General features: G+C 63.8%; 47 protein-coding genes and 1 tRNA gene. 20 read left to right on the plus strand and 28 right to left on the minus strand.

Annotation, left to right across the window (positions count from 1 at the left end; all coding sequences use genetic code 11):
* Window positions 1-61: 61 nt before the first annotated feature.
* The 8 genes from ACE04A_RS09105 to ACE04A_RS09140 form a co-directional block, all read right to left on the minus strand.
* Window positions 62-1,564: an ABC transporter substrate-binding protein gene (locus tag ACE04A_RS09105; RefSeq protein WP_485820055.1), complete on the minus strand. Its 1,503-nt coding sequence runs from the start codon at window positions 1,562-1,564 to the stop codon at window positions 62-64.
* Between the two features lie 192 nt (window positions 1,565-1,756).
* Complete coding sequence (locus ACE04A_RS09110) at window positions 1,757-2,653, minus strand: LysR family transcriptional regulator (RefSeq protein ID WP_259251965.1); 897 nt, start codon at window positions 2,651-2,653, stop codon at window positions 1,757-1,759.
* A 170-nt stretch (window positions 2,654-2,823) separates the two neighbouring features.
* Complete coding sequence (locus tag ACE04A_RS09115; protein WP_259251966.1) at window positions 2,824-3,492, minus strand: helix-turn-helix transcriptional regulator; 669 nt, start codon at window positions 3,490-3,492, stop codon at window positions 2,824-2,826.
* A 29-nt stretch (window positions 3,493-3,521) separates the two neighbouring features.
* The gene (locus tag ACE04A_RS09120) at window positions 3,522-4,973 is read right to left on the minus strand and encodes an efflux transporter outer membrane subunit (protein WP_485820056.1); all 1,452 of its coding nucleotides are present in this window, start codon (window positions 4,971-4,973) and stop codon (window positions 3,522-3,524) included.
* 10 nt (window positions 4,974-4,983) lie between these two features.
* Window positions 4,984-8,085: a MexW/MexI family multidrug efflux RND transporter permease subunit gene (locus ACE04A_RS09125; RefSeq protein ID WP_485820057.1), complete on the minus strand. Its 3,102-nt coding sequence runs from the start codon at window positions 8,083-8,085 to the stop codon at window positions 4,984-4,986.
* A 16-nt stretch (window positions 8,086-8,101) separates the two neighbouring features.
* Window positions 8,102-9,256, minus strand: coding sequence for an efflux RND transporter periplasmic adaptor subunit (locus ACE04A_RS09130; RefSeq protein ID WP_448718589.1), 1,155 nt, complete (start codon window positions 9,254-9,256; stop codon window positions 8,102-8,104).
* Between the two features lie 173 nt (window positions 9,257-9,429).
* The gene (locus ACE04A_RS09135) at window positions 9,430-11,400 is read right to left on the minus strand and encodes a BCCT family transporter (RefSeq protein ID WP_259251971.1); all 1,971 of its coding nucleotides are present in this window, start codon (window positions 11,398-11,400) and stop codon (window positions 9,430-9,432) included.
* Between the two features lie 109 nt (window positions 11,401-11,509).
* Window positions 11,510-12,163, minus strand: coding sequence for a TetR/AcrR family transcriptional regulator (locus tag ACE04A_RS09140; protein WP_448718590.1), 654 nt, complete (start codon window positions 12,161-12,163; stop codon window positions 11,510-11,512).
* Window positions 12,164-12,375: 212 nt separating this feature from the next.
* On the opposite strand from ACE04A_RS09140, the gene ACE04A_RS09145 reads away from it, so the two are divergent.
* Genes ACE04A_RS09145 through ACE04A_RS09155 form a run of 3 tightly spaced genes read left to right on the plus strand, consistent with a single transcriptional unit; the run spans window position 12,376 to window position 18,226 of the window.
* Window positions 12,376-13,482, plus strand: coding sequence for an efflux RND transporter periplasmic adaptor subunit (locus ACE04A_RS09145; RefSeq protein WP_485820108.1), 1,107 nt, complete (start codon window positions 12,376-12,378; stop codon window positions 13,480-13,482).
* A complete protein-coding gene (locus ACE04A_RS09150) occupies window positions 13,479-16,691 on the plus strand; it encodes an efflux RND transporter permease subunit (protein WP_448718591.1) in 3,213 nt (1,070 codons plus the stop codon). Before ACE04A_RS09145 ends, ACE04A_RS09150 begins: the two co-directional genes overlap by 4 nt.
* A complete protein-coding gene (locus ACE04A_RS09155; protein ID WP_485820058.1) occupies window positions 16,691-18,226 on the plus strand; it encodes an efflux transporter outer membrane subunit in 1,536 nt (511 codons plus the stop codon). The genes ACE04A_RS09150 and ACE04A_RS09155 overlap by 1 nt, the downstream gene beginning before the upstream one ends.
* A gap of 99 nt (window positions 18,227-18,325) precedes the next feature.
* Here the strand turns inward: ACE04A_RS09155 and ACE04A_RS09160 are convergent, their stop codons facing one another.
* From ACE04A_RS09160 to ACE04A_RS09170, 3 genes are all read right to left on the minus strand, one after another.
* A complete protein-coding gene (locus tag ACE04A_RS09160; protein ID WP_279994993.1) occupies window positions 18,326-19,243 on the minus strand; it encodes a DUF808 domain-containing protein in 918 nt (305 codons plus the stop codon).
* 120 nt (window positions 19,244-19,363) lie between these two features.
* Window positions 19,364-19,621 (minus strand): hypothetical protein, encoded by a 258-nt coding sequence (locus ACE04A_RS09165; protein WP_259251979.1) that lies wholly within the window; start codon window positions 19,619-19,621, stop codon window positions 19,364-19,366.
* A gap of 54 nt (window positions 19,622-19,675) precedes the next feature.
* Window positions 19,676-19,879: a cold-shock protein gene (locus tag ACE04A_RS09170; RefSeq protein ID WP_050448526.1), complete on the minus strand. Its 204-nt coding sequence runs from the start codon at window positions 19,877-19,879 to the stop codon at window positions 19,676-19,678.
* Window positions 19,880-20,344: 465 nt separating this feature from the next.
* Between ACE04A_RS09170 and ACE04A_RS09175 the strand changes: the two genes are divergently transcribed.
* Complete coding sequence (locus ACE04A_RS09175; protein WP_259251980.1) at window positions 20,345-20,782, plus strand: hypothetical protein; 438 nt, start codon at window positions 20,345-20,347, stop codon at window positions 20,780-20,782.
* A gap of 19 nt (window positions 20,783-20,801) precedes the next feature.
* Here the strand turns inward: ACE04A_RS09175 and ACE04A_RS09180 are convergent, their stop codons facing one another.
* Window positions 20,802-21,143, minus strand: a complete 342-nt coding sequence (locus ACE04A_RS09180; RefSeq protein WP_279994991.1) for a hypothetical protein — start codon at window positions 21,141-21,143, stop codon at window positions 20,802-20,804.
* A 168-nt stretch (window positions 21,144-21,311) separates the two neighbouring features.
* Here ACE04A_RS09180 and ACE04A_RS09185 point away from each other — a divergent pair, with 168 nt between their 5' ends.
* Together ACE04A_RS09185 and ACE04A_RS09190 are read left to right on the plus strand one after the other, a co-directional pair.
* Window positions 21,312-21,494, plus strand: coding sequence for a type II toxin-antitoxin system HicA family toxin (locus tag ACE04A_RS09185; protein WP_100857904.1), 183 nt, complete (start codon window positions 21,312-21,314; stop codon window positions 21,492-21,494).
* Between the two features lie 49 nt (window positions 21,495-21,543).
* Complete coding sequence (locus tag ACE04A_RS09190; RefSeq protein WP_448718593.1) at window positions 21,544-21,936, plus strand: type II toxin-antitoxin system HicB family antitoxin; 393 nt, start codon at window positions 21,544-21,546, stop codon at window positions 21,934-21,936.
* Window positions 21,937-21,977: 41 nt separating this feature from the next.
* On the opposite strand, the gene ACE04A_RS09195 is transcribed toward ACE04A_RS09190, so the two are convergent.
* A complete protein-coding gene (locus tag ACE04A_RS09195; RefSeq protein ID WP_279994987.1) occupies window positions 21,978-22,718 on the minus strand; it encodes an SDR family oxidoreductase in 741 nt (246 codons plus the stop codon).
* A gap of 37 nt (window positions 22,719-22,755) precedes the next feature.
* On the minus strand, window positions 22,756-24,096 hold the full coding sequence (locus tag ACE04A_RS09200) for a CitMHS family transporter (protein ID WP_310508925.1): 1,341 nt from the start codon (window positions 24,094-24,096) through the stop codon (window positions 22,756-22,758).
* Between the two features lie 190 nt (window positions 24,097-24,286).
* On the opposite strand from ACE04A_RS09200, the gene ACE04A_RS09205 reads away from it, so the two are divergent.
* From ACE04A_RS09205 to ACE04A_RS09225, 5 genes are all read left to right on the plus strand, one after another.
* Window positions 24,287-24,991, plus strand: coding sequence for a response regulator transcription factor (locus ACE04A_RS09205; RefSeq protein WP_485820059.1), 705 nt, complete (start codon window positions 24,287-24,289; stop codon window positions 24,989-24,991).
* A 3-nt stretch (window positions 24,992-24,994) separates the two neighbouring features.
* Entirely contained in the window at window positions 24,995-26,449 is a 1,455-nt protein-coding gene (locus tag ACE04A_RS09210) for a sensor histidine kinase N-terminal domain-containing protein (protein ID WP_448718594.1), read from the plus strand.
* On the plus strand, window positions 26,442-27,593 hold the full coding sequence (locus ACE04A_RS09215) for an ABC transporter substrate-binding protein (protein ID WP_485820109.1): 1,152 nt from the start codon (window positions 26,442-26,444) through the stop codon (window positions 27,591-27,593). Before ACE04A_RS09210 ends, ACE04A_RS09215 begins: the two co-directional genes overlap by 8 nt.
* Window positions 27,594-27,693: 100 nt before the next feature.
* Window positions 27,694-28,779: a LuxR family transcriptional regulator gene (locus tag ACE04A_RS09220; protein WP_448718595.1), complete on the plus strand. Its 1,086-nt coding sequence runs from the start codon at window positions 27,694-27,696 to the stop codon at window positions 28,777-28,779.
* Between the two features lie 148 nt (window positions 28,780-28,927).
* On the plus strand, window positions 28,928-29,254 hold the full coding sequence (locus ACE04A_RS09225; RefSeq protein WP_259251986.1) for a DUF4148 domain-containing protein: 327 nt from the start codon (window positions 28,928-28,930) through the stop codon (window positions 29,252-29,254).
* Between the two features lie 169 nt (window positions 29,255-29,423).
* On the opposite strand, the gene ACE04A_RS09230 is transcribed toward ACE04A_RS09225, so the two are convergent.
* On the minus strand, window positions 29,424-30,392 hold the full coding sequence (locus ACE04A_RS09230) for a Bug family tripartite tricarboxylate transporter substrate binding protein (RefSeq protein ID WP_448718596.1): 969 nt from the start codon (window positions 30,390-30,392) through the stop codon (window positions 29,424-29,426).
* 50 nt (window positions 30,393-30,442) lie between these two features.
* A complete protein-coding gene (locus ACE04A_RS09235) occupies window positions 30,443-32,065 on the minus strand; it encodes a sulfatase family protein (RefSeq protein WP_485820060.1) in 1,623 nt (540 codons plus the stop codon).
* Window positions 32,066-32,396: 331 nt separating this feature from the next.
* Here ACE04A_RS09235 and ACE04A_RS09240 point away from each other — a divergent pair, with 331 nt between their 5' ends.
* Window positions 32,397-34,856, plus strand: coding sequence for a penicillin acylase family protein (locus ACE04A_RS09240; protein WP_485820061.1), 2,460 nt, complete (start codon window positions 32,397-32,399; stop codon window positions 34,854-34,856).
* A 67-nt stretch (window positions 34,857-34,923) separates the two neighbouring features.
* On the opposite strand, the gene ACE04A_RS09245 is transcribed toward ACE04A_RS09240, so the two are convergent.
* Window positions 34,924-35,646, minus strand: a complete 723-nt coding sequence (locus tag ACE04A_RS09245) for a DUF4377 domain-containing protein (protein ID WP_448718599.1) — start codon at window positions 35,644-35,646, stop codon at window positions 34,924-34,926.
* A gap of 417 nt (window positions 35,647-36,063) precedes the next feature.
* Between ACE04A_RS09245 and ACE04A_RS09250 the strand changes: the two genes are divergently transcribed.
* Genes ACE04A_RS09250 through ACE04A_RS09260 form a run of 3 tightly spaced genes read left to right on the plus strand, consistent with a single transcriptional unit; the run spans window position 36,064 to window position 38,230 of the window.
* Window positions 36,064-37,413, plus strand: coding sequence for a PAAR domain-containing protein (locus tag ACE04A_RS09250; RefSeq protein WP_448718600.1), 1,350 nt, complete (start codon window positions 36,064-36,066; stop codon window positions 37,411-37,413).
* Window positions 37,410-37,802, plus strand: a complete 393-nt coding sequence (locus tag ACE04A_RS09255; RefSeq protein ID WP_448718601.1) for a hypothetical protein — start codon at window positions 37,410-37,412, stop codon at window positions 37,800-37,802. Before ACE04A_RS09250 ends, ACE04A_RS09255 begins: the two co-directional genes overlap by 4 nt.
* Window positions 37,799-38,230, plus strand: a complete 432-nt coding sequence (locus ACE04A_RS09260; RefSeq protein ID WP_448718602.1) for a hypothetical protein — start codon at window positions 37,799-37,801, stop codon at window positions 38,228-38,230. The genes ACE04A_RS09255 and ACE04A_RS09260 overlap by 4 nt, the downstream gene beginning before the upstream one ends.
* A 37-nt stretch (window positions 38,231-38,267) precedes the next feature.
* Here the strand turns inward: ACE04A_RS09260 and proA are convergent, their stop codons facing one another.
* Together proA and ACE04A_RS09270 are read right to left on the minus strand one after the other, a co-directional pair.
* Window positions 38,268-44,369, minus strand: coding sequence for an anti-phage protein ProA (gene proA, locus ACE04A_RS09265; protein ID WP_448718603.1), 6,102 nt, complete (start codon window positions 44,367-44,369; stop codon window positions 38,268-38,270).
* Between the two features lie 161 nt (window positions 44,370-44,530).
* On the minus strand, window positions 44,531-45,415 hold the full coding sequence (locus ACE04A_RS09270; RefSeq protein WP_448718604.1) for a lysozyme inhibitor LprI family protein: 885 nt from the start codon (window positions 45,413-45,415) through the stop codon (window positions 44,531-44,533).
* A 185-nt stretch (window positions 45,416-45,600) separates the two neighbouring features.
* Here ACE04A_RS09270 and ACE04A_RS09275 point away from each other — a divergent pair, with 185 nt between their 5' ends.
* Window positions 45,601-46,539 carry a hypothetical protein gene (locus ACE04A_RS09275; protein ID WP_448718605.1) on the plus strand — a complete coding sequence of 313 codons (939 nt, stop codon included), beginning with the start codon at window positions 45,601-45,603 and terminating at the stop codon, window positions 46,537-46,539.
* Between the two features lie 266 nt (window positions 46,540-46,805).
* On the opposite strand, the gene ACE04A_RS09280 is transcribed toward ACE04A_RS09275, so the two are convergent.
* From ACE04A_RS09280 to ACE04A_RS09290, 3 genes are all read right to left on the minus strand, one after another.
* Window positions 46,806-47,861 (minus strand): sensor domain-containing diguanylate cyclase, encoded by a 1,056-nt coding sequence (locus tag ACE04A_RS09280; RefSeq protein WP_448718606.1) that lies wholly within the window; start codon window positions 47,859-47,861, stop codon window positions 46,806-46,808.
* Between the two features lie 213 nt (window positions 47,862-48,074).
* Window positions 48,075-48,674 (minus strand): nitroreductase family protein, encoded by a 600-nt coding sequence (locus ACE04A_RS09285; protein ID WP_448718607.1) that lies wholly within the window; start codon window positions 48,672-48,674, stop codon window positions 48,075-48,077.
* A gap of 156 nt (window positions 48,675-48,830) precedes the next feature.
* Window positions 48,831-49,766, minus strand: coding sequence for a LysR substrate-binding domain-containing protein (locus ACE04A_RS09290; RefSeq protein ID WP_448718608.1), 936 nt, complete (start codon window positions 49,764-49,766; stop codon window positions 48,831-48,833).
* A gap of 104 nt (window positions 49,767-49,870) precedes the next feature.
* Between ACE04A_RS09290 and ACE04A_RS09295 the strand changes: the two genes are divergently transcribed.
* Entirely contained in the window at window positions 49,871-50,686 is an 816-nt protein-coding gene (locus tag ACE04A_RS09295; protein WP_448718609.1) for an aminotransferase class IV family protein, read from the plus strand.
* A 133-nt stretch (window positions 50,687-50,819) separates the two neighbouring features.
* On the opposite strand, the gene ACE04A_RS09300 is transcribed toward ACE04A_RS09295, so the two are convergent.
* Genes ACE04A_RS09300 through ACE04A_RS09310 form a run of 3 tightly spaced genes read right to left on the minus strand, consistent with a single transcriptional unit; the run spans window position 50,820 to window position 53,583 of the window.
* Window positions 50,820-51,785 carry a Bug family tripartite tricarboxylate transporter substrate binding protein gene (locus ACE04A_RS09300; protein WP_259252009.1) on the minus strand — a complete coding sequence of 322 codons (966 nt, stop codon included), beginning with the start codon at window positions 51,783-51,785 and terminating at the stop codon, window positions 50,820-50,822.
* Between the two features lie 50 nt (window positions 51,786-51,835).
* Entirely contained in the window at window positions 51,836-52,321 is a 486-nt protein-coding gene (locus tag ACE04A_RS09305; RefSeq protein ID WP_259252011.1) for a DUF3237 domain-containing protein, read from the minus strand.
* A complete protein-coding gene (locus ACE04A_RS09310; protein WP_448718610.1) occupies window positions 52,318-53,583 on the minus strand; it encodes a flavin-dependent oxidoreductase in 1,266 nt (421 codons plus the stop codon). Before ACE04A_RS09310 ends, ACE04A_RS09305 begins: the two co-directional genes overlap by 4 nt.
* A gap of 150 nt (window positions 53,584-53,733) precedes the next feature.
* On the opposite strand from ACE04A_RS09310, the gene ACE04A_RS09315 reads away from it, so the two are divergent.
* The 3 genes from ACE04A_RS09315 (at window position 53,734) to ACE04A_RS09325 (ending at window position 55,788) form a co-directional block, all read left to right on the plus strand.
* Window positions 53,734-54,228 carry a MarR family winged helix-turn-helix transcriptional regulator gene (locus ACE04A_RS09315; protein WP_448718611.1) on the plus strand — a complete coding sequence of 165 codons (495 nt, stop codon included), beginning with the start codon at window positions 53,734-53,736 and terminating at the stop codon, window positions 54,226-54,228.
* Between the two features lie 69 nt (window positions 54,229-54,297).
* Entirely contained in the window at window positions 54,298-55,089 is a 792-nt protein-coding gene (locus ACE04A_RS09320) for a tyrosine-protein phosphatase (protein ID WP_448718612.1), read from the plus strand.
* 393 nt (window positions 55,090-55,482) lie between these two features.
* On the plus strand, window positions 55,483-55,788 hold the full coding sequence (locus tag ACE04A_RS09325) for a hypothetical protein (protein WP_279994957.1): 306 nt from the start codon (window positions 55,483-55,485) through the stop codon (window positions 55,786-55,788).
* 95 nt (window positions 55,789-55,883) lie between these two features.
* On the opposite strand, the gene ACE04A_RS09330 is transcribed toward ACE04A_RS09325, so the two are convergent.
* The 3 genes from ACE04A_RS09330 to tpiA all read right to left on the minus strand — a co-directional run bounded on the left by ACE04A_RS09330 (window position 55,884) and on the right by tpiA (window position 57,377).
* Window positions 55,884-55,968: transfer RNA gene (locus ACE04A_RS09330), tRNA-Leu, on the minus strand.
* Window positions 55,969-56,129: 161 nt separating this feature from the next.
* A complete protein-coding gene (gene secG, locus ACE04A_RS09335; RefSeq protein ID WP_485820062.1) occupies window positions 56,130-56,609 on the minus strand; it encodes a preprotein translocase subunit SecG in 480 nt (159 codons plus the stop codon).
* A gap of 21 nt (window positions 56,610-56,630) precedes the next feature.
* On the minus strand, window positions 56,631-57,377 hold the full coding sequence (gene tpiA, locus ACE04A_RS09340; RefSeq protein WP_279994953.1) for a triose-phosphate isomerase: 747 nt from the start codon (window positions 57,375-57,377) through the stop codon (window positions 56,631-56,633).
* Window positions 57,378-57,479 lie beyond the last annotated feature (102 nt).

A 57,479-nucleotide genomic window follows, 5' to 3' on the forward strand; every position in this document is an offset into this window, starting at 1 on the left:
CGCCCCCCCGCAACGATAAAAAACGGGATCCGAAACCGGATCCCGTCGTTGGCCGCCCAGCTTACTTCTTGGCGACGGTTACGCCCTTCAGGCGGATCAGGCCATCAGGGTACGGCACGAAGCCCTCTACCTTCTTCTGCACGCCGAACGTCCACGGCAGGTAGAACAGGTAGACGATGGGGCGCTGGTCCTGCATGCTGGCCAGCACCTGGTCGTACAGGGCGCGGCGCTTGGCCGTGTCGGCTTCGGCGCGCGCGTCGTTCAGCAGCTTGTCCACGCCGGCATCGCAGAACTTGCCGTCATTCAGATTGCCCTTGCAGCTCAGGTACTGATGGATATTGCCGCTGGGATCAACCCGGCCCGACCAACCGCTTTGGCCCACTTGGAAATCGCCGCGCGCAAGCGAGGATTGCAGCGACGCAAATTCCACCGGACGCAGGGTGATGTCAAAGCCGGCCTCGGAGCCCATCGCCTGCACCAGCTCGAACACCTGCTGCATGGTGGTGTTGTTGCCGAAGGTGATCTCGAACTTCACGCGGTCAAAACCGGCCTCTTTCAGCAGCGCCTGCGCCTTCTTCGGGTCGCGGCCCTTGTGTTCGAAGGCGGTGTTGTAGGCAAAGCTGGCGGGCGGGAACGGCTGGTAAGCAGGCTGGAACATGCCTTCGCCGATCACCTGGTTCAGCACATCGCGGTCAATGGCCAGGTCCAGCGCCTGACGCACGCGCTTGTCCTTGGCCAGCGGGTTGGCGGCGCGCGCGCCGTTGCCCAGGTTGATCGAGATGGACTGGAAGCCCAGGCCGGTCACGGGCGCCAGGCGCAGGTTGCCGTCGTCCTTCACGGCCTTGGCGTCGCTGGGCGCCACACGCTCGATGATGTCCAGATCGCCCGCGCGCAAGTTGTTCAGGCGCACGGTGGTGTCGGGAATCGGCGTGAAGACCAGACGGTCGAAATGGTAGTTGGCGGCGTCCCAATACTTGGGAAATTTCTCGAGCACGATGCGGTCGTTCTGCACGCGCTCCTTGAATTGGTACGGGCCCGAGCACACCGGCTTGCCGCCGGGATCCTTGTCGAAGCTGGCGGGCGACATCATCATGCCGGCGCGGTCCGACAACTGCGACAGCAGCGAGGCGTCGGGTTGCGACAGGTTCAGCACAACGGTGTGCTCGTCGGGCGCATCGACGCTGGCCACGGTGGCAAGCTCGCTCTTGCGGTTGCTGTCGGGCAGCGTGCGGGCGCGATCCAGGTTGGCCTTGACCGCGGCGGCGTTGACCGGCGTGCCGTCATGGAAGACGGCGTCGGTGCGCAGCTTGAACGTCAGGGTTTTATTGTCGGGGCCGATCGTCCAGGACTGCGCCAACTGCGGCACGAACTTCAGATCGGGCGAGATATCAACCAGCTTGTCGCACAGCGAGGCGAACACGATACGGCCCACGAACGTGCGCGCGCGCGCCGGGTCCAGCACGTCCGGATCGTCCTGCAAGCCGATACGAAGGGTGGACTGGGCTTGCGCCAGGCCGCTAGCCAGCATTCCCGCCATGGCCATGGCGAGGCAAAGTTTACGCATGAAAGATCTCCGTCGATGCATCTTGTTGGATTCTGCGCCAGGCGCGCGGCGATTGTATAGAGGGGCGCGGGGTAGGCCCCAGCACTCGGGCAAGGATCGGCCGCCTTGCGGACGCCCGCAGCCACGGCCAGACAACAGGGGGGCAGGACAAGCGGGGATCAGGGCAAGCGGCAGCGGTCAGCCAGGCCTAGGTCAGGGCAAGCGGCAAGGCGCCGAAAAATCCACGGCCGCCGCTACGGACTCGCGCAGGCGGGCTACCAGCGGGCGGGCGTCGTCGCGACGCTGCTGGAACGCATAGGGCAAGGCGGCGGGTTCGGGATCGCCTTGCAGCATGCGCAGGCTGCCCTCGGCTTGCAGCGCGCGCGCCCAGTGCTCCGGTATCAACCCTACCCCCGTGCCTTCGATCAAGAGCCCCACGATGGCGCCCCAGTTGTTGCAGCACAGGCGTTCGCCCGCCGCCTCGCGCCCCGCCAGCCAATCGTCAATGATCCGGGTCGTGCCAGCACCGGCCGGCAGCATCACCAGCGGCAGGCGGGCCAGCAAAGCCGGGGTCATGCGGGTTTCGTCGCCCAACACGGCGGGCGCCGCGGCCCAGGCGAAGCGGGCCTCGCCGATCGGGGTCGATGCGATGTTCGCGCGCGAGGATCTGCCCGCGATGACGGCGAAATCCAGTTCGCCGTCAGCCACCCGCTGCTCCAGCACCTGGCCGATGTCCACATACGGTTCCAGCACCAGGTCGGGATACGCCGCGCGCACCACGCCGATCAGGCGCGGCAGCCAGGTCAAGGCGGTCAGTTCGCCCACGCCAAAGCGGCAGCGGCCGCGCAGGCCGGGGGTTTCCGCCATGGACGCGCGCACCTGGTCGGCCGCCGCCAGCAACTCACGCGCCTGCGGCACCAGCCGTTGCCCGGCGTCGGTCAGCGCGGCCTTGTGCCCGCTGCGATCAAACAGCGGCTGGCCCAGCGCATCCTCAAGTTCGGTGATGCGCTTCGATAGCGACGACACCGACAGGTGCAGGCGTTCAGCGGCCACGGCAAAACTGGCGCAGGTCGCCGCCCAATAAAACGCTTCAAGTTGCTTGAGAGTCATACGCGAACGTCGAATGGAATGTACGGACCCGCATGAACCGGGGACCTAGGCAACACATGATCGGGGATACGGTTAACACCTGTTCAGGGACATGGGTAACGCCTGTTCGGAGACATGGGTAACGCCTGCCTAGCCGCAACCTCGGTAGGATGGGTGAAGCGCGCAACCCATCAATCCGCGCCGCCACCCACCCCCACCCGATACGCACACCGCCGCGCCCCGCTAAGAATATGCTCTTCCCGCTCCACCCGAACCCCCGCCCCCAGCACCTTGCGGAACAACTCCAATTCACTGCGGCAAAACCCCATACAGGCCTTGGCCGCCGAACATATCGGGCAGTGGTTCTCGATAAACAAAAACCCGTCACCGTCAGCACGCAGTTCAGCCATATACCCTTCGGCTGACCTCACCTGCACCAGGCGCTCCAACCGGGCCTGCAAATCCTGCGCCCCCGCCATCGCCTTCTGGTAGCCGTCCAGCATCGCGGCCTCGCGCGCCTGAATCAGCTTTTCCACCCCCTCGTCGCCGAACACCTGCCGCACGGCGCCGATCATCTGCACCGTCATTTCGGCGTGCGTGTCGGGAAAGCGGCCATGGCCGGCCTCGGTCAGGAACCAGATCTGGGTAGGCCGGCCACGCCCCGCGCTGTGGCTTTCGGAATCCACCAGCCCGTCCGCATGCAAGCGCGTCATCTGCTGGCGCACGGCCTCGGCCGTCACGTCCATGGCCTTCGCGATGACCGCGGTGGACTGCGGGCCGCGCGTCTTCAAGGTCATGAGCACGCGGTCCGCCGGCTGATGCGGCATCCAGGTGACGGGGTGGGACAGACTGTCGGACATGAGGGGATCGATACTCCGGGAGATGGTTCCTATGGTGCCATGATCTTTGCCGATTCCGCTTGGCCTGGCGCCTGCCAGCCTCCGCCCACGGCTTTGTACAGGGCAACCAGGCGCGTATAGGACTCGGTTTCGGCCACCGCCACGGCGTCCTGGGCGCGCAAAAGCGTACGCTGCGCGTCCAGCACCGTCAAATACGGCGCACTGCCCTCGCGATAGCGCAGTTGCGCAAGTTCCGCCGCGCGGCCGCTATAGGCAGCCGCCTGCGCCAGGTTGCCCAGGCGTTGCTGCGTCTGGCCGAATTCAGTCAGCGCCGATTCCAGTTCTTCCACTGCCTGCAACACCGTCTGCTCGTAGCGCGCCACCACGCCTTCCGACCGCGCAACCGCCGCGCGCTTGCGGGCCAGCGCCGTCGGCAGATGCAAGGCAGGCCAGTTGACGCCGGACGCCACACTGAACGCCCGGCTGGAAGCCGACCCGAAGTCAGCCCCGCGCAACGCGACAAAGCCCAGGAAGCCGCCCAGGTCGATACGGGGATATAGCTCGGCGGTGGCTACGCCCACGTCCGCGTTGGCGGCCGCCATGTTGCGCTCGGCCGCCGCCACGTCTGGCCGGCGCGACAGCAAGGCCGCCACGTCGCCAATCGGCAGGCGCGCAGCCAAGGGCGCCAGCGGCGTGCCCGCGTCCAGCTCAGCCAGTTCCACCGGCCGCAGCCCCGCCAGCACCGCCAGCCGGTAGCGCGCCAGGCGCTTGGCCGTCACCTGCACCGGCACGCTGGCTTGCACGGTTTCCAGTTCGGCGCGCGCACTGGCCAGGTCGCCTTCGTCACCCCGGCCCGCCGCGACCAGGGCCTGCGTCACGCGAAGGCTGTCGCGCTGGCTGTCCAGATTCGCCTGCGCCACGGCCAGACGCTGCTCGGCGCCACGCAGTTCGAAGTAATTGCGGGCGACCTCGGCCGCCACCACGATGCGCGTCTGGGCCAGGTCCGCCGCTTGCGCTTCGCTGCGCGCCGCCGCGCCCTGCGCCGCGTAGCGCAACCGGCCAAACAGGTCCAGCTCCCAGGTGGCGTCAAAACCCGCCCGGTAGCTTTGGGCCAGATTGCGCTGGCCGGCCACGCCGGCGTTGGCTTGCGACAGGCTGCGCTCGTAGCGCCCGTCCAGCGTCACCACGGGCAAGCGGTCCAGTTCCTTTTCATCCAGCACCGCGCGGGATTCTGCCAAGCGGGCCTGGGCGATGCGGATATCGTGGTTGCGGCTTAACGCCAGGTCCACAAGTCGGTCCAACTGGGGGTCTTGCAATTGCTTCCACCAGGTCCGTTGCACCTGGTCGGCGGAAAACAGCGCTTGCTCGGGGCTGGCCAGCACCACGGGCGCGGCCTGCGGCGTTTGGTAGTCCGGGCCGACGGCGCAGCCCGCCAGCGCCAGCGCGGCCAGCGATACGGAGGCCGCGCGGCGCAGGCGATAAGGTCGAAGAATATGGGTCATGGTTGCATCCTTAATGCGTGGGCGCCGGGCGGGCGTCTTCTGCCTGCGCCGCCAACAGTTCACGCGCTCGCGGCGTGTCGTGGGCGGCCCGATGGTCTCGGGCGAACACGGTGTACACGGTGGGCAGCACAAACAGCGTGAACAGCGTGCCCACCAACAGCCCCACCACAATCACCAGGCCCAGGCTGTAGCGGCTGTGCGCACCCGCCCCCGTGGCAAACAGCAGGGGAATCAGCCCCATCACCATCGCGGCCGTCGTCATCAAGATGGGACGCAGCCGGATGCGGGCGGCCTGCTCCATCGCCGCGCGCCGATCCAGCCCGTGGCTAAGCTGCATCTCGTTGGCGAACTCCACCATCAGGATGCCGTGCTTGCTGATCAGGCCGATCAACGTCACCAGGCCGATCTGCGTATAGATATTGATGGTGGCCATGCCCAGCGCCAGCGGAATCAAGGCGCCGCAAATCGACATGGGCACGCTGACCAGAATGATGAACGGGTCGCGCAAGCTCTCGTACTGGGCGGCCAACACCAGATAGATGACGATGATGGCGAAGAGGAAAGTGATCATCAGCGCCGAGCCTTCCTGGCTGAACTGGCGCGCGTCCGATTGCCAGTCATAGCTGAAGCCGGCGGGCAGCCGCTGCGCCTGTGCCGACAGGAACTTCACCGCGTCGCCCATGGTGACGCCGGGCATCGGGATGGCCTGGAACGTGGCGGCGTTCAACTGATTGAACTGGGTCAGCGAATTGGGTTCCACGCCCATGGACACCGTCACCAGGTTGGACAGCGGCACCTGCGCGCCGCTGGCGCTCTTGACGTGGAATTGCGCCAAGGCTTCGGGCGACACACGTTGTTCGCGCTGGCTCTGCGGAATGACGTCATACGAACGCCCGTCCATGCCGAAGCGGTTGACGTAGTTTTCGCCCACCAGCACCGCCAAGGTGTCGCCGATGGCTTTCATGGTGACGCCCAGGCTGTTGGCCTTGGCGCGGTCCACCTTCAACTGCACCACCGGGTTGTTGTAGTCCAGGTCGCTATCCACCACCATGAACAAACCGCTTTCGCGCGCGGCCTTCTTCAAGTCTTCCATGGCCTCGTAGACCACCGGGTAATCGGCCGCGCTCATCAGCACCATCTGCACCGGCAGGCCGCCGGTGGAACCCGGCAACGACGGCAACTGGAACGCAAAGATGTTGCTGCCTTCCACCTGATTGGCCAGCGACTGCATGTCAGCCTGGATCTCGTCGGCGCTGCGCTTGCGGTCTTGCCAGTCCACGAAGTCCACCCCACCGATGCTGTTGGACACGCCATCCGATCCGTTGATCAGCCAGCGCCCCTTCTGCTCGGGCACGGTCTTCATGACGTCGTCCCACTTCTTGCCGAACTTTTCCACGTAATCAATGTTGGCCTGCTGCGGCGACTTGATCGCGGTCAGCACGGTGGACTGGTCTTCCACCGGCGCCAGCTCGCGCTGCGCGGCGTTGTACAGGAACGGCAGGCTGATCAGCACCGCCACCGCAATCAACCCGGTCACCCAGCGATGCCGCAGCGACACGTCCAGCACGCTGCCATAGGCGTTGCCCAGTCGGCCAAAGAAGTGCTCGGCGCGGCGCGCCATCCAGCCATCGGACACGCGGCTGTTCAGCAGAAACGAACTCATCACGGGCGACAGAGTCAGCGCAATGACGCCCGACACCACCACCGCGCCCGCCAGCGTAAAGGCGAACTCCTTGAAGAGCGACCCGGTCAGCCCGCCCATCAGGCCGACGGGCGCATACACCGCGGCCAGCGTGATGGTCATGGCGATCACCGGCCCCGCGACCTCACGCGCGCCGATCAACGCCGCCCGCACGGGCGGCTTGCCCTCTTCGATATGCCGGTGCACGTTTTCCACCACCACGATGGCGTCGTCCACCACCAGGCCGATGGCCAGCACCATCGCCAGCAACGTCAACAGGTTCACGCTGAAACCGAACAGCGCCATGATGGCCGCCCCGCCCAGCATGGACAGCGGAATGGTGACGACCGGAATCAGCACCGCGCGCAACGAACCCAGGCACAGGAAGATCACCACCACCACGATGGCAATGGCTTCCAGCAAGGTTTGCATCACGCCGTCGATGGACGCGCTGATGAAGCGCGCCAGCTCGAAAGGCACTTGCACGCTGGTGCCGGGCGGCAGGTTCTGCTTGATGTTGGGCACCAGTTCTTGCAGGCGCTTGACGATGACCAGCGGGTTGCCCACCGGCGTGGCGTTCAGGCCGAAGTAGACGGCCGGTTCGCCGTCCATCAGGCCACTGGAATCGGTGGACGCCGCCCCCAGTTCCACCGTGGCCACATCGCCCAGCCGCACCAGCGCGTCGCCATCGCGCTTGACGACCAGATCGCGGAATTCCGCCACATTCACCAGGTCGGTGTTGACCTGGATGTTGGACACCACATACAGGCCCTTGGCCTGGCCGGGCGCCGCCTGCACGTTGTTGTCGCGCAGCGCCTGGGCCAGCTCGCCCGCCGAAATGCCGCGAGCCGCCATGCGGTTGGGATCCAGCCATACACGCATCGCCAGCTTTTGCCCGCCGTAGAGTTCCACGCTGGCCACGCCGTCTATCGACGACAACTGCGGCTGCACCACGCGCGACAGGTAATCAGTCAACGCCGCCAATGACAGCGTGCTGCTGGAAAAACCCACATAGGCCACGGCCGTCGCCTCGCCGGCGGACTTGACCAGCACCGGGTCGTAGACGTCTTGCGGCAGCCGGTACTTGACCTCGTTGACCTTGGCCATGACCTCGGTCATGGCCTTGTTGGAATCGGCGTTCAGCTTCATCCGTACCGTGATGACGCTGCGGCCCTGGGTGGAAGACGACGACAGGTAGTCAATGCCCTCGACCGTGGCCACGGATTGCGCGATGGGTTGCGTGACAAAGCCCTGCATCAGCTCGGGCGATGCACCGGGGTATTGCGTGGTGATGGTGATGGTGGTGCTTTCGGTCAGCGGATACTGCCGCACCGGCAGGCCGCTTAGCGCCTTGATGCCCAGCAGCAGGATCAGCGTGCTGACCACCAGGGCCAGCACCGGCCGGCGCACGAAGAGATCGGTGAAAGTCATGCTTGTCTCCGCCGCGTCAATCGGCTTGCGCCGGGGCTTGCGCCACCGTTTTCGCCGGGGTTTGCACAGACCCGCCCAGCGCAACGGTGTCGGACGGAATGACTTCCACCGCCGCGCCGTTGTGCAGGCGCAGCTGGCCCGACGTCACCACCTGGTCGCCCGCTTGCAGGCCCTCGGTCACGACCACTCGACCGCGCAGGCGCTCGGCGGTCTTGACATAGGCTTGCCGCACCGTGGCGGCGGCGCCGTCCTGGCCGGCCTTGGCGCGCGCCAGCACGAACACCGAATCGCCATAGGCGCTGTAGCTGACGGCGGTTTCGGGCACGGTGATCACGTTGGGGCGGTCGGGCAGGCCGATACGGCCGTGCGCGAACATGCCGGCCGCAAGCGCCCCGTCGGCGTTCGCCAAGGTGGCTTGCACGCGCACCGTGCGCGAACCGGCATCCACCTGTGGTTCCACCGTTGTCACCTGGCCGGCGAACTCGCGTCCGGCATGGGCGTCCACCGTCACGGTCACTGGCTGCCCGGCGCGCACCGCGCCCAGCGCCTGTTCGGGCAAGGTGATATTGGCGTACACGGTGGAGGCGTCCGTCAGCGATACCAGCGCATCGCCCGCCCGGGTGAACTGGCCCAGGTTGACGCGGCGCACACCCAGCACGCCGTCAAACGGGGCCTTGACGCGTTTTTGCTCAATCAGCGCCTGCACTCGCTTGATGTCGGCGGCGGCCTGGTCATAGTCTGCCTGCGCCTGCTCCAACTGTTCACGCGTGGCCGCCTGTTGCGGCAACAGGCGCCGCGTGCGTTCCAGCAAGGCGCGCGCATTACGGGCCTGCGCTTGCAGGCGCGCCAGTTCGCCCTGCTCGGGCGCATCGTTCATCTGCACCAGCAATTGGCCGGCCTTGACCTGCTGGCCCGCCGTGAAAAGAATCTGCGTGACGCGGCCGTCCACTTCCGCCGGCACCTGCACCTGGCGCGTTGCCTCCAGGGACCCGATCCCGCTCAAGGCCATTGGAAAAGCCGCCTGCACCGCGGGCGCCACGGCCACCTTGGCAGGCGCCATTGCCCATTCGCCCTGCTGCGACGCCTGGCTGTACTTCCAGGCCAGCCCACCTGCCACCACCAACGCCAGCACGGCGGCGCTTGCCGCCCATGCCCCAGATTTCGCCTTCATGATTCTCTCTTTTATTTATCCAAGGATAAGCTTGGATAATCCATGATTCGGCGTGCTTCGTCAAAGTGGCAGATGCAATGTGGGAAATAGCGCCCGGCTATCGGGCGAAAAAAAAACCGCCAGGCGATGCTGGCGGTTTTGGGTCAGGCGCAAGGTTCCGGCAAGGCCGGGGCTCAGGTTCGAACCATGTGCAGGTAATGGCGATGGCGTTCGTACTGGTCCAGGATGTCGCCGATGACGGCATCGCGGCTCCAGCCCATGATGTCGTAGTCCTGCCCGCCTTCGCGCAAGTGCACTTCGGCGCGGAAATACTTGCGTTCTTCTTCGTCGGCGGCCTCCTCCGGCGTCAGGCTGGGGCGCACAAAGGCCTCGGGCTGCACGGCGTACGAAAAGTCCAGATGCTCGCCGTGGGACACCTCAAGCACGGCGCTGCCGTCGCTTTCGTTTTCGCGCACTTCAACGGCGTAGCCCTGCTTGCGCAGTTCATCAGCCACGTCTTCCAAGGCAGGCCGCACCACGTCGCTGATAAAGCGTTGCACGTGCGAACGGCGCGGCATCATCACCATGTTGCGCAGCCGGCGCTCCCAGGACTGCCCGCCGCGCGCGGGGCGCGACAAGGTCAGTGACTGGTAGCGGATGCCGCGCTTGGTGGCGTCCAGCTTCAGCGCCTTGAACAAGCCCCACAGGGACAGCAGCAAGATGATGGAGAACGGCAGCGCGCTGGCGATGGTGGCGGTCTGAAGCGCCTTCAGGCCATCAGCCAGCAACAGGGCGATGGCCACCGCGCCCATCAGCAGCGACCAGAAGATGCGTTGCCAGACCGGCGTGCGGTCTGATCCGCCCGATGCCAGCAAGTCAACCACCAGCGCCCCCGAGTCGGCCGAGGTCACGAAGAACACCGCCACCATCGCAATGGCAATGACCGACAGCACCCCGCTCCAGGGCAATTGCTCAAGAAAGGCGAACAAGGCCAGTGACGAATCGGCGTCCACGACTTCCGCCAAGCCCTGCACCTTGTCCACCAGGATCATGTGGATGGCGGTGTCGCCGAATACGGTCATCCAGAACAGCGTGAAACCCGCCGGCACCAGCAGCACCCCGGTGACGAACTCGCGGATCGTGCGCCCGCGCGAGATGCGCGCGATGAACATGCCCACGAAGGGCGACCACGCAATCCACCAGCCCCAATAGAACAGCGTCCAGCCGCCGATCCAGTCGGTGGGCTCGTAGGCGTACAGGTTGAAGGTCTTGTTGACGATGTCGGACAGGTACGCGCCCGTGTTCTGGACAAAGGTCTGGAACAGGAACACGGTGGGGCCCACGATCAGCACGAACAGCAACAGCACCGCGGCCAGCACCAGATTGGTTTCGGACAGGATGCGAATGCCCTTGTCCAGCCCGCTGGCCACCGATATCGTCGCCAGCCCGCAGGTGATGATGATCAGGATGATCTGCGTCGTCACCCCTACCGGTATGCCGAACAAGTGATTCAGCCCGCTGTTGATCTGCGCCACGCCCAGCCCCAGCGAGGTCGCCACGCCCAACACCGTGCCCAGAATGGCGAAGATGTCGACGGCGTGCCCGATCGGCCCGTGGATGCGGTTGCCGATCAGCGGATACAAGGCCGAACGCAACGTCAGCGGCAAGCCATGCCGGTAGCTGAAGAAGGCCAGCACCAGCGCCACCACCGCATAGATCGCCCAGGCGTGCAGGCCCCAGTGGAAGAAGGTGATCTTCATGGCCTCGCGCGCCGCGATGGCGGTACCGCCTTCACCCACGGGCGGCGACATGAAGTGCATCACCGGTTCGGCCACGCCGAAGAACATCAGGCCGATACCCATGCCCGCGGAAAACAGCATCGCGAACCAGGTGAAGTTGCGGTAGTCAGGTTCGCTGTGGTCAGGCCCCAGCTTGATGTCGCCATACCGGCTGACCGCCAGGAACACCACGGCTAGCAAGATGATCGCAACGACCAGGATGTAGAACCAACTGGCGTTGCCCAGGATCCAGCCTTGCACCGCGTCGAACACGGTCTGCGCCTGCTTGGGCGCCAGAATCGCGAACCCGACCAGCAGCAGCGTGAAGATGGCCGCTGGAAAAAATACAGGTCGATTGATGGTGGATGGTCGGGTTTCTGAAGTCATGCAGCAGCTCCTTTCGCCCGAGGGTGGAAATTTCCGATGCGCGGCCCCCCTCAGTCCGACAGCGCGCCGCAGGTATTACTATCACGGCCAGCGTGTGGATGACAATGCCTTACTTGCCGTCCAACGGACCGTCCGCCGCCTTCTCCGGTGTAGGATCGCCAAACACCACGCGGCGGAAAAATCCCGCCAGCACGGCTTCGGTCATTTCCAGGCTGACCCCTTGCGGGTCGAACGCATAGCTGAACTGCATGCCGTCCGACAAGGCCAGCAAGCCCACCGCCAACTGTTCGGCGGGCAGCGGCAGCGGCGTGCCGACCTGGGCGGAAAACTGGCGCACGTATTCGGTGGTGGCCGCGCGCAATTCACGCAGGCAGTCGGTGAAGCCCACGCGAAAATCCGGGTCGCGCGCCGCTTGCAGCTTGCCTTCCATCCAGAGCAGGAAGCAATCGTTTTCGCGGTGGTGCGTACTGTAGTACGCCAGCACGCGCGCCTCCATTTGCTGGCGCGATTCGCCTGCTTCGAAGATGGCGCGCATGTCGGCCATTACCTTGTCGTGATCGCGCCTGAGCAAGTGCAGGAAAAGTTCGGACTTGCTGCCGAAATTGGAATAGAAGGCCCCGCGCGTATAACCCGCCAGTTCGGCGATGTCTTCAACGCTGGCGGCCACAAAACCCTTGCTGAGAAAAACCGATTGCGCAGCGTCCAGCAGACGCTGACGGGTCTGGTCTCGGCTTTGCTCACGGGTAAGGCGGACTTTTGACATGGCGCGAGTTTAGCACTGGCCGCAACTTCAAATACACCCTTGTATCTGAATACATTACCGCATTAGAATTCAGGCCGTATTGAGTTTGATTCTTCTTTTTCCATCTTCGCGCCGCGAGGTGTTTCGTGAATTTCCCTGGTTCCCGCCCACATTCGCCGGTGCGCGCCCCTGCCGTCGACACGGCATCTTCGCCTGCCTTTTCGCATCGCCGAATCTGGACGCGCCGCCTGGCGCTGCCGGCCGTGCTGGCCTTGACCCTGGCCGTAGCCGCCTGCGGCCGCAAGGAAGCGCCCGCGCCCGCCCCCCGCCCCGTGGTCGCCATGCCCACCCAGGGCGACGAGCGCCTGCCCGCCTGGACCTTGCCGGGCGAAGTCCAGGCGCGCTACAGCACACCGTTGTCTTTCCGCGTGGGTGGCAAGATCATCGAACGCAAGGTCAGGCTGGGCGACAGCGTGGTGCCGGGGCAGGTCGTGGCCAAGCTGGACCCCGCCGACGCCGCCAAGAACGCCGCGGCCGCCAAGGCCCAATTGTCGGCCGCGCAGCATCAACTGACGTACGCGCGCCAACAGTTGGAGCGCGACCGCGCCCAGGCACGCGAAAACCTGATCGCGACGAACCAGTTGGAACAGACCCGCAACGCCTATGCCTCGGCATTGGCGCAACGCGACCAGGCCGCGCAGCAAGCCGCGTTATCGGCCGACCAGCTTGAATACACCACGCTAAAAGCCGACCAGGCCGGTGTGATCACCGCCGAACAGGCCGACACGGGCCAGAACGTGGCCGCAGGCACGCCCGTCTACCAACTGGCCTGGGCCGGCGATATCGACGCCATCTGCGACGTACCGGAAAGCGTGCTGGCGGGGCTGACCGTGGGGCAGCGCGCCAGCGTCACCTTGGGACCCCTGCCCGGCCAGACTTTTACCGCCGTCCTGCGCGAGATCGCGCCCGCCGCCGACCCGCAAAGCCGCACCTACCGCGTCAAGCTCACGCTGGAATCGCCCTCGCCAGATGTGCGGCTGGGCATGACCGCCAACATCAGCTTCGACAACCCCGGCGCCGCAAGCCAAGCTACCTACACCGTGCCCGCCACGGCGCTGTTCCATGACGGCAAGGAACCCGCCGTGTGGGTCGTGAAGCCGCAAGAAGACACGCTGGAACTGCGCCGCGTAAAGGTGCTGCGCTATGACGCACGTACGGTCACGCTGTCCAACGGCGTGCAAGCTGGCGAGCGCGTGGTTTGGCAAGGGGTACATACGGTGACCGCCGGTGAAAAAGTCCGCCCCGTGGCGCCCTTGCACCCCGAGGACTTCGCATCATGAGCGCCGGCCCCCAAGAACCTGGCAAGGAAGCTGGCCACGAACCTGGCAACCAACCTGGCAATGACCCCGGCCACGAGCACAAGGAAGGCAAATTCAACCTGTCGGCCTGGGCATTGCGCCACCAGCCGTTGGTGATTTTCCTGATTACGCTGGTCACGCTCTTTGGCGTGCTGTCGTACTCCAAGCTGGCCCAGTCCGAAGACCCGCCCTTCACGTTCCGCGTGATGGTCATCAAGACCCTGTGGCCCGGCGCCACCGCGCAGCAGGTGCAGGAACAGGTAACCGACCGCATCGGCAAGAAGCTGCAGGAAACCGCCAATACGGACTTCTTGCGCAGCTATTCGCGGCCCGGCGAATCGTTGATCTTCTACACCATGAAAGACTCGGCGCCCGCCAACACGGTGGCCGACCAGTGGTACCAGATCCGCAAGAAGGTGGGCGACATCCAGGCCACGCTGCCGCAAGGCGTGCAAGGCCCGTTCTTCAACGACGAATTCGGCGACGTCTACACCAACATCTACACGCTGCACGGCGACGGCTTTACACCCGCGCAACTGCATGACTACGCCGACCGCCTGCGCACCGTGCTGCTGCGCGTGCCCGGGGTGGCCAAGGTTGACTACTTTGCCGACCCGGCCGAACACGTCTACATCGAAATCTCCAACACGCAACTGACGCGCTTGGGCGTGTCACCCCAACAGATTGCGCAAGCCATCAACACGCAGAACGCGGTGGCCGGCGCCGGCACCCTGACCACCGCCGACGACCGCATCTTCGTGCGGCCCACCGGGCAATTCGACAACAGCCGCGCGCTGGCGGATACGCTGATCCGCGTGAACGGCAAGTCGATCCGGCTGGGCGACATCGCAACCATCCACCGTGGTTACGACGACCCGCCCATTGAACAAATGCGATTCGGCGGCGCCCCCGTGCTGGGCATCGGCATCACCATGCAGCCGGGCCAGGATGTGGTGCGCCTGGGCGAATCCCTGGACACGACTTTTGAAAAGCTGAAAGCGCAACTGCCTGCCGGGCTGACGCTGACCGAAGTGTCCAGCATGCCGGACGCCGTGTCGGATTCGGTGGATGAATTCCTGCGCTCGGTGGCCGAGGCCGTGGCCATCGTGCTGATTGTCAGCCTGGTGTCCTTGGGCTTGCGCACCGGCATGGTGGTGGTGATTTCGATACCGGTGGTGCTGGCCATCACCGCGCTGTTCATGGACATGTTCGGCATCGGCCTGCACAAGGTGTCGCTGGGTACCTTGGTGCTGGCGCTGGGCCTGCTGGTGGACGACGCCATCATCGCCGTGGAAATGATGGCGGTAAAGCTGGAGCAAGGCTGGAGCCGCGCGCGCGCCGCCGCCTTTGCCTACACCAGCACCGCGTTTCCCATGCTGACCGGCACGCTGGTCACCGTGGCGGGCTTTCTGCCGATTGCGCTGGCCAAGTCCAGCACCGGCGAATACACCCGTTCAATCTTCCAGGTGTCGGCCATTGCGCTGATCACGTCGTGGTTTGCCGCCGTGGTGCTGATTCCGCTGCTGGGTTACCGGCTGCTGCCTGAACGCAAGCGTGAAGCGCATCTGCCGCACGACCACGAACACGACATCTACAACACCCGCTTCTACCAGCGCCTGCGCGGCTGGGTCGCGTGGTGCGTGGACCGCCGCTTCTGGGTGCTGGCGGGCACGGTGGTGATCTTCGTCATCGCGATGGCGGGCTTCAAGTTCGTGCCGCAACAGTTCTTTCCCAGCTCGGACCGCACCGAACTGCTGGTGGACGTGCGCCTGCAAGAAGGCGCGTCGTTCGCGGCCACGCTGCGCCAGGTCGAGCGCGTGGAAAAGGCGCTGGAGGGTCGACCCGAGATCGACCACACGGTCAGCTTCGTGGGCACCGGCGCACCGCGTTTCTACCTGCCGCTGGACCAGCAACTGGCCACGCCGAACTTCGGCCAATTGGTCATTACCGCGCATTCCGTGGAAGACCGCGAAAAGCTGGCCAGTTGGCTGGCGCCGATGTTGCGCGAGCATTTCCCTGCCATCCGCACCCGGCTGTCGCGGCTTGAAAACGGGCCACCCGTCGGGTACCAGGTGCAGTTCCGCGTCAGTGGCGACAAGATTCCGGAAGTGCGCGCGGTGGCGGAAAAAGTGGCCGCGGAAGTCCGCGCCGACAGCCGCTCGGTCAACACACAGTTCGACTGGGACGAGCCCTCGGAACGGTCCGTGCGTTTCGAGATTGACCAGCAGAAGGCGCGCGAACTGGGCATCAGTTCCAGCGACATCTCGGACTTCCTGGCCATGACGCTGTCGGGCTATACCGTGACGCAGTACCGCGAACGCGACAAGCTCATCAACGTCAGCCTGCGCGCGCCGCGCGAAGAACGGGTCGACCCCGCCCGCCTGGCCACGCTGGCCATGCCCAGGCCCAATGGCCCCGTGCCGCTGGGCAGCCTGGGCCAGGTGCATTACGACCTGGAATACGGCGTGATCTGGGAACGCGACCGCCAGCCCACCATCACCGTGCAGGCTGATGTGGTGAGCGGCGCGGAAGGCATCGACGTCACCCGTGCCATCAACAAGAAGCTGGATGCCATCCGCGCCGACCTGCCGGTGGGCTACCGGATCGAGGTCGGTGGGCCGGTCGAGGAAAGCGCCAAGGGCCAGTCGTCCATCAACGCGCAGATGCCGCTGATGGCGGTGGCCGTGCTGACGCTGCTGATGGTGCAACTGCAAAGCTTCGCCCGCGTGCTGATGGTAGTGCTGACCGCGCCGCTGGGCCTGATCGGCGTGGTGGCGGCGCTGCTGCTGTTCGGCAAGCCCTTCGGCTTCGTGGCCATGCTGGGCGTCATCGCCATGTTCGGCATCATCATGCGCAACTCAGTGATTCTGGTTGATCAGATCGAGCAGGACATCCTGAACGGCCACAAACGCGTGGACGCGATTGTCGGCGCCACCGCGCGGCGCTTCCGTCCGATTGTGTTGACGGCCGCCGCCGCCGTGCTGGCGCTGATTCCGCTCTTGCGCAGCAACTTCTTCGGCCCCATGGCCACGGCGTTGATGGGCGGCATCACCAGCGCCACAGTGCTGACGCTGTTCTTCCTGCCCGCGCTGTATGCGGCCTGGTTCCGCGTGCGTCACGACGAACGCGACGAACCCGAAGGCGTGCCACCCGGCGCCAACGCGGCCGACACGCTGGAACGAGGAGCCTGATGATGAAGATCCATCCGATCCACCCCACTCGTCCGACCCCGACGATCCCTTCCGCCCGCCCTGGCGCGCGGCCGCTGGCCCGGCCCTTGGCTTTACCCCTGGCTTTACCCTTGCTGCTGGCATTGAGCGCTTGCGCTTTCGCTCCAGACAGCAAGCCGCCCGCGATGGCCTCGCCCGCCCAGTACGGTGTGGAACCCACGCCCGCCCAGGGCGCCGCCGCGCAAGGCGTGGCGCAGCGCTTTGAACAGGGTGCGCGGCCCGTGCCCGAATGGTGGAAACGCTATGGCTCCGACGCGCTGAACGCCCTGGTGCAAGAGGGCTTGGCCAACAGCCCCAACCTGGCGGCAGCCGAGCGCAACCTGGCTGGCGCGCGCGAACAGTTGCGCGCGCAGGTCAATTCGTCGCTGCTGCCGTCGGTGGACGCAGGCGCCAGCGCCACGCGCAACCGCGCGCTGACCATGCCCAACCTGCCCCAGCCCACGGCGCTCTATAACGTCTTCACCGGCCAGGTCCAGGCCAGCTATGACCTGGACCTGTTTGGCGCGGCGCGCTTTGCCAATGCCTCGCTGGCGGCGCAAGTCGAGCAACAGGCCTTCCAGCTGGAATCCGCGCGGCGCTCACTGGCCGGCAATATCGTCACCGGCGCCATCAGGTCGGCCTCCCTGGCCGAACGGGTCGCGCTGACCGAAAAGCAGGTGGTGTTGTTGCGCCAGGTGGCGCGCGATACGCAGCGACGCTACGAACTGGGCTCGGCCTCGCAGAACGACGCCTTGGATGCCGACCAGGATGCCGCCACGCTGGAGGCCTCGCTGCCCGGCCTGCGCGCGCAATGGCAGGCCACGCGCCATGCGCTGGCGGTGCTACTGGGCCGCAGCCCCGACCAGGCGCCGGACGACCTGGCCTTCAGCATGCTGGCGGTGCCGGCCCAAGTACCGGTGGTCGTGCCCTCGGAATTGCTGGCCTCGCGCCCGGACATTCTGGTGGCCGACGCGGTGGTACAGGCCGCCGCCGCCGATGTGGGTGTGGCCACCGCGCAGTTGTTCCCCAGCCTGTCGCTGTCCGCCTCCATGGGCAAAGGCGGCTTCAGTTGGCCGGCGGCCCTATCGGGCACGGGTTCCATCTGGGCCATCGGGGCATCGCTCACTCAGCCCATTTTCCATGGCGGTGCCTTGTTGGCCGAGCGTCGCGCGGCCAAGGAACGCTACGAGGCGTCGGTGCTGCAATACAAGCAAACCGTGCTGACCGCATTCCAGGACGTGGCCGATACCTTGGCGCGGCTGGACGCCGACGGGCAAGCGCTGGCCTCGGCCGAGGCCTCGCGCCGCGCGGCCGAGCAGTCCTACCGCAACACGGCCAGCCGCGTACGCCTGGGCGCGCTGGCGCCTTATACCGAGTTCGCGGCGGAAGAACACTATGTGGCGGCGCGGCTGCGTGAATTGGAATACGCAAATGCCCGGCTGACGGAAACGGCCGCGCTGTTCCAGGCCATGGGTTCTCCGGCGCGTGCACCGGAAGTGGCGGCGCAAGCGCCCTGACGACGCGCGCTTCTGTCTTCAGCGCGGCTTGACCGCACAGGCCCCAACGCTTGAGGCGCGGGGCCTTGGTTGCTTGTCCTGTTAGAACTGAACTTAGCTTCAGCTTTTCTTGAACAGCCGCTTGACGACGCTGACCACGCCCAGCACCACCGCACCGGCCACGATGCCGAACAGGGCGTTGAGAACGGTGGACGTCAACGCCTGCACCACGCCCCCGCCGCCCACCGCGGCCGCGGCGTGTTCAACGGCCGCGTGCACCGGCGCAATGCCGTGCGTAAGAATGGCGCCGCCCACCATGAACATCGCGGCGGTGCCAACCACCGACAGGGTCTTCATCAGATAGGGCGCGGCGCCCACGATGCCCCGGCCCAGCCACGCCACCGCCTGCGTGCGCTTCTGGCTAAGGTGCAAGCCCAGATCGTCCAGCTTGACGATACCGGCCACCAGGCCGTACACGCCGACCGTCATCGCAATGGCAATGATGGACAGCACCGCCACCTGGCGCGTGAAATCCGCGCCCGCCACCGCCCCGAGGCTGATGACGATGATTTCGGCCGACAGGATGAAGTCGGTCCGAATGGCGCCCTTGATCTTGTTGCGTTCAAACGCAACCATGTCCACCGCTGTGTCCTGCAGGGCTTGCGCGCGCGCCTCGTGGTTGCCCTCGTCAGATTCGCCATGCGGCAGGAATTTGTGCGCCAGTTTCTCTACGCCTTCGTAGCAGAGGAACGCGCCGCCCAGCATCAGCAACGGCGTCACCGCCCAGGGCGCGAACGCGCTGATCAGTAGCGCCGACGGCACCAGGATCAGCTTGTTGATGAACGACCCTTTGGCCACCGCCCACACCACGGGCAGTTCCCGGTTGACCGGCACCCCGCTGACCTGCTGCGCGTTCAGCGCCAGGTCATCGCCCAGCACGCCGGCCGTCTTCTTGGCCGCGACTTTGGTCATGACGGAAACGTCATCCAGAATGGTCGCGATGTCATCGAACAATGCAAAGAAACTGCTGCCGGCCATCAAGCATCTCCCGAGCCCATGAAGGTGCTCAGAGTTTACAGGCGGCCACGCGCGCCAACAAAAAGGCCGCCCAAATGGGCGGCCCTGACTGGCCGGTACGCAGCGCGATGCCGCGGCTTATCAAGACGGCCTGGCATGTGAATCAACCACAAGCCGGCCATGATTGATCGCGGCATCCACTGCCATGCCCGGGCTGGATACAAATCCGCCTGATTCGAACAGCGGCACGGCATGATGCTCGTTGAGTTTGTCTTGGTCGGCCGCCAGTTCAACCGCTACCGTTGCGGTAAACGCGGGCCGGCCGCTGCCCCCGACTGCTATCCGGGAAACATTGGCGGTAAGCCGATAGCCCTTGTAAACCATATTGTTGTGAAACATAAAAGCCCCTTCAGTATTTAAAGGCCAAACGTTAAAGGCCCAATGGGCCTTTATTTACAAAGCGCGAATTTGCGTGGCGTGGGGCCCCTTGGCGCCCTGTGCGGTGACGTAGCTGACGCGTTGGTTTTCCATCAGCACTTTGTGTCCTTCGCTGACGATTTCCGAGAAATGCGCGAATAAATCCTTGCCGCCGTCTTCGGGCATGATGAAGCCAAACCCTTTCGCATCGTTAAACCACTTTACGATTCCGGTTTCCATAATCTCATTCCTTTTTAAATGCAGGCGTTGCCGGCGAAGATGAGCCTATCAAGGAAAGGACAGCGAACAATGAAGCGCCCCAAGGGGAGCAAGACCGGACGAAAATCACGATGCTCGAAAAGCTTCATATCCACTATGGGTGCAGGGGTGGGTAATGTCAATTGGCGTTTCCAATTACCACGCAAGCATCAGTTACGCGAAAAATAAACGCTTATTAATGAAATCATTGCGTAATAAGGGTCTGGGAAGATCCCTTGGCGTTGCCCTATTGAGTAACGAAGCCTGGATAAGCGTATACCCGAACGATAAAGCGCGTATGCTGGCGCAATGGTGCTTGAACGCGCGTCACCTCGCCGTATCGCCATACAGGAGTATGGCCATGCACCACCACCGCAAGCGCTACGCGCGCGCCCGCCCCAGCACACAACGGTCTTTCCTCGCACACGCGCGGATCTCGGTTCCAGCGTGAGCGCGATCCGAAGGTCAATCGCCAAATTCGCCAACGCCTGCGTCAAGTTGCTGCCCTCAGCGCCGCGCCCTGCCCCGGGTGGCGAGCCCAGGCGCGAGCCGCAGCGCGACCACGCCGCCATCGCTTCGCCATGGCGCATTTACCGCATCTATGCGCGGCCCGGACATTTGCTGATGCGCAATGAGCAAGGCCGCATCCTGGACCTGGGCGTCATGAAGGGCGAGGAACCCAACCTGACGTACCGGCTCTTTGCCCGCGATCTGCAAGGCAAGGGCTTTGCTACCCGTACGCAGTTGCTGGACGACATCGCACGCCGCATCGAAGCGGGCGAAGTCAGCAAGGAACTGCTGAACCTGCCCGAGTGGGATCAGCCCCTGGGCGCGGATCTGGACCGTGGCACGCATACGGATGTGTCGATGAAGCTGGGCCGCTAGACGCGGCCGGCAAGCAGCACTACTTTTGCGTCTGCTCTGCCACGCACATATTCACGACGCCATTGACCAGGGCTTCGATCCGATCGCGTTCCGCGCCTTTTTCGTTGGTGATCAACATGCGGTCATAGGCGGTGTAGTCCTTGAGCGGCACGGACTTTTGCAAACCGTCCAGCACGCAATTGCAATAGGCCTCTGAGCGCGCATCGACATCGGGCAACGCGCCCGCGCTTTTCTTGAAGCCTTCCACGCAGGCGCTATAGGTCACGCGGCGAACACTCTCGGGGTATTCATTTTTCTTGCCGCATCCCGCCAGCGCCAACACAGCCGCCGCGCCTGCCACCGCCAACCACTTAGCTTGCATCGAACCGCTCCCTGTTGAAATTCAAAACGGTGCATTTTTGCATAGGGACCTTGCTCGCGAATCAATCCGGGCCAGGATCGCCCCACGTGAGCGCCGGTTCGCGTAACTGGGTCCGATAAACGACCCATTTGGCCCCTTCCCAATTGTTTGGTGTGTATGGTACACATCATGAACAGCCGCGAGATCATCAGACAGCTTCGCCAAGCGGGCTGGGTATTCCGACATGCGAAAGGCTCGCATCACATTTTCGTCCACCCGCAAAAAGCTGGGCATATCAGCGTGCCTCACCCCAAGAAAGACTTGGGGATCGGACTGGTTACGAAACTGCTGACGCAAGCCGGCCTGAAGTAGCCCGGTATCGCTGGACCATTGGTCCGCACATGGCTTGCCAAGGAAACTCATGAAATATCCAATCGCCATTGAACCCGGCAGCGAGACGCAAGCGTGGGGCGTCGTCGTGCCGGATCTGCCGGGCTGCTTTTCCGCCGCCGACTCAGGCATAGACGAAGCTATCGAGAACGCAAAAGAAGCGATCGAGCTGTGGATTGAAACCGCGTTGGATAGCGGCACCCCCGTACCCGTTGCCACCAGCATTGCGGGTCACCAAACGAATCCGGAATTCGCGGGCTGGGTTTGGGCCATCGTTGAAATCGATCCGGCCGTCATGGACGACACCATCGAACGCATCAACATCACGCTGCCCCGCCGAATCCTTGCAAGGATCGACGCCAAAGCGCGTGCGGCGGGAGAAAGCCGATCTGGCTACATCGCTCATCTGGCATTGACGCACTAGATTCAGCGACTAGCAGAGAGGCCCACACCCGCCCCCCGCCTTCAGCTCATATACACGCCGCCGTTGATCGCGTAGTTGGCGCCCGTCACGAAGGCGGCCTCGTCGGAGGCTAGCCAGGCGCACAGCCCGGCCAGGTCGTGGGCGGTGCCCAGGCGTCCGACCGGCACGCTTTCGATGATGCGATCCAGCAGCGCTGGCGGAAACGCCTTCACGGTGTCGTCGGCGATGAAGCCTGGCGACACCAGGTTCACCGTGACGCCGCGCGCGGCCACTTCCTGCGCCAGCGACCGCGTGAAGCCGATCACCGCGCCCTTGGCCGTGGCGTAATTGATCTGGCCGATCTGGCCTTTTTCCGCCGCCACCGAACCAATGTTGATGATGCGCCCCCAGCCCCGGTCGGCCATGCTGTCGACCACCTGCTTGGTGCTGTTGAACAGCGTGTCCAGATTGCTGCGCAGCACCGCGGCCCAGTCGGCATACCCCATCTGGCGAAAGCGCATGTCCAGCATCGACCCGGCGTTGTTGACCAGCACGTCGATCTCGCCGACTTCGCGGCGTACTTTCGCGAACGCCGCCTCGGTTGATGCCCAGTCGGTGGCGTCGCCCTCGGACGCGACGAAGTCGTAGCCCAGGGACTTCTGTTCCTTCAACCAGCTATCCCGGCGCGACGAACGCGGGCCGCAGCCGGCCACCACACGGTGTCCCGCCTGATGCAGCGCCTGGCAGATCGCGGTGCCCGTGTGGCCCATTCCGCTGGTGACATAAGCGATACGCAAAGCCATGACCACTCCTTAATCAATGTGCGGCAAGCGCCGCGAATCAAGCGACCGCGCCCACAAGCGGGAACAGGCCAAACGCCAGGGCGGCTACCAGCATCACCATGCAGACCAGCGTGGCCCACTTCAGCGAATAGCGTTGGTGGTCGCCGAATTCCACGCCGGCCAGGCCCACCAGCAGGTAGGTGGACGGCACCAACGGGCTCAGCAAGTGCACCGGTTGCCCGATGAGCGACGCGCGCGCCATTTCAACGGCCGAAATGCCATAGCCCTGCGCCGCTTCGCTCAGAATGGGCAACACCCCGAAGTAGAAAGCGTCGTTCGACATGAAGAACGTGAACGGCAGGCTGACCAGCGCGGTAATGACCGCCAGGTACGGGCCCATCGCATCCGGAATCACGGCAAGCAGGCTGCGCGACATGGCTTCCACCATGCCCGTGCCGGACAAAATGCCCGTGAAGATGCCCGCCGCGAAAATCAGCGACACCACCGACAGCACATTGCCCGCGTGCTGCGCAACGCGGCGGCGTTGTTCGGCCAGGTTCGGATAGTTGATGATCAGGGCGATCGCGAACGCGATCATGAACAGCACCGGCAGCGGCAGGACGCCCATCACCAGGCTGACCATCAGCGCCAGCGTCAGGCCGGCGTTCACCCACAGCAGCTTGGGGCGGCGCAGGTCATGGTCGACTTCGATTTCAGGCAGGTTCTTGGGGCCGTCCTCGTCGTAGCCGGCATGCAGCGACGCGCCCTCCGGCAGCGACAGCACGCCCAGGCGGCGGCGCTCTTTCAGGCCCAGCATGAACGCCAGGATCAGCAGCGCCACGATCGCCACGCCCATCACCGGCACCAGCGGAATAAAGATGTCTCCCGCGTCCACATGCAGGGCGCTGGCGGCACGCGCGGTCGGCCCGCCCCATGGCGTCAGGTTCATGACGCCGCTGGCCAGCATGGCCAGGCAGGTCATGGACAGCGCGTTCATCTTCAGGCGGCGGTACAGCGGCAGCATCGAGGCCACCACGATCATGTAGGTGGTCGAGCCGTCGCCATCCAAGGAGATCACCAGCGCCAGCACCGTCGTGCCCACCACGATTTTCAGCGGGTCGCCCTTCACGGCGCGCAGGATGCGGCCGACGATGGGATCGAACAGTCCGGCGTCGATCATCACCCCGAAATACAGGATGGCGAACATCAGCATCACGCCGGTGGGCGCAATCTTGCGGATGCCGTCCAGCATCATCTTGTCGATGCCGGCGCCAAAGCCGCCCAGCAATGCAAAAATAATGGGGACAAGAATCAGGGCGACCAAGGGCGACAGGCGCTTGGTCATGATCAACGTCATGAACGTGATCACCATGCCAAAGCCAAGCAGGGTCAACAGCATGAGGGGTATCTCCGACTAGTCGTTGTTATGTGTGGCGCCGCCTCCAGCAAGGGAGGCAGGTGCAGAAGACTAGGAAGAAAAGCTGTCTGGAACCTGTCGTTTTTTCAAACCTCAAGCGGCGCTTTGCACCTTTCCGCAGGCGGCCGCCCCGGGGGAAAATGGCTGGATCGGACGCAGCTACAATCAGCCGATGCGCATCCTGGTGATCGAAGACGACGAGGATCTGGCCGACGCCCTCGTCCGCCGGCTGCGCCGTCTCGGCCATGCCGTGGACCTTCAAAACGACGGCCTGAGCGCCGACGGCGTGCTGCAATACGAAACCTTCGACCTGGTCATCCTGGATATCGGCCTGCCCCGCATGTCAGGCTTTGACATCCTGCACCGCCTGCGCGACCGGGGCAGCAAGACGCCGGTACTGGCGCTGACGGCCCGCATCGACATCGAAGACCGCGTCCACGCGCTGGATACCGGCGCCGACGATTATCTGGCCAAGCCCTTTGATTTCCGCGAACTGGAAGCCCGCTGCCGCGCCTTGCTGCGCCGGCCCAGCGCGCAAGCCGCCGGCGTCCTGCGCTTTGGCGACCTGATCATCGACAGCGCCGCGCGCCACGTGTCGCTGGGCGGACAGCGCATCGACCTGCCCAAGCGCGAATACAGCCTGCTTGAGATTCTGCTGGCCGGCATGAACCGCGCCGTCAGCAAGACCGAGATTGCCAACAAGCTCTTCGCCTTCGATGACGACGCCGCGCCCAACGCCATCGAGGTCTACATCGCCCGGCTGCGCCGCAAGCTGGAAGGCTCGCCGCTACGCATCGAAACGCAGCGCGGCACCGGTTACCTGCTGACGTCCACCGCCCCGCCGGACAATCCCGCGGCCGGCACGCCGCAGGACTAGCCCGTGAAGCTTGGCCGCATTTCCATCCGACGCCGCCTGTTGGCGATGCTGCTGACGCTGTTCGCCGTGGGCTTGGCTGCGCTCTACCTGCTGGTGCGCGGCTATGCCCAGCAAACCGCGGACACCACCTACGACCAATTGCTGCGCGCGTCGGTCCTGTCCATGGCCGACAGCTTGCAACTGGTGCAAGGCGAATGGCAGATGGACATGCCCTACGCCGCGCTGGCCTTGTTGGAACAGGCGCCGCGCGACCGCGTGTTCTATCGCGTTGCGACCACGGCGGGATCGCTGATTTCCGGTTACGCCGACCTGCCCGCGGCGCCGGACCGCCAAGACGCCGACGATACGCCTGAGCTGTACACCACCCGGTATCAGGGCGAGCCCGTGCGGGTTGCCTGGATGGAACGCAAGATTGCCGGGCCGCGTAGTGCCGAGGCTGCCGTGATCCAGGTTGCGCAAACCCGTGAAGCCCGCAATGCGCTGGCCGACAGCATCCTCTGGCAAGGCACTTTGGCGCTGATCGGTTTCACCGGCGCGGCGCTGGCGCTGGCCTACTGGGGCCTGCAACGTTCCCTGTCGCCCATCCAGCGCATCGAACACGAGTTGGCCACGCGCAGCGCGTCCGACCTGCATCCGATCGCCGCGCCCGTGCCCCAGGAACTGGATACGCTGGTGCATTCGCTGGACGGCTTCATGGCCCGGCTATCCGACAACCTCGACACCTTGCGCCTGTTCATCGCCGAAGCCGCCCACCAGTTGCGCACGCCGCTGGCCGCGCTGCATGCACAGATGGAAGTGGCGCTGGATGAAGACGACCCCGCCGAACAGCGCCGCAGCCTGCTGGCCGTCTTGCGCAATGCCGAGAAACTATCGCGGCTGGTCAACCAACTGCTTAGCGACGCCAGCGTCACCCACCGCAGCAACGTCAAGCAGTTTCAAGCGGTCGACCTGGCCGAACTGCTGCGCCAAGCCGCCTATGACACCGTGCCGCAAGCCGCCCCCCAGCCCGACGTGCGGCTGCACCTGCCCGATGCCGCATCCGGCCAGGAATCTGGCCGCCAAACGCCAACCATTCTGGGCGACAGCCTGATGCTGCGCGAAGCCTTCAAGAACCTGATCGACAACGCCTTGCGACACGGCGCCCAAATTTCCAACTCCATCTCCAGCCCCAACGACGGGCACATCGACGACCACATCGACATCACCCTCGACGCCCACGATAACGGCTGGCGCATCACCGTCTCCGACCCCGGGCCGGGCATCCCGCCCGCGCTGGCCAATGCCGCGTTCGAACGCTTCACGCGCGGCCCTAACCCGCGCACCTCAGGCGCGGGGCTGGGTCTGTCCATCGTCAAGCGCGTTGTCGAAATCCATCAAGGCAAACTCAGCTTGAGCAACCGCGTGGGCGGCGGGCTGGATGCGGTCATCACCTTACCGGCGAGCCGTCGTGATGCATAGCGCGCTGGCATGGGTGGGCAGGCTGCTTGGCGCCACCGCCTTTCTGTCGGTCGCGACCGGGGCGGCCATGGCGACCGTGAGCAACGCGACAGCCGCCGAAGTCAGCCGCGACGGCCTGACGCTTGGGCCCGCGGACAGCAAGAACGTGCTGATCCTGCATGCGTCCAACAGCGTGCAGGTGTTCAAGGGTGTGCTGGAAGACTTCGGCCGGCTGAACCCCGGCGTGCGGCTGGAATACACCGAACTGTCCACGCAGCAGCTCTACCAGGACACGGTCGCACGCGCGCAGGACGACGCCACGGCCAAGCGCGGCCCCGACCTGATCATCAGCAGCGCCATGGATCTACAGACCAAGCTCGTCAACGACGGCTATGCGCAACGCCACGTATCGCCGGAAACGCGCGCCCTGCCCGCCTGGGCGAATTGGCGCGACGAGGTGTTCAGCATCGGCACCGATCCCATCGTCATGGTCTACAACACGAAAAAGCTCGCCGCCGCGCGCGTGCCGCATACGCGCCGCGCGCTGCTTTCCTTGCTGCAAGCGCCCGACCGGCCGCTGGCCAACAGCATTTCGACCTACGACGTGCAAGGCAGCGGCATCGGCTATCTGGCCGCTACGCAGGACACGCGCCTGGACAGCATGGCGGGCGCCTTGCTGGCCGCGTTCGGCCGCAATGTCGTCACCACTCACGAGTCCACGGAAGACGCGCTGGACAAGCTGGAACGCGGTGAGATCACGCTGGCGTACAACCTGCTGGAGTCCTACACCCGGCACCGCATCGACCAGGGCGCCCCGCTGGCCATCATTTATCCGCAGGACTACACCCTGATGCTGTCGCGCTCCGCCATCATTCCAAAGCAGGCGTCACGCGGCGATCTGGGCGCGCTGTTGCTCGACTACCTGCTCTCGCCCCGAGGGCAGGAAATGCTGGCCAAGCAATCCGGCATGCGGCCCGTCAATGCCTCGGTCGTTCCGGCCGCGGGCATCCGCCCCATGGCGCTGGGCGTGGGATTGTTGGTGTATCTGGATGCGCTGAAGAAGCGGCATTTCCTGGATTTATGGCGGGCCGCGATCCTGCCAACGGGCGAGCCGCCTCGTCCTGATGGAAACGTCCCGGTGCACACGCATCAAGCGGTTCATTAATCCTGCTCCGCAGCCAGGATTACGCATGTATGTTGCGCAATGATCGCAAATTCGCGGGCATAATTTCCGCTCGGGCCGACGGCCACGTTGGGGACACACCATGCTCAAGCATCAGATTGTCTTCTCCCGCGCAATGGAGGCCGTGCACCATCTGACCGACCCCGACCCGCCCTGGCAAGACATCCTACGCACGGCGCGTGATCTGGTCGGCGCCGACAGCGGCACGCTTATCGTCTTCGACGCGCGCAACAAGCTATCAAACCTGTCCGCCATCGGCTTTTCCGATGCCTGCTTCGCGGACTACCAAGGCCACTACTACCGCCACGACGTGCTGGAACATGACTCGCGCACGGCGCCCGCCGGCACCTGGCTGGACACCGCCCGCATGTACAGCAGCGCCCAACTGCATCGCACGGAGTTCTACGCCGACTTCATGCTCAAGCACCGCATGGCGCAGATCATTTCGCTGATCGTCGAATCCAACTCCGTGCTGCATGCGACCATCGGCTTCCAGCGCTCCACCATCGACGCCAAAGCCAGCGCGCGCCTGCAGACAGGCGACTTCGCCCGCTACTTCCGCCTGTTGCAAAGCCAGCTTGCACAGCGCCAGAAGGCCTTGACCATAGGCTGGAAATCAGTGGAAAGCGCCTTTTCGGAAGTCAACGAAGCGGTGCTGCTGATCAACCAGGAGTCCATGGTCAACAAGATGTCGACACTGGCTCGACACTATGTGGAAGAGGCGCGCGGCTGGCTCGTGCGTGGCGGCAGGCTGCGCCACGTCGACGCCAAAAGCCAGCGCCTTTTCGACATTTATTGCGCCGCCACCTTCCACGATGGCCAGACGCGATCGCTGGCCACGGCCGCGGGTTGGGGGGAATTTGACTGGATGGACCTCAGTGCCGCACCCGATGCGCTAAGCCTGCTGGGTGGCCGCTTGCTGCTGGTGCGCTTGCGCCGCAAAAGCGCATTCGCCAAGCCCGACATCGACAAACTGGAATCCGTGTTCGATATCACCCATGCCGAAGCCGCCGTGCTGGCGGGCCTGGCGGCGGGCCACAGCGTGGAAGAAGTGGCCACGCTACGCCAGTCGTCCGTGCTGACGGTGCGCAAGCAAGTTGCCTCGTTACTGAGCAAGATGGAATGCAGCCGCCAGGCGGAATTGGTGCGGCTGGCTTCCCTGCTATAGCGCAAACGCGGTATGCGCCCCGGTAGCCGTCCCGGGCGTCCACGCCAGGCGTAATCAATTTTGGGTATGCGATGGGCACCCATGCGGCCCTACGATGAGTCCGAAGCCATGAGGGAGAGGGATTGCTATCGTGATCAAGGAGTCGTTCATGAAGACTGTCCTTTCGTTCCGTATGTTCGTCCCGGTGGTGTTGGCCGCCGCCGGCCTGCTCTCCGGCCCCACTTTTGCGCAACAGGCCGTCGCCCCCACGACCGCCGTGCAAACGCCCGATGTCCCGAAAACCCACGACGACGTCATGCGCGACCTCACCGCCTGGCGGGAGGCCGGCGTCGAGCAAAAATGGGAAGGTGACGAGACGCCCGACATCTACAGTGGGGCATATGTCGCCAGCTATAGAAAGTATGTGGACACGGTGCGTCCCGGCAATGCCACGTCCACGATGCAGACGCCATCGCAGAATCAAGGTAAGTGGTGAGCGTGACGGATAGCATGGCGGTCAAGGCCGGTAGTGGAGTTTTCCGGTCTGCCGCCATCATCAACCGGGCGTTCCAAGCGGGCTGTCGCAAACGTTCTTTTGACCTTGATCACGCCAGGCATCTGGCCCCATGGGCCAAGGTACGCACAAAGCGATGGTTCCATGGAAATTACTGGCTCGTTATCCCCGCTTTTTCAATGACCTCTTCCCAACTTCCAATCTGGGCATTTACCCAGCTCTTGGCTTCGACACTACCTCCGAACGGCGCGCGCATGCCCAGGCTGGCAATGCTGGCCTGAAACGCCGGCGAGGCGTACACCTGCGCCAAGGTATCGTCCCACTTCGCTGCAACGTCGGGGGGCATGCCACGTGGCGCCATGACGAGAAAGGCAAACTCCGCTTCAAAGTCCTTCAGTGATTCCACCCCCAGTTGCGCCATCACGGGCACGCCCGGAAGGTCGGGATCCAACTCGCGCGACGATATCGCCAGCGCCCGCATTTTTCCGGCCTTGATGTGCGGTTGCACCGCCGCGGCCGACAAAAAGCCGACCTGGATTTGATCCCCCAACAAGGCATTGATGGCCCCAGGACTCCCGCCAAACGGGACGTGAGCGACCTCAATGCCGGTGGCCAGCTTCAACTTCTCGAAGGCCAGGTTTCCTGGGCTGCCGTAGCCTGCCGAGGAATAGGCAAGGGGCGTTGAACGGGCGTAACGCAGAAACTCTTCGACCGTCGTCACGCCCAAGTCCGGTTGCACGGTCAGTGCCAGGCCGAAGCTGCCGGCGACACTGAGCGGTTCCAGATGCGAGATAACGTCGTCACCCAATCCCTTGAAGACGTGGGGATTGACGGTAAGCAAGGTGTCCAAGGTCATGAGCAGGGTATAGCCATCGGGTGGCGCCTTGGCGACTGCCTGGGCGCCGATGCGTCCCGATGCACCGGGACGATTTTCAACGATGACTGTCTGACCCAACAACTTGCCGGCGTATGTCGCGATGGCGCGTGCGCAGATATCCACCGGGCCGGCTGGTGCGGAATTGACAATCAGCCGGATGGGGCGCGTCGGATACTCGGCCTGCGCCGCAACCGAGGCCCCGGCCATCAGCAACGCCGTGCAAAACAACGAGAACTTGATCATGGATGCCTCCTGTGTGGCGAGAGTCCGCCATCGCTGTGTGGGCGGGCGTGTCACGCAATTGCCGTGGGGTTCGGGCTGGTTTCCGCGTGACGGATCATCGTTTGCGACAGCGCCATCAGCAGTTCACCGCGCCGAGCCTCGGCAGCGGGGTCGTGCCATAAGTTGCGCAGTTCGTGGGGGTCTTCGTGCAGGTCGTACAGTTCGCCCCAATCCGCGTCGGCGTACACGCTCAAGCGGTGGCGCGCTGTTTGCAGCGTTCGCATCCGAGCACGCCCGGGAAAGCCGAACATCGTGCGCTGGCCCTCCTCTTCGATCAGCAGTGCATCGCGCACCGTCTCAGTGGCGCCCGACATCAACGGCAGCAAGGATTGGCCTTGCATGCCGTTGTAGGCAGGTACCCCCGCGCGCGCCAGCACGGTGGCGGCAATATCGGCCGTGGAGCACAGCGCCTGGCTGCGCGCGGCAGCTGGCAGGGCTTGCGGATCACGCCAGATGAACGGCGTGCGGATCAGGCTTTGGTAGTGGATGGGGCCTTTGAACAACAACTGGTGGTCGCCAAAGAAGTCGCCGTGGTCGCTCGTGAAAATGACCACGGTGTTCTCGTCCAGGCCCGTGTCCCGCAGCGCCTGCATGACGCGGCCGATGGTGGCGTCGATATGGCTGATGGAACCGTAGTTCAGCGCAATCGCTTCCCGCGCTTCGCGTTCGGTGCAGGCGAACACGGCCGGCGTGTGCTTGACCGCCATGTTCAGGTCACGCTGCCTATACAGCCACGCCACGTGCGGGGGTGGGTGATGATGGGCGGCCTGGCTGGCGTGAAACGATTCAGGAAGCTTCACGTCGTCAGGCCGATACTGGTCCCAGTACTTGCCAGGCGGCGTGTAGGGATGGTGCGGATCAGGAAATGAACACTGGATGAAGAACGGGGCTTGGCCGGTAGCGTGCCGGCGCAGTTGAGCGATGGTTTGGTCACCGATGTAGGCGGTGGTGGAGCATTCCTCGGGAACGCGCGTGCGCCAGGCCTGCCGGTGTTGAGTCAGCACGAAGTCGGGCGTGCTGAAAGCGTGCTCCGCCCCCCACAGCCGCCGTACTTCCGGGTGTTCGCGGGCAAGCCAGCGTGCGTAATGGCCACCGACCTGATCGCCGTGATCAAGCGCCAGGCGCACGGTGTCGAAGCCGTAGAACGGCGTCTTCACATCATGGCCGGGGTGATCGCGCCACATCGGCCCCCATTCTTGGTCGTAGTCGCCAGGCTCGGGCCGCCACGCTTCGCCCCGCGCAAGCTTGCAGCCTGCCGGCGGCCAGGCGGGGCCAATGCCCGTCATGTTCTGCAAGTGCGATTTGCCGACCAGCGCGGTGGCGTAACCGGCGTCACGCAGCCGCTCAACAAACGTTGTTGCGCGCTGGGATAGCGCAATGCCGTTGTGGCGCACCCCATGCGCCGAGGGCATGCGCCCCGTCATCAACGTGGCGCGATTGGGCATGCAGATCGGGGACGCGACATAGAAGCGGGCGGCGGACCACCCCTGGTCGGCCAAGGCATCCAGCGCCGGGGTTTGCAGCAGGGCGTTGCCGTAACTACCCACGTGATCCGCGCGCTGCTGATCCGTGATGAAGAGCAGAAAGTTGGGCTGCAAGTTGGACTGCGAGTTGGACTGCATATCGGGCTGCATCGGGTCTCCTTGCCTCGGGCTCACATCGGCCTGGCTGTTTTGATGCGGCCATTATGGGTAGCGGTATGGGCGCCTGCGAGCCTGTTGCCCCGGATGTAGGACTCATTCCCGGGGCCGCTAGCACTGTGCTTTGCAGCCCACACATGTATCCATCAGATTCGGTTGGCGGGCCAGCGCATGCCACGGTTACAAGCCATCCCAAATCTCAACAAATAAAACAGCTTTGCCGCGCTAACTGGTTTAGATCTAGCTGAGCTTGCGCGGTTGACCCGGCGCCAGGAGGCCCCGGGGCCCACAGGCATAAAAAAGCAAGAACCCTGGAGGAGGAGCCATGCGTTTGTTTAATCGCAGGATCGCCGCATTGCTGGCGAGTGGGCTGATTGCCTTGACGGCGGGGTGTGCGTCGCCCGGCAAGAAAGACACCATCAACATGGCCGGGCTGTCACAGCCCGTGGAGATTGTGCGGGACCGCCACGGCGTCTCGCATATCTATGCGCAAAACCAGAATGACCTGTTCTTCGCGCAGGGTTTCTCTGCCGCGCGCGACCGCCTGTGGCAGTTGGACCTGTGGCGCCGGCAAGGTGAAGGCAAGATGGCCGAGCAGTTTGGCCCGCGCTTCATCGAACAAGACCGCGCCGCGCGCCTGTTCCTGTTCCGGGGCGACATGCAGGCCGAATTCGCCAGCTATCACCCCGAAGGCCAGGCCATCCTGACCTCATTTGCCGCCGGCATCAACGCCTATGTGGATTGGGTAAAGGCCAACCCCGACCAGTTGCCGCCCGAGTTCAAGCTGACCGGCACGCTGCCTGGCTATTGGCGCCCCGAGACCTCGCTGATCCGAATCTACGGGCTGACGCGCAACCTGACTGCGGAAGTGAAGATGGCAGAGCAGGTCGCCAGCCTGGGCTTGAACGCCGTGCAGGGCTTGAGCACGTTCGAGCCGCCGTTGGCGTTGCAGGTGCCCGCCGGCCTGGATGTGCGCCAGATCGACAAGTCGGTGCTGGCCAACTACAGCCTGGCGCGCAATGGCCAAAAGTTCGTCGCGGCGGATTTCCCGCGCAGCCCGCTTGCCGCCGACAAGCGCGAAGCGCTTGCCAGCGCGCTGTCCGAAGGCAGGCTGGCGGCGCTGGATCCGAATTTCGACCCGCTGGCCACCCGCTATGAAAGCAATAACTGGACCATCGGTGGCCAGCATACCGACACCGGCAAACCCATACTGGCGGGCGATCCGCACCGGTCGATCGCCATGCCGTCCTTGCGCTACATGGTGCACCTGAACGCGCCGGGCTGGAACGTGATCGGCGCCGGCGAACCGGCGCTGCCGGGCGTATCGATGGGCCACAACGACCGCATCGCCTTCGGCTTGACGATCTTTGCGTTCGGCGACGAAGAAGACCTGTACGTCTACGACACCAACCCCGCAAACCCCAACGAATACCGCTATCAAGGCGGCTGGGAAAAGATGCGGCAGATGGACGAGACCATTCCCGTGCGGGGTGAGGCGGCCGCGGTGCGTCAATTGAAGTTCACGCGCCACGGCCCGGTCATCCACGAAGACCCCGTGCGGCGCAAGGCATATGCGTTGCGCGCGGCCTATCTGGAATATCCGGGCACCGCGGCCTACCTGGCCAGCCTGCGTTTGAACCAGGCGCAGAACTGGAATGAATTCGTCGCGGGTATGGAAAAGCACTACACGCCCAGCGAGAACATGGTGTACGCGGACGTGGACGGCAACATCGGCTGGTTCGGCGGCAGCATCGCGCCGATACGCCCGCGTAACGACTGGTCGGGCATGTTGCCGGTACCGGGCAACGGAGATTTCGAATGGCGCGGCGTCTTGCCGGGCAGCGCCCTGCCCCGCGCGTACAACCCGCCCGAAGGCTATGTTGCCACCGCCAACGAATACAACCTGCCGGCCGACTATGCCTACAAGGACATGTCCGCGCGCACCTGGGCAGAACCCTATCGCGTCCAGCGCATCCGCGAGGTGCTGGCCGATGGCAGCCGCCTGTCGGTACAACAGTCGCAGGACCTGCAATACGACAACCTGTCGATACCTGCGCGCACGCTGGGCGGCTACGCCAAGTCGCTTAACTCCGCCGACCCGGCGGTGAACGACGCGCTGAACGTGCTGAAGGACTGGGACTACCGGATGGAAACGGATTCGCGTGCCGCCACGATCTACGCCTTCTGGCTGCCCGAGGTCGTCAAGCGGGTGTCGGACCTGTACGTGCCCGCGAACGGCCGTGCGGCGTTCGGCGACTTGTCCACCCGCAAGACGCTGGAGAAGCTGGCCGTGCCGGACACCGCCTTTGGCACGCCGCCTGACCGGGGCCGCGACGCGCTGTTGCTGCAAGCCCTGAATGACGGGGTGCAGAAGCTGCGTGCCAAGCTGGGGCCGGATTCCACGCAGTGGCAATGGGGCAAGCTGCATCACATCCAGTTTGAACACAGCCTGGCCAGCCTGCTGCCGCCAGACACCGCCAAGGCCTGGGGCACGCCACGCTATGCGGTGGGCGGCGACAACGACACGGTGCATCGCGCGACGTTCCGCAAAAGCGATTTCCGGCAGATCAGCGGGGCGTCGTATCGCCAGGTGATCGATGTGGCGAACTGGGATAACTCGCGTGTGCAGAACGTGCCGGGCCAATCCGCGGACCCGCGCAGCCCGCATTACCAGGACCTGCTCAAGGGCTGGGCCACGGGCGAGTACTTCCCCATGGCGTTCAGCCGCGCCAAGGTGGATAGCGAACGGGCAGATACGCTGACGCTCAAGCCGTCAGGAAACTGACCAGCGGCGCAAGAAAAAATGCCGGGCCGCTTAAAACGGCCCGGCATTTTCATTGACGTCCTTGCGCTTACTTTTTCGACGCGTCCTGCTCCACCACCATATCCAGCACATACACCTTGGACGGCGCGTCGGCGGGCGGGTTCTTCCAGTCGTAGCGCTTCACGCGCAGCACGGTGCGCACGCCTTCCTGGTGCTCGAACCCTTCGATGGACTGATACAGCGGCTGCCATTTATCCTGCGTCGGCTGCTGCACCCCGGCTTCGTTGTAGCGGCGCTCGCGCACCATCAGGCATTGGTAGTTGGGAATCATCGGATGGCTGCACTCGGCCTTCTTGGCAGCCACTTCCAGGAACATGATCTGGCCCGCGCTGCCATACAGCGTCTCGGGCGTGGGCTCACCCACGAACTTCAGCACGGTGCCGTCCTTGCCCACGAGCTCCAGCGCGGGCTCATGCGTATCGCCCGACATCGTGGCTCGCAGATCGCCTTTCAGGCGCTCGTTGATCTCGGCATCCAGTTGCATCAAACTCTGCTCGCAAGCCTTCATCGTGGACGCCAGGTTATCCACTTGCAGCACGCCATTCTGATAGCGATAACCGCCAAACTGCGTATTGCAGCCCCCGCGAATATTCAAGGCATCCTTCGTGAAGGCCAGGCGCAGCTGATGCTCAACGCCCGCTTGCAAGGTCGGAATCGACTTGCTGGATGCATCGGTAGCGGAGACCAGACGCCAGTAATACGCGGGCAAGCTCAGTTGGCTGGCGGGCGACGTCGCGGTAGAAGTGGGCATGGAGGACGATCCTTCGCTGGGAGAGGAAACGGGAGCGCAAGCCTGTAGCAGCGCGGCGCATGCGGACGCAAGTAGGATTATTTTTTTCATGGTTCGTTCCTATGAGCCGTATGGCACTGATCAAAAGCGGCATTCTACGTCCGTGGTATGGACGGATCAGGCGCAGCGCGAGGCAGAGGGTTTCAAAATCTTGCTGGAGGGTGCGGTTGGTGGGCCATCCCTGTACGAGACTAGCGAGCGACTTTCATTCAGAAGGCGCTGAAACAAGCCATAGAAATAATCAGCCACTGCACCTCACCTGAAAATTACAGTCTGACACGTTACGCCCAGCAGATACTCTAAGCATGCGGTACACAAATTGAAGATATCCCAAAAATTGTTGTAGATTTCAGACTCCTGCCTGACACGACCAAAACCATGAAACGAGCAGTTATCAGATTAGGAGATCGCACGAGCCACGGCGGCGTTGTCGTCACTGGCGACCAAACCATCAATGTATTTGGCAAGCCAGCCGCACGCAAAGGCGATATGGTTTCGTGCCCGAAATGCAATGGAACATTCCCGATTGTGGAGGGCTCGCTCTCCTGCGGCAGCGATCGAGAACTCGCGTTGGATGGGATGCGGACATCTTGTGGCGCGATCCTGCTTGCCAGTCAGCAGTTTTGGCTAGAGGAGTATGGAACTGGTGCGTCCACACCGCCCGAGCAAGCCGAGCAATCTCCAACAGAACGGCCAGATGAACCGACTAAGCAACTTGTATATGGGATGGCACAGGTCTCCTTTTATATTCAAGATCGTCGCCAGCCTATTGGCATTGGTCGTTTGGCGGCAGAGTTACTTGCGGACCGCAGCCCCGAACAAGTGAAGCGCTTCATAGAGCTGAACGATCATCTAGGCAAGTATGCGCAATACGGCAGCATCGTTCTCGTCTCGAGCGATTACGAGAACGAGAACTACACTGCGGAATCGATGAAGCTGATCCACTCGGTCAAAGAGGTTGAATCTCTACGCGCCAAGCTCGCGGCTCATCATGTGCAAACGATGTTCGACAACTGGGATCTTCTTGCCTACGCGATCGGACAAAATGGCGATAACGTCGTGGGAGCCGCTGGCACGTTCCTGAAAACGTATGGGCAGGGGATCAAGTCTGCACTAGATCGTCTTGAAGGCGCCGCTCAGCAAGCGCTTGCGCGGTCTGGCAATCTCAGAGACGCTCAGTTTCGCGCTGAACGGGCAGCCATTCTTGCGGACATTGATACCAAGTTCAAGCGAATGTTGTTGGCTCGAGCCGGCATCCCTGATCGGATAAAGTTGTCCGCAGCGCTGAACCTATCGAGCAAGTCCGTGACACATATCTGGCGCTCAGGCGGGACTCCCATCTATGTGCGATATCAGCGAAAAATATACGAATGGTTCCAAAAATATGAATCCAGAGCTGCAAAACTAGCGCTTGCCTTCAGTGTTGGCAAGGCAGGGCAAGAGGTATATAAGGTCTGCGCGGCAGAGGACACCAGCCGAAAAGAATGCGTCGTCGCAAGCTCACGAGAAACGCTAGGGCTAGCTGCCAACATTGGAGGTGGATCAATGGCGGCGTCGGGAGGCGTGGCGTTCTGCGCGATGCTCGTTCCGGCAGGAGGCGCACCCGGTTTGATATGTGCGGCGGGTGTCATCGGTGCGTCGATATGGGCGGGGAACGAAAGCGCCGCTCTTGGTAAGTCGCTGGGCGCCGACTTGAGTACAACGGGATACGAGTTGATTTTCGAATGACAGAACTAAGCGGTCAACATATCGGCGCCATTGCAGGACTGGTCTTTGTCTTGGCGTTCGTCGTTTATATTTCTTCTGCAGCGTACTTCTACTACTTCAAACTTGACGACGCCATCCGTCTGACAAGCCACCCAATGGCGAAAGGCAGGACCAGATCTCAACTAACACTTTACGAAAAACTGGCCATTTCCACCACGCTCTTAATATGGCTAGTACTTCACAAAGCAAAGTTCTGGCCCATCAATAACATTCATCATATTTTTGGTGAAAATGATGTTCGCACCATACCTTCCGATATAAAAATTCCGCTATACCTCGCTTACGGGGGGATGACGATTTCGGTATTGGCGCTGCTTATAGGAAGCGCCCTTAAACGCCTATATGCATGAACGCGCCGGCAATGATGCCGGCATTTGATCTTGCAATGCCGCAATTTACCAGCCAACACATCAGCGCCGTCACTGGAACGATTATTTTCTTGGCGTTCGTGGTTTACGTCGTCGCAGGCTTGCACTTCTATTACCGCAAGCTTGACCACGCTATCGCGCTTACGCGACACCCTTGGGCAAAAGGCAGAACTCGCGCCGAGTTGTCTTTGCATGAAAAGATGAACATTTGCACGTCATTGGCGGTGTGGTTGGCGTTCCCCCATGCCAAGCGGTGGCCGATCAGCAAAAACAACGCAATGTTCCACCCTGTCGATGCAAGGCAAATCCCCGGAGACATCAAGATTCCCCTTTTCTTGGCCTACGGAGGACTCATTACGATCGTCTTGGCATTGATCATCGGAGGAGCGCTACGGAATTTTTATGCGTGACCCTGTCACTGCACCGTAACGCCCACACACGACCACCCTACCCCACCCGCAACATCCCCATCTCTTCACGCACCACGCCTCGCTGCGCCAGGCCGGCTATCGCGTGTCCGATGCGTGCTTCCGCATCCGCCAATGTTCGCGACATGCCCAGCAGCCGGCACACTGACTTGATCACATCCGCTTTCGGCGCGTTGCCGGTCATGGCCAGCACGTGCAGCACGCCGTTCGCCAGTTCCTGGATGCAGACATCGTCCACGCGGCGGCGCGTGGCGTCGTCGTCGCTTGCGCCGCGAAAGCCGGTCCAGGTTTCGGGCGCTACGCCGGCAGGCCAATAGAACGTGGCCTCGCCTTCATCCGTCTGACCCACTTCCATCGGGGTCAAGGTCCGCAACCGTTCAACGATCCGGACGCCTGTGCGTTCCAGGCCCCAGGCGCGGGCGACTTTACGGTGCAGCACGGTCTCGGCAATGGGGCCTTCCGTGTCGATGACCAGGCGTAATTGTTCCGCCAATTGCGCGTTGTTGGCGCGGCTGTAGAAGGCGTCTGGGTCACCCACGGCAGCGCTCAGGTCGGCCAGTTGATAGGTCGCGATGCCGCCCGTGGATGCGCTGGCTGTGGCGCTGGCTGTTGCGCTCTGCATCGACGACCACGCCCCATCACCCTCTTCGGTCGTGATCACAAACTCCACGGCGCCACCGGGTTGAGTAGCGGCTTCGGGTTCGATTGCGGCTTCGGGTTCGATTGCGGCTTCGGCTGCGATTGCGGCTTCGGTTTCAACTTCGGCTTCAGCCTCTGCGTCCTCCACCTCGGGCTCGTCCTCGACCTTGTGTTCCAGCTCTGCGTTCAAGCGGGCCAAAATCTTTTCCACTTCGCGTTCAGGGTTGATCCACCAGTCGGTGGACCAAACGCGATGCAAGCGCCAGCCCAGCCCTTCAAGCACCACCTGGCGCAAGCGATCGCGATCGCGCGCAGTGGCGCCTGAGTGATACGCACGGCCGTCGCACTCGATGCCCATCAGATAGCGCCCCGGCGCACGCGGGTCCACCACGCCCATGTCGATGCGGTAGCCCGAGCAGCCCACTTGCGGATGCACCACCCAGCCATGATTGCGCAGCACCTTGATGACCTGGGTTTCAAACGGGCTGTCCGGCTCGCGGCCGGTCGGCAGCGACTGCTCGACCAAGGCGCGCGGCCCTTTCAGCGCAAACTCCAGGTAGTGCTTCAAGTCGCGCACACCCCGGGCGCGCACGCGCGACAGGTCGATCTGTTCCGGCATCAACGTGCTGTAGATCACCACGCCTTCGCGCGCGCGGGAGATCGCCACGTTCAGACGGCGGTGTCCGCCTTCGCCGTTCAGCGGCCCGAAGTTCATCGTCATCTTTCCGGCCGCGTCCGGGCCGAACGTGATCGAGAAATAGATCACGTCACGCTCGTCGCCCTGCACGTTCTCCAGGTTCTTGATGAACAGCGGTTCACGGGATTGCGCCGAGATCGCCTTGTCGAGCTCCGCATTGGCGCGGCGGCGGGCGTCCAGCAGGGTTTCGATCAGGGATTGCTGCGGCTGGTTGAACGTCACCACGCCCAAGGTTTGGCGGCGGCGGGACTTGTCCAGATAGTGCTGTTCAATGCCTTGCACGATGGCATCGGCTTCGCGGCGGTTGGTGCGGCTGCCGCCCCGGTCGTAGATACCCGCGACTTTCTCCAGGCGCACGGCCACGTCGTCCGTGACGGGCGACGGGAAGGTGATCAGCTGCGAATCGTAATAGGTGACGTTGCTGAACGTGATCAGGCTTTCGTGCTTGCTGCGGTAATGCCACTGCAAACGCAGGCGGTTCATGTCGGCGCCCAGACATTCATCCAGAATGCTCTCCAGATCTTCCACCTGGCCATCATCCCCCGCGCCATCGTCTTCCGGCGTGGACTTGCTGAAGAAGCTCGTGGGCGGCAACTGCTTGGTATCGCCCACCACCACCACTTGCTGGCCGCGCGCAATGGCGCCCACCGAATCCCACACCGGAATCTGCGAGGCTTCGTCGAACACCACGACATCAAACTGCGAATGGCCGGCGTCCAGATACTGCGCCACCGACAAGGGCGACATCAGCAGGCAAGGCTTGAGCCTGGGCAGCAGCGACGGCAAGCGCTGCATCAGTTGGCGCACGGGAACGTGGCGCGCCTTCTTTTGCAGTTCGCGGCGCAGCAGGCCAAGCTCGCTATCTGGGCTGACCAGCACGCCGTTGCCATCGGGCACCTTGCCGGCCAACACGGCGGCAATGTAGGCGGACGTCAGCTTCTGGAAGCGGTCGTCGGCATCGCGGAATTCGCGGATCTTGCGCTCGTGGTCGGCGCTGGAAAACGCGCGCAACACGGGGGCATGGTCGATGACCTTCTTCACCCACCAGTTGCGGTAGCTGAATTCAAAATGCGCTTCGATCTGCTCCAACGGAACGCGGCCCTGCTCAAGAGAAGCGACCAGGCCTTGCAGTTGCGACGCAATGGCCTGCTCGCGCGCCTGACGCCATACGCACCACGGCATCAAGAACTGCTTGTTATGACACCAGCCCGCCAGCACGCCTTGAATGCGCTCCAGCGCGCCGTTGGCATCCGATGCGCCCGCCAAGGCTTCGGTGGGTTTGGCCAAGGCATCCACTTCCGCCAACCGGTCTTGTACGGCGCGCCACGCATCCCGGTACGCCAACAACGACTTGCCCAGCGGCGAACCCGGTTGCAGAAAGGCGCGGTTCTCACCCACCAGCGCTTGCAAGCGCGTGCGCAAGTCGGCGGCGGAAATGGGGTCGCCCGCCACCTGCGTGACCGCGTCGGCAAAGCGCGCTGCCCATTGCTCATGGCGCTGGACTTGCTCCCAATCCGTGGACAGACCCGTATAGCTGTCTTGCAGCAAACGCTCCGCGTCTGCCTTCAACACGGCCAGTTCGCGGTCTTCGATATTCACCAGCGCCAAGGGCGCCAACATGGCAGTAATCGCGGCCTCATCCGGCCGCTGGCCGTCCGTGCGATACATCGCCAGCCGTTTGCGGATGCCGCCCTTGGCAAAGATGGACTTCGGCCACCAGGCCGAACATGCGGACAGCCATTCGGCCTTCAGCGTATTGGCATCAAGCTCGGCCAATTGCGCGTTCCATTGCGCGCCCAACTGCTCCCAATGCGCGTTGCGCGCAAGACCGTGGCGAGCCAGCGCCTGAACTTGAAAGCGGGCGGCGGGGTCGTGCGCTTGCGTGGCCAGGCCCGCAGGCACGTGGGGCGCCGCGAGCAGCATGTCGATCAAATGATCCAGATGCGCATAGGCATCCAGGCTCAAGCCCTGCGCCGGCACGCCTACGCCCTCGCCCGCCGCCACCGCCTGCGCCTGGAAGCCTGCCACCGCTTGCTCCAGCGCCTGCGCCGCGGCCAACAACGCGTCTTGCCAACTGGGGCTCCATTCGGCCATGCCGATGTGCGCCAGCGGATGGCCATGCAACACGCCAAGTTCCTTGGACAAGGTCGACATGCGGCGCGCGGTCTCGCGCAGTTGCGCAAGGTCTTTGACTTGATGCGCCTGCGCGTCGGCCCAGAACATCGGCGACGGATCCTTGCCCGCGTTCTGGATGCAGGTGCCAATGGCGTCATACACCGTCAGGCCGTTGGCATGCGTGTGATGCAGCGCATCGACCAAGCCGTTCAAGTCCTGGCGCAGCACGGTCAGGCGCTCGGCCTCACGCGCCCAGTCATCGCTTGTGCGCTGGCCGCTGTGGTCCAGCGCCTTTCCAAGCTGTTGCAGCACCTCGGATTTACGCGCCTTGGACGAATGCAGTTCCAGGCAGAACGGGCCGAGGCCGATGTTGGCCAAACGGCGATGCACCACTTCCAGCGCGGCCATTTTTTCAGAGACGAACAACACCGTCTTGCCGCGCGCCAGCAGATGCGCGATCAGGTTCGTGATGGTCTGACTCTTGCCCGTACCCGGCGGCCCCTCCAGCACCAGATCGCGGCCCGCGTCCACCGCGCAGATCGCCTTCAACTGCGACGAATCGCTCAGCAGCGGCGTCAGGAGATCTTCGGGCTTGTAGCTGTCGTCCAGCCGGTCAAAGCGCTGATCAAAAGGTTCTTTTGCAAACGCCTGCCCCGGGTGATCGATCAAATGCCTGACGACGCGGTTGGCTTTCAACTGCTCGGTGCGGTCTTGCAGGTCTTTCCACATCAGGTACTTGGTGAACGAGAAGATCCCCAGATGCACCTGTTCCAGCACTTCCCAGCCCGCGATTTCCCGCACGGCCAGCCGGAACGCCTGCAACACGCGCGCCACGTCCACGCCCTTGTCATCGGCGGGCAGGACGTCCAGGCCCGGAATGCGCAGCTCGTAGTTGTTGCGCAGCATTTGCAGCAACGTGGGGTTGATGATGGTCTCGTCGTCATGGCGAACCAACCGGAAGCCGCTGCGCACCGACTGCCGTTGCAGCGACACCGGCACCAGGATCAGCGGCGCCAGATGCGCGCTTTCCGCGCCGGGGCTTTCGGTCCAGCGCAGCATGCCCATCGCCAGGTACAGCGTGTTGGCGCCGCCCTCTTCCTGCCCGGTGCGCGCCGCGCCAAAGATGGTCAGCAGGTTGGCGTCCAGCGCTTCCTGCGTGACGCGCGCGATCAGTTCCTTGTTGGCCAGTGCGTCCAGCGCCATGTCGTCCAGCGGCGCGCGGCCGCCCCGGCCCACATGCACTTCGGCCACGCGCGGATCGCTGCCGTCCATCAACGCGGCGGGCAACGGGCGTATGCGGAATTCGCTGCCATCGACAATGGCGTCTTCCAAGCGGGCCAGGTCCGGCACGACGAGCGGCAAGGTGGACTTGGTCAGCTTGAAGTTCAGCAAACGGTTGCGCAGCGTCAGGTCGAGCAAGCGCGATTTCCACTTGGCCAGCCGGCCTTCCGGCGTGTCGTCAGCGGGCTCCAGGCTGATCACGAATTCCGGGTCCAGCGGCGGCAGGTCGGGCGTGGGTTCGATGGCGGCGGGGATTTCGGCGTCATCGGCATCCATCGGCGCAACCGACACACCACGCGACGGCAGCGGCTTGATCTGCAATTCACGCGCGCGATGCACGTCGATGGCGTAGCGAAAGGTGTTCTCTTCGCGCAAATGGGCCGCGCCCTGCTCCAACGCCCGCCGCAACGACGGCCGGAAGTTGGGATGCTGCGCGATGCCGGTCGTTTCAAAGACCAGGAACTCGCCACTGTCCACGCGCTTTCTTACGGCCTGCACGTCGTCGGTCAGCGGGTCGGCAAAGCAGGCCTGATGCAGCCACACGCCCACCCAGGCGTGCCCGTCCTTCATCAGGATGACCGGGCGCAAGCCGGCTTGCTCCAGGCAGGACGAAAACAGCATCGCCAGGTCCAGGCACGTTGCCACCCGAGCGTCCATGATGCGGTCCGGCGTGCGAATCTTCTGGCCGTCCACGCCGAAAGACGCGGGAGGCTCGGCGTAATGCAACGACTCGGCGGCCAGCGTGCTGTAGATGGCGGACACCTGCTTCCACACGACGTCGCGGCTTTTGGACTGGTAGCCGTTCATCTGCAGATCGGCGTGCTGCGCGCGCAGCAGCTTGGACGCCTTGCCAATCAGCCCATCCACGGCCGGATTATTCGGCATGGAAAACGCGGCCAACAATTCCGGCAAGGCGCGCGTGCCGGCCCATTGGTCATAGGCCAACACGGTAATCGCTTGTGAAGCCCGGCCGATTTCCTGCGTGTCTGACTGCACCACGACGTCGATGCTGGCGCGCACGGCTTCTTGCAAGTCAGCCACGTAGCTGTGGTCAGGCGTCAGGTCCAGCGGGGAAATCCGGCGGATTTCTCCGGGGACCAGCACGTCAAAGCGCAGCGTCACCGGTTGGGCAAAGGCGGGGTTGCAGCGGAGGCGGACCTCAATGTTCTCGAAGGTGTGCGCCGAGCGATTCGTCACGCGCAAGGTCCGAACGATGGGAACCGCGTTCTGAATCGAGGCGTAGCCCAGCGTGGGATCGGCGTCGATATCGATGGTGATGGCGTCGAGCGTGTTCGGCCCCGTGGCGACCACCACGTCGGCCTGCACCGCGCCGGTCTGCGCCGCGCCTTCCTGGATCACCGCCGGTTCCAGGTCTTGTCGCTTATCCATCGATATCTCTCGGTTCGGTTCCGCGCGGGCCTATGCCGGCAGCGAAAATCTGCAATGCCGGATTTTAAGACGCGATGACGCCGCCGCCCGCTGGAAATAGAAAGTTTTGCGTATCGGCGTGAATATCGACGGCATGCGCCTGCACGCCCCCCGCCGCCGGGTTATTGCCCTGGCGGATACGCCGGGTCCGTCAGGCAGGCCTGCACCCATTCGGCATCGTCCGACGCGTCAATCTCGCCATCCAGCTTCGGCAGCGGTTTGTCGGCATACACATACTTCGGCGCCTCGGGCTGCCGGTTCCAATTCGCCTTCGTATCGCCGACGGTGGCGCAGGCCTCGTCGGCACTACTGAACGAGCAGGACGCGATCACACGCGGCTTGCCGTCAACCACGTTGGCGACGTAGCGCTTGGTGTAGACCGCCCCGGACGCCCACGATTCGTCCACCGAGCACACGCGGTCGTTGTTCTGGTAGTGGCGAATCGCGAAGCAGGCGTAGTCGACGTAATCATGCGGCAGCACGTCGCAAGACGTCCAATAGCCCGCGAACGCGCCGCCCGTGAATTGGGACTGGAACTGCTGCTGCTGAACCGCCCGGCGAATCATGGTGGGGGTGGCGGAGCCTTTGCCGGCTTCCTTGAACTGGGCGCTGCGGTTCTCGATCAGCTCGCGCGCAATCTCGCCCGCGGTCTTGTCATCCGGCACGGCGTCCGGGTCCGTGAGCAGGCGGTCCAGCGCGCGGTCACGCGCTTCAAGCCAGCGCTTTTGGCTGGCGACCAGCATCTCGCGGATGTTGTCGTCCGGCGCCTGCTTCAAGATCGCCTGGTAAGCGCGGTTGAGTCCGGCATCGGCCGCCACCGTCGCCTTGTCGGCGCAGATCAGCTTTTCGACGGCGGTGCCAGCCTTGGCGCAATTGATCGCCATGGCCGGCGCGGACAGCGCGAACACGCCGGCCAGGAACAGGCCCTTTACTGCGAAACCCGCGAAACCTGCGGAATATGTGGAATATGTGGAACGTGCGGAACATGCGGAGCGTGCCAATGTCATTGCGTTCTTCTCTCTTGCAAGGGCTGCCGGTTTGGCTTTGCGGCTAGTGACGCAAGCGCAGCGCGCCATTCTGCATGAAAACCACTTACAAAATAGAAACAGAGTTCAACGCTCTGAAACGCGTACCCGGGCTATCCTGCGCCGGCTTCCCCTACCGCTTTCTATACCAAGACCGCTCCCTACCCATGCGCATCCGACTCGCCTCGCTACTGTTGTCCCCCCTGTTGGCCTGCGGGCTGCACGTGCCCTCGGCATGGGCGGACACCACCGTGCCCTCGCTGGACAAGGCCCGCGGCGCCATCCAGACGGAAGACGCCCGCAGAATGTACGACAGCCAGATGAGCGGCGCGCCGCAACCCGACAGGCTTGGCGTAGCCCTGCCCGACGGCTTCACGCGCGACTTCCTGGTGCAGCAACTGGCCCCTGGGCTAGACCCCAAACGGCTGCTGGTTGCAGGTGTCAAGCCGTGGGGGCAGCGCCCAGGAACGTTTGTCGCGATGGTGTGCCTGGCGTCGACGCCCGAACGCGCGGCGCGACTGATCAAATTCGGCGGCGGCGAATGCGCCGACCTGTCCAGCGACGATGACAAGAACGGCGCCTGGTTCGGCGTGTTCGGCACGACGCCGGGCAAGGCCCCCACGCTGCTGGCCCGCACTGACGGCCCCGTCAAGACGCCCACTGACTGGCGCAATACCAACATCGACCTGCCCCAGGACCTGGCAACGGACCACGCCAACGCCCCGTTGCTATCGATGCCCACCGAATGGAAGCACTTCGACCTGGCCGCGTACAAGATCGCCCCCGGCGCCGTGGCCTTCGGTGTGCGCGCCGGGTGGAGCGAAGGCTACTCCGGCGGCGGCGCCAACTTCGAGGCCCTGTACCTGTTCCACATCGACGGCCCCACGCTGCGCGTGGTGTTCGCGCAGCCCATGTCGTTCTTCAAATCCATCGCAGGCGACTGGCACCCCGACGGCACACGCGACCACGACATGTCCGACGCCAGCAACATCCTGGTGGTGCTGCCAGAGAAAACAGACGGGTACTTTGACCTGCAACTGCGCCAGCAAGGCGGCAAGTGGCGCAAGACGTTGAAGTGGTCGGCGGTGGAGCGCGGGTATCGGTGATGGGCACGGCGTTCCACCAATTTGACGGCGTAGGATGGGTGGAGCGCGAAAGACTCAAGGCAAAAATTCAAACGCCTCAACGCGCGCAACCCATCATGCTGCATCCCGGTTCTTTTGGTCTGCAGCCACAACACAACGTCTGTTTGATGGGTTCCGCGCGTTGATGCAGCGGCGTTCTTGTCGCTGGTCTCTCGCGCTTCACCCATCCTACGAATTGGGCGGGTGGTGCCTCGCGCGCGATCAGGCATGCGTACTTGAAGAACCCCTCAATGTATCGTCCGCGCCCCTTTGCGCGCCCGCTTGATCTCATACATGCGTGCATCCGCCAAACGGACCGCGGCTTCGGCGTCCAGGCCGCGCGGGTCGACGGCCACCACGCCGACGCTGGCGCCTTCATAGGGCACCACCGCATCGCCCAGTTGATAGCGGCCGATGGTGGCCGCCGTGGCGCGTTCTTCCAGCGCGCGGGCGGCGTCTTCGGCTTCGCCGCGTTGCGCCTCGCCGGCCGGGCCGATATTGCCGCGTTCGATGGCGGGGCCGGGGCCGATCAGCACGAACTCGTCGCCTCCCATGCGGCCCAACATGTCGGACGTGCGCAAGGTGCTGGCCAGCCGCCGGGAAATCTCTTGCAGGAACACATCGCCCTGTTGGTGGCCGTAGGTATCGTTGATGCCCTTGAAGCCGTCCAGGTCGATCACACCGACCAGCACGCTGCCGCCTTCGCGCAGCGCCCGCTTTTCCAGCCGTTCCAGCTCTTCGTACAAAGCGCGGCGATTGGGCAGGCCGGTCAAGGGATCAGTCAGCGCATAGGACAGCAACTGGACATTCGCGGCCTGCAGTTGCTCCATCAAAATTTCGCGTTCCAGGAAATTGGCGATGACGTTGGAGAACAGCTTCAACACGGCCTCGGCCTGCGACGGGATCTGATGTTGTTGCGCGCTGGCCGCGCACAGCGTGCCAAGCAACGTGCCTTCATCCGTGCGTACGGGCGCGCTCACGTAGGTCTGAATGCCCAACTGGCGCGCGGCTTCGGAATCCGACCAGCAGGCGGCGACGTCGCTTGTGCACATGCGCCCTTCTTCCAACGCCCGCTTGCATAGCGTGTCCGACCACGGCACCGACAAGCCTTCGGGTATCTGCATGTCGCCCACATTGCGGGCAAAGCGCACGTGTTGCAGATCGGCTTTCAGGTCGATGGCGGTCAGGTAGGTGGATTCCAGCCCCGTCACGCTGCCCAACATGTCCAGCAGCGGGCGGGTCAATTGCTCAACCGTCTTGGCTTGAGGCAATGAATTCGACAGTCCGGCAAGTATCGGATCCATATTGCGTCTCCTCGAAGCGCGCGACGCCTGCCGCGCAGTATGGCGAACCCGGCGCATATGGACCGTCCGGGTCAAGCAAACATTATGCACGCGAGGTCACGCTGACTCGCACGGACGGCGCATCATGCAAAAACCCGCACTCCCCAAGTTGGGGAAGTGCGGGTTTTCGTTAGTGGAGCACTCAGGCGGCTTGCACCGCCCGATTCAGGCTGATCAGCCTGCCACGCGGAAACGCTCGGCGTCGTCCATGAAGGGCTTGTCGCCAAAGCCGTTTTCGTTCGAGCCGAAAGGCATTTGCGCGCGCAGCTTCCACGACGCGGGCACATTCCACTCACGCGCCACCACGCCGTCGATCAGCGGGTTGTAGTGTTGCAGGCTGGCGCCGACATCGGCGTTGGCCAGGGCCGACCAGACCGACAGTTGGGCCATGCCGCCCGCCTGTTCCGACCACACCGGGAAGTTGTCGGCGTACAGGGCAAACTTCTCTTGCAGGCTGCGCACGACGTCCTGGTCTTCGAAGAACAGCACGGTGCCGATGCCGGCGGCAAAGCTCTTGAGCTTGGCTTCGGTCTTGTCGAACCCTTCAGCCGGCGCCACCTTGCGCACTTCTTCAATGGTCAGGTCCCAGAGCTTCACGCTTTCGGCGCCAAACAGAATGACAGCGCGCGAGCTTTGCGAATTGAACGACGACGGGGTGTGCTTGATCGCGTCTTGGATCAGGGTCGTCAGGGCTTCCTTGGAGGCCGACACGTTGCGGCCCAGCGAATACTGCGTACGGCGCTTTTTCAGTGCGTCGAGATAAGCGTTGCTCATGTGACTTTGACCTTTCGACTGGTAGATAGGGGGTGATATGGGAAGGAATTCTAACGGCAGGACCGTGACGGCTGCACTAGCGCCGGGATCAAAACGGCCGATTTTGGACGGAACAAACTGTTCTATTGATGGAACCAATGCCGCGAATGGTGCCGCCTACAGCGCAATATCCGTCTGCCCCGCCTGCACCATTTCCAGCATCCAATCCCGCAACGCACAGACCCGTGGATCCGCATCGCTGCCTGCCGGGTACACCAAGTGGTAGGCATACTCGGGCGCGACCCGCACGCCGACGTCAAACAACCTGACCAGGCGGCCCGCGCGCACATCGCGTTCGACCAGTTCCCATTCCACCAACCCCACTGCCCCGCCATCGATCACCGCTTGCACCACATGGCTGGATTCGGTGAACGCCACGCTGCGGCTGTCGTCGAAATCGTCGATGCCGGCCGCGGCCATCCACATCGGCCAGTTCGGCCAGACGATGCCGCCGGGCTTGCAGTCCACGTAGCACAGCGTGCGGCTGAACAGGTCGCGGGGGGACTTCAAGGCGGGGCCGGCCTGGAGCAATGCGGGGCTGCATACGGGAACGACCACGGTATGGAACAGGCGGTGCGAGATGGCGCCTGGGTAGGCGCCAGCACCGAAGCGCACTGCCGCATCCACGTCGTCGGCTTCAAAATCGCGCACGGCGTCGCTGATGTCGAACGTCAACTCCAGCCCGGGATGCGCGGCGCGGAACTCGGGCAAGCGGGGCAAGAACCAGTGCGTGGCAAAACGCGCGCCCAAGGACAGCCGCAACTGTGTCGTGCGCCCCCGGCTCAAGCGCCGGGCTTTGGCTGCCGCGCGTTGCAGGGTGTCCAACGCGTCGCTAGCCGCGTCGAACAGCACCTTGCCCGCGGACGTCAGTTGGATGCTGCGGCTGGTGCGTGTGAACAGCACCACGTCCAACTGCTCTTCGATCTCTTTGATTTGATAGCTGACGGCGGCGGGCGTCAGCCCGACCTCGTCGGCGGCGCGCGTGAAGTTCAAGTGACGCGCGGCGGCTTCAAACGTTCTCAGTGCCCGGGTACCAGGAAGCATGCGAGACATGATCTTCAAGCCAAATTTGATGATTTGGCGAAATTAACTCGTTTCCACTGAGCAGTGCAAACCGGCATAGTGGCAAAACTTGATGATCACCAAGGAAGCCACTAATGCCTGCCAACCCGTCGTCCTATGTCGTGCACCGCAATGGTCTGCCCGCCACCGTTTCAGACTTGAGCCCGCTCGCATTCGCCGGCTACGCCCACTTCACGGCGATGCAAGTGCGCGGCGGACAGGTCCGAGGCCTGGACTTGCATCTGGCGCGCCTGCGCGCGGCCTCACTCCTGATGTTTGGGCAGGCGTTACCGGACGCCGCGCTGCTGAATGCGCTGCGCTCCGCCATCCAGGCGGGCCCCGCCGATAGTTCGCTGGTGTTGACCGTGTATTCCCCAGCCGGTGAATTCACGGTGGCGGGGGCCGATGTGCGGCCGGAAGTGCTGGTACGGACCGGGCCGCCGTCATCAGGCCCTGCCGGCCCCCTGGCGCTGACGGCGGTGCCGCACGAACGGATGCTGCCGTCCATCAAGCATGTGGGCGAAGTCGCCAAGACCTATCTGTTGCGGCAGGCCGTGGCGCAGGGCGCCGACGATGCGGCGTTCCTGGACCGGCATGGGCGCCTGAGCGAGGCCTCAATCTGGAACCTGGCGTTCTGGGACGGACAAGCCGTGGTGTGGCCGGACGCCGAGATGCTTACCGGCACGACGATGGGCATCGTGCAACGGCAATTGAAAAAAATGGGCGTGGCGCAGCGGGTGCAGACCGTGACGCTGGACACGCTGCCGACATTACGCGGCGCGGTCGTGATGAATTCGTGGACACCCGGCATCGCCGTGAACCGGATCGGCGACACGGCCATGCCGGACGCGCCGGAGTTTCTGGCGCTGCTGCACGCGGCCTACCAGGCGGAAGCGTGGGTCGCGCCCTGACGCGCGGCGGCCGAAACGCGATCTCGGCATGAGACGCTGGCCGTCGGGCAAGCCGACGAACCAGCGCAACGTCAGCGCAACGTCAGCGCAACATCAGCGCATCATCACCAAAGCATCAGCGCAACCGTCCCGATCAATCCGCCCGAAAGCCCGTGGCCTTGACCACGTCGGACCAGCGCTTGGATTCGGCGGACAACAAGGTTTGCAACGTCTTCCGGTCGGAACCGACGACGACGAAGCCGGCTTCGCTCAAGGTGCGTACGGCGGCAGGCTGGCGCAGCGCGGCGGCGCTGTCTTTCTGCAAACGGTTCAACACCGCGTCCGGCGTACCGGCGGGCGCGAACAAGGCGAACCACGCCCCGAAATTGACGTCCGGCAAGCCGCCTTCGGCGAAGGTGGGCACCGTGGCCAAGGCGGGAGAACGTTGCGCGCCGGTAATGGCCAGCGCGCGCATCTTGCCGCCCTGCACCTGCGGCACGGCCAACGCGGTGGTGACGAACGCCGCCTGCACCGCGCCCGACACCAGGCCCGACACGGCATCACCCGTTGAGCGGTAATGAATGGCTTCGATCTTCATGCCCGCTTCGCGCGCAAAAAGCTCCGCGCCGAAGTGACCCGGCGTGCCCGCGCCGAAGGTGGCGAAGTTGATTCGGTCCGACGCCTTCTTGCCACCCGCAACGAACGCAGCCAGGTCCTTGTACGGAGAGTCGGCCGGCACCACCAGCACGAAGTCGGCGCGCACCACTTCGGAGATGGGCGCGAAATCGCGCGGCGGGTCGTAGTTCAGGTTGCGGTAGGTGGCGGGCGAAATGCTGATGGAGCCCACCTCGCCCAGCAAGATCGTTTGGCCATCGGCGGGGCTGCGCGCCACGGTCTGCGCGGCGATCTGCCCGCCCGCGCCCACCTTGTTTTCCACCACCACGCTTTCGCCCAGCAAGGGGCCCATGTGTTGCGACAGCGTACGGGCCACGATGTCGGGCCCGGTGCCTGGCGGAAAGCCCACGTTCAGGCGCACGGGGCCATTGGGAAATTGCGCCATCGCGGCGATGGGCAGGCACAGCACGAAACCGCCCAACAGGCGGCGCAGCATTGAGGTCATGGTTGTCTCCGAGTCGTTTTTATATTCATGCCACGGCGGATGCCGAGGGTTCAGCAAATGCGGTAGAAGCGCAGCTCAACCCGGTCGGGATAGCGCGCGCCTGTGCCGATGAAAAGGCTTTCGTTCATCCAGCCCAACGCCGGCGATGCGGTTTCAAAGCGCGGGTAACTGCGGAAATAAATGCGTGCGGGGTCCACGGGCTCACCGCGCACCAAGCGGGCAATGTCGTCCGCGTGGCCCGTGCGTATGCCGGTGTTTTCAACATAGATGCGTTCGCCGTCGGCGGTTTCGATGACATAGCGCGCATGGATGTCGGTGTACGTGGCCGAACGGATGATCTGAAAATCTGCCCCGCCCGGCAGCACTTTGCCGCGCAAGCGCGGGCCATCCACCGTGCCGCCCGTGATCGGGATGACGCGGCGACGGCCCTGCGGGGTGTCGCCCACTTCTTGCGGCGGGCCGACCTCGACGATGACCGTCGTCACATGTTCCAGGCGTGGCGCCAGGGCGTCGGCAGATGCCTCGGGATGGCTCATGGTGTTGTCTCCCGGCTCTTCTTCAAGGCGGCGGGGTCAAACCCCGCCAGTTGTTTGTAGCGCAGCGATACCGCCGCCAGCTCTTGTTGCGTGATCACGTCGTTAATATCCGTAAAGCCCTGCGGCGCGCGCTCTTCGGCCATCTGCATGACCTGCTCGGGGCCATTCAAGCGGTTGCGCAATACGATGCCGGCCGTGCGCGGCAGGCGTTCTGCCTCATATTCCAGCAGCGCGATGTCAAGCGTGCGTACGCTGCCGCCGGCCGCTTGCGCCAACCAGTCCGACAAGCAACGCGCGTCCAGGATGGCCTGGGCCGAACCATTCGAACCGATGGGGTACATGGGGTGCGCGGCGTCGCCCAGAAGCGTAACGCGGCCCCGCGTCCAACGCGGCAAGGGGTCGCGGTCCACCAGCGGAAATTCGTAGATCGCTTCTGCGCCGTCGATGATGGCGGGAATGTCGATCCAGTCCCAGCGCCAATCGGCAAAGCGGTCCGCGAACACGGATTTGTCGACCTGGCGGTTCCAGTCGGTGGCGGGCAGTTCGGCGTCCGGCACCGAGAGTTCCGCGATCCAGTTGATCAGCGAACGCCCTTGGCGGCGCAAGGGTTCCGAAATGGGATAGCAGACGAACTTCTGGTCTTGGTGCCCCGCCATGAACATACTGCGGCCGTCCAGGTAAGGCGGGGCCTCGGTCACCGCGCGCCACAACATGCGCCCGGAAAAGCGCGGTTCGTCGCCTACGGGATGCAATTGGCGGCGCAGCGCGGAATGAATGCCGTCCGCCCCCACCAGGATGTCACCGCGCACGCGATGCGTGGTCCCGTCCGCCCGCCGCCGGAACACAGCGGTGGCGCCGCTTGCGTCCTGCTCGGCGGATTCCAGCACCATGCCCGTGACGATGGCGCCCTGGCCCAGGCGTTCGCGCACGGCTTGCGCCAGCATCATCTGGAATTCTCCGCGATGCACGGAAAACTGCGGCAAGGGATAGCCCGCCTGCAGCCCGCGCGGCTCGCGCCAGATCGGCTGGCCAAGCTTGTTGTAGTAGTGCAGTTGTGACGTTTCGATAGCGCGCTCGGCCAGGCCGGGCATCAGCCCTAGCTGTTCCAGTTCACTGACGGCGTGCGGCAGCAGGTTGATGCCGACGCCCAAGGGCCTGAGTTCCTGCGCGCTTTCATACACGCGGCAATCGATGCCGCGCCGATGCAACATCAGCGCAAGCGTCAGACCGCCGATGCCGGCCCCGGCAATGACGATTTGCATGTCTACTCCTGGTTTTATTTGTTATGCAACATAACAAAAATCCGATACTCTTCGCACCCCGGGGATTTCCCGTAACCCCATGGCGCGGCGGCCCCGACTGCATTAGTGTTGAGGCCCCCGGCATCCAGGCCCCTACCCCCACCCCGCGCCATGTCCCGAGCCGCATCCCAACGCCCCCGCCGCCCCGCCGCGCGCGGCGAGCAATTTCAGCCCCACGTTCTCGGCATCCAGTACGGCGCGCTGGACGGCCTGGTCGGCTATGCCATCCGGCGCGCGCAGATAGTCATCTACGAAGACTTCCTGGCCGCTCTTGCGCCGTGGGACATCACGCCGCAACGCTTTTCCGCCCTGACGCTGATCGCGGCCAATGCCAACCTGAAGCTCACCGACCTGGCGCGCATCCTGGGCATCGCCCGCTCTGGCGCGGTGCAGATCGTGAACCACTTGCAAGGCTTGGGGTACGTGGAAAAACTGGACGTCGAGCACGACAAGCGTGCGTATTCCCTGACGATGACGGCGGCTGGCAGCAAGGTGCTGGCCGACATCACACAGGCCGTCGAGGCACACGACGCCCGGATCAGCCACCAGTTGGACGCGGCGGAAAAGCGGCAATTGATCGGCTTGCTGGGTAAGTTGGGCGGATAACGCGTCGCGTGATGCGAGTCCGATGGCGGTGATACGATCATCCGACTCATTCTTGCCCTTCAGGTACCCATGCCCACCGCCATGCCGCACACGGATAGCTTCGTCGCCACCCAGGCAGCGCTCCAGCGCCGCCTGCCCCTTGAAAAGGTCCACAACGCGCGCGACCTTGGCGGGCTGACCGGCATTGATGGGCGGCGCTTGCGCACGGGCAAGCTCTTTCGCAGTGGCAACCCGGGCCGGGCCAGCGCCGCCGATCTGGACCGGCTTGGCGCATTGGGCTTGGAAGCGGTCATCGACTTTCGCGCAGAACCTGAAAAAGCCCAGGACGAAGCGCACTTCGGCAAACGCTTTCACTGGATTGCATCGCCGGTGCTGGACGGCAACATGGCCATGGCCGTGTTGTTGCCGCGCCTGCGCGAAGCCACGCAAGCCTTCAGCACCACGATGATGGTGGAGATTTATCGCGAGTTTCCCTCGCGCTACCAAGCGCCGTTCGGCGGCTTCCTGAAAACCGCCATGACCGGCAAGACGCTGCTGTTCCACTGCACCGCCGGCAAGGACCGCACCGGCTTCGCGTCGCTGCTGCTGTTGTCGGCGCTAGGCGTGAAGCACGACGACATCGTGTCGAACTATCTGGAATCGAATCACTGCAACGCCCAGTTCTTCCAGGACATCCTCGCCAAATCGTCCGAGCGCGGCGTCACGGAAGACGTGATGATGCCGCTGCTGGAAGTGTCGCCCGCCTACCTGGATGCTTCGGTGCAAGCCATCAAGCAGGAATTTGGCGGCATGGACCGCTATCTGACGGATGTGCTGAAGATCGACGTGGACGTCTTGCGGGACCACTACCTGGAGCGCTGAGGGGTGCGGCCGATGGCAGGGTCCATCGCCGGATCAATCGCAGGATCAACCGCCGGATCAATCGCCGGAACTGCGGCGCAAGCGGTCGGACGATTCCTCGTTCAGGCGTTTCGCTTCCTCTTCCGCGTAGTCCTCTTCGCCCGGGTCGTAAGACCCTTCGTGCATGCAACTGCTGCGGTACCACTGACACTCGCTACTGCGGGAATCTCCAAGTCCAACTAAAGAACACCCCGAACCCATTGCAAGAAGCGCCACTGCCGCCCCGCAACGGACCAATGATTGAATCGACATTTGCTCGCCTACGTTGAAACTACAACGGTCTTTATACCAGCCGTTTGTCCCCATTTAGAGGCGTGCATTACATCCCCTAACTCAAACATCAGGATCGAAACCATGCTGAAAGACCGCGCTTTCCTGGCCTGGCTCGCCGTGTTTGCCGTGGTTGCGGGCACGCTCGTGGCCTTGCTATGGCCCAAGCATTCCGCAAGCCCGTCCATCGGTGGCGGCGGCTACGATCTTTCGGACTGGGTGTACACGCTGGCGCTTCTATCCTTCACGGGACTATGGTCGCTGATTACGCTGGTCATCGGCATGAGCCGTGGCAACGCGATGGCGGCGAAGCGCGCGTATGGGTTAGCGGCGGTGGGAGGGATAACGTTTGTGGTGGGGGTGCTGGCGTTTGGGGGCAATCTTCATTGAGCCAAACGCTGGGTTAAAAGCCAAAAGCAAAAAGCCCGCTGAAACTTTGCGTTTTCAGCGGGCTTGTCCTAAGCGAACATTTTGCGAGGAATTCTTGGTGCCGACGGCGAGACTCGAACTCGCACAGCTTTCGCCACTACCCCCTCAAGATAGCGTGTCTACCAATTTCACCACGTCGGCTTTCACCAGTTTTCTAGGCTTTCCCGTAGGCAAGGCCAGAAAGTCGAGCATTCTAGCACGGAATTTGCTGACGCCGGAAGCCCGCCTGCAAGGCAAGGCGATCCGGCCCGCGCGAAAAAAAGCCGGCGTTTGCGCGCCGGCCTTTTTTAGCATGCCTGAACTTACTTGGCGGGCGTTTCCGCCGGCTTTTCCGTCGTGGCGGGAGCCGGTGCGGACGGCACCGAGGCGGCGGGCTTGGCCGGCGCGGCGGGAGCGGCAGGAGCAGCCGGAACCGATGCAGCGCCCGGGACCGAAGCACCACCGGTTGCCGGTGCGGCGGGCGCGGCGCCCGGCACTTGCGGCACGGAACGGTCGGCCGGGAAGTTCTGCATCACGCCCGAGTCAACGGCGGGGCCGCTGGTGCCCTTGTGGCTGACGTAGGCCAGGCCGGCGGTGGACGCGAAGAAGACCACGGCGGCCCACTTGGTGGCGCGCGACAGGAAGTTGGCGGCGCCGGTGGCACCGAACAGGCTGCCGGACGAGCCGCTACCGAAAGCGGACCCCATGTCGGCGCCCTTGCCCTGCTGCAGCAGGACCAGAACGATGATAGCCAGCGCCGATATAACTTGGACGGCCAGCAAAAGTTTAAGCATCAAGGGCATTACAGACTCCGGAACGGAAACTTAGATGGCGGCAATACGCAAAAATTCTTCAGCCACTAGCGACGCGCCGCCGACCAGGGCCCCGTCGATATCAGTCATGGCGAACAAACTGGCGGCGTTGGCAGCTTTTACGCTGCCGCCGTACAAAACCTGTACTTGCGCCGCGCCCAGCGCGCGCAAGGCGGCGCGGATGGCGCCATGAACTTCTTGCGCCTGCTCGGGGCTGGCGGTGCGGCCGGTGCCGATGGCCCAGACGGGTTCGTAGGCCAGCACCATGCGCGACACGGCGTCGGCGCCCAGCGCCAACACGGGCTTCAACTGGCGTTCGATGACGGCCAGCGTGTTGCCGGCTTCGCGGTCAGCCAGCGATTCGCCCACGCAGACCACCGGGGTCAGGCCGGCGGCCAGCGCGGCTTGCGCCTTGGCGGCAACGATTTCGTCGGTTTCTCCGTGCAGCACGCGGCGCTCGGAGTGGCCGGCCAATGCCCAGCGGCAACCAAATTCTTTCAGCATGGCGCCGGACACTTCACCCGTGTAGGCGCCCTTTTCGTGCGCGCTGACGTCTTGCGCGCCCCAGGACACGCTGCTTCCGGTCAGGGCCGAGCCGGCTTGCGCCAGGTAGGGAAACGGAACACAGATGCCGATCTCGCAGTGGCTCGCGGCGTCCGCGGCCCGCAGCTCGGTCAGCAACGCGGCGTTCTCGGCCAGGTTGCCGTGCATCTTCCAGTTGCCCAGCACAAGGCGGGCGCGGTTTTCGACTGAAGTCATGGCAAGGTGTCAGAGTGGGTGAGCCCCGGGGGGATGATGCAACCGCGCACGGGACTGCCTGGAAAAAATTCCAGGCGAAACCCGAGATTGTATCCTGTTGCG

Source organism: Achromobacter colocynthidis, assembly GCF_057334535.1.

What these genes read in the sequence shown, in the direction of transcription:
- ACE04A_RS09180 (WP_279994991.1), bottom strand. Translation starts at nt 21,143, where the DNA reads ATGCAAGCTAAGTGGTTGGCGGTGGCAGGCGCGGCGGCTGTGTTGGCG.
- ACE04A_RS09220 (WP_448718595.1), top strand. Translation starts at nt 27,694, where the DNA reads ATGCTCAAGCATCAGATTGTCTTCTCCCGCGCAATGGAGGCCGTGCAC.
- ACE04A_RS09205 (WP_485820059.1), top strand. Translation starts at nt 24,287, where the DNA reads ATGCGCATCCTGGTGATCGAAGACGACGAGGATCTGGCCGACGCCCTC.
- ACE04A_RS09170 (WP_050448526.1), bottom strand. Translation starts at nt 19,879, where the DNA reads ATGGAAACCGGAATCGTAAAGTGGTTTAACGATGCGAAAGGGTTTGGC.
- ACE04A_RS09275 (WP_448718605.1), top strand. Translation starts at nt 45,601, where the DNA reads ATGCGCATCCGACTCGCCTCGCTACTGTTGTCCCCCCTGTTGGCCTGC.
- ACE04A_RS09290 (WP_448718608.1), bottom strand. Translation starts at nt 49,766, where the DNA reads ATGTCTCGCATGCTTCCTGGTACCCGGGCACTGAGAACGTTTGAAGCC.
- ACE04A_RS09200 (WP_310508925.1), bottom strand. Translation starts at nt 24,096, where the DNA reads ATGCTGTTGACCCTGCTTGGCTTTGGCATGGTGATCACGTTCATGACG.
- ACE04A_RS09105 (WP_485820055.1), bottom strand. Translation starts at nt 1,564, where the DNA reads ATGCGTAAACTTTGCCTCGCCATGGCCATGGCGGGAATGCTGGCTAGC.
- tpiA (WP_279994953.1), bottom strand. Translation starts at nt 57,377, where the DNA reads ATGACTTCAGTCGAAAACCGCGCCCGCCTTGTGCTGGGCAACTGGAAG.
- ACE04A_RS09250 (WP_448718600.1), top strand. Translation starts at nt 36,064, where the DNA reads ATGAAACGAGCAGTTATCAGATTAGGAGATCGCACGAGCCACGGCGGC.
- proA (WP_448718603.1), bottom strand. Translation starts at nt 44,369, where the DNA reads ATGGATAAGCGACAAGACCTGGAACCGGCGGTGATCCAGGAAGGCGCG.
- ACE04A_RS09230 (WP_448718596.1), bottom strand. Translation starts at nt 30,392, where the DNA reads ATGATCAAGTTCTCGTTGTTTTGCACGGCGTTGCTGATGGCCGGGGCC.
- ACE04A_RS09195 (WP_279994987.1), bottom strand. Translation starts at nt 22,718, where the DNA reads ATGGCTTTGCGTATCGCTTATGTCACCAGCGGAATGGGCCACACGGGC.
- ACE04A_RS09110 (WP_259251965.1), bottom strand. Translation starts at nt 2,653, where the DNA reads ATGACTCTCAAGCAACTTGAAGCGTTTTATTGGGCGGCGACCTGCGCC.
- ACE04A_RS09320 (WP_448718612.1), top strand. Translation starts at nt 54,298, where the DNA reads ATGCCCACCGCCATGCCGCACACGGATAGCTTCGTCGCCACCCAGGCA.
- ACE04A_RS09270 (WP_448718604.1), bottom strand. Translation starts at nt 45,415, where the DNA reads ATGACATTGGCACGCTCCGCATGTTCCGCACGTTCCACATATTCCACA.
- ACE04A_RS09315 (WP_448718611.1), top strand. Translation starts at nt 53,734, where the DNA reads ATGTCCCGAGCCGCATCCCAACGCCCCCGCCGCCCCGCCGCGCGCGGC.
- ACE04A_RS09160 (WP_279994993.1), bottom strand. Translation starts at nt 19,243, where the DNA reads ATGGCCGGCAGCAGTTTCTTTGCATTGTTCGATGACATCGCGACCATT.
- ACE04A_RS09120 (WP_485820056.1), bottom strand. Translation starts at nt 4,973, where the DNA reads ATGACCCATATTCTTCGACCTTATCGCCTGCGCCGCGCGGCCTCCGTA.
- ACE04A_RS09190 (WP_448718593.1), top strand. Translation starts at nt 21,544, where the DNA reads ATGAAATATCCAATCGCCATTGAACCCGGCAGCGAGACGCAAGCGTGG.
- ACE04A_RS09245 (WP_448718599.1), bottom strand. Translation starts at nt 35,646, where the DNA reads ATGCCCACTTCTACCGCGACGTCGCCCGCCAGCCAACTGAGCTTGCCC.
- ACE04A_RS09280 (WP_448718606.1), bottom strand. Translation starts at nt 47,861, where the DNA reads ATGGATCCGATACTTGCCGGACTGTCGAATTCATTGCCTCAAGCCAAG.
- ACE04A_RS09125 (WP_485820057.1), bottom strand. Translation starts at nt 8,085, where the DNA reads ATGACTTTCACCGATCTCTTCGTGCGCCGGCCGGTGCTGGCCCTGGTG.
- ACE04A_RS09300 (WP_259252009.1), bottom strand. Translation starts at nt 51,785, where the DNA reads ATGACCTCAATGCTGCGCCGCCTGTTGGGCGGTTTCGTGCTGTGCCTG.
- ACE04A_RS09305 (WP_259252011.1), bottom strand. Translation starts at nt 52,321, where the DNA reads ATGAGCCATCCCGAGGCATCTGCCGACGCCCTGGCGCCACGCCTGGAA.
- ACE04A_RS09185 (WP_100857904.1), top strand. Translation starts at nt 21,312, where the DNA reads ATGAACAGCCGCGAGATCATCAGACAGCTTCGCCAAGCGGGCTGGGTA.
- ACE04A_RS09165 (WP_259251979.1), bottom strand. Translation starts at nt 19,621, where the DNA reads ATGTTTCACAACAATATGGTTTACAAGGGCTATCGGCTTACCGCCAAT.
- ACE04A_RS09150 (WP_448718591.1), top strand. Translation starts at nt 13,479, where the DNA reads ATGAGCGCCGGCCCCCAAGAACCTGGCAAGGAAGCTGGCCACGAACCT.
- ACE04A_RS09215 (WP_485820109.1), top strand. Translation starts at nt 26,442, where the DNA reads ATGCATAGCGCGCTGGCATGGGTGGGCAGGCTGCTTGGCGCCACCGCC.
- ACE04A_RS09225 (WP_259251986.1), top strand. Translation starts at nt 28,928, where the DNA reads ATGAAGACTGTCCTTTCGTTCCGTATGTTCGTCCCGGTGGTGTTGGCC.
- ACE04A_RS09115 (WP_259251966.1), bottom strand. Translation starts at nt 3,492, where the DNA reads ATGTCCGACAGTCTGTCCCACCCCGTCACCTGGATGCCGCATCAGCCG.
- ACE04A_RS09295 (WP_448718609.1), top strand. Translation starts at nt 49,871, where the DNA reads ATGCCTGCCAACCCGTCGTCCTATGTCGTGCACCGCAATGGTCTGCCC.
- ACE04A_RS09255 (WP_448718601.1), top strand. Translation starts at nt 37,410, where the DNA reads ATGACAGAACTAAGCGGTCAACATATCGGCGCCATTGCAGGACTGGTC.
- ACE04A_RS09285 (WP_448718607.1), bottom strand. Translation starts at nt 48,674, where the DNA reads ATGAGCAACGCTTATCTCGACGCACTGAAAAAGCGCCGTACGCAGTAT.
- ACE04A_RS09135 (WP_259251971.1), bottom strand. Translation starts at nt 11,400, where the DNA reads ATGACTTCAGAAACCCGACCATCCACCATCAATCGACCTGTATTTTTT.
- ACE04A_RS09130 (WP_448718589.1), bottom strand. Translation starts at nt 9,256, where the DNA reads ATGAAGGCGAAATCTGGGGCATGGGCGGCAAGCGCCGCCGTGCTGGCG.
- ACE04A_RS09235 (WP_485820060.1), bottom strand. Translation starts at nt 32,065, where the DNA reads ATGCAGCCCGATATGCAGTCCAACTCGCAGTCCAACTTGCAGCCCAAC.
- ACE04A_RS09260 (WP_448718602.1), top strand. Translation starts at nt 37,799, where the DNA reads ATGAACGCGCCGGCAATGATGCCGGCATTTGATCTTGCAATGCCGCAA.
- ACE04A_RS09155 (WP_485820058.1), top strand. Translation starts at nt 16,691, where the DNA reads ATGATGAAGATCCATCCGATCCACCCCACTCGTCCGACCCCGACGATC.
- ACE04A_RS09240 (WP_485820061.1), top strand. Translation starts at nt 32,397, where the DNA reads ATGCGTTTGTTTAATCGCAGGATCGCCGCATTGCTGGCGAGTGGGCTG.
- ACE04A_RS09325 (WP_279994957.1), top strand. Translation starts at nt 55,483, where the DNA reads ATGCTGAAAGACCGCGCTTTCCTGGCCTGGCTCGCCGTGTTTGCCGTG.
- secG (WP_485820062.1), bottom strand. Translation starts at nt 56,609, where the DNA reads ATGCCCTTGATGCTTAAACTTTTGCTGGCCGTCCAAGTTATATCGGCG.
- ACE04A_RS09140 (WP_448718590.1), bottom strand. Translation starts at nt 12,163, where the DNA reads ATGTCAAAAGTCCGCCTTACCCGTGAGCAAAGCCGAGACCAGACCCGT.
- ACE04A_RS09310 (WP_448718610.1), bottom strand. Translation starts at nt 53,583, where the DNA reads ATGCAAATCGTCATTGCCGGGGCCGGCATCGGCGGTCTGACGCTTGCG.